The sequence below is a fragment of the Streptomyces sp. NPDC001220 genome (assembly GCF_053597895.1).
On record NZ_JBSFJE010000005.1, the window covers coordinates 185213 to 242507 of the forward strand.

General features: G+C 71.4%; 52 protein-coding genes (1 of these 52 only partly in view). 38 read left to right on the plus strand and 14 right to left on the minus strand.

Annotation, left to right across the window (positions count from 1 at the left end; translation table 11 throughout):
* The first annotated feature begins 354 nt into the window (after positions 1–354).
* Positions 355–936 (plus strand): hypothetical protein, encoded by a 582-nt coding sequence (locus ACWDGI_RS14290; protein WP_450758791.1) that lies wholly within the window; start codon positions 355–357, stop codon positions 934–936.
* 46 nt (positions 937–982) lie between these two features.
* Here ACWDGI_RS14290 and ACWDGI_RS14295 read toward each other — a convergent pair whose 3' ends face one another.
* Positions 983–1288, minus strand: a complete 306-nt coding sequence (locus tag ACWDGI_RS14295) for a ferredoxin (protein WP_450758793.1) — start codon at positions 1286–1288, stop codon at positions 983–985.
* A 535-nt stretch (positions 1289–1823) separates the two neighbouring features.
* Here ACWDGI_RS14295 and arc point away from each other — a divergent pair.
* The 6 genes from arc (at position 1824) to prcA (ending at position 7825) form a co-directional block, all read left to right on the plus strand.
* Complete coding sequence (gene arc, locus ACWDGI_RS14300; RefSeq protein WP_450758795.1) at positions 1824–3590, plus strand: proteasome ATPase; 1767 nt, start codon at positions 1824–1826, stop codon at positions 3588–3590.
* A 244-nt stretch (positions 3591–3834) separates the two neighbouring features.
* A complete protein-coding gene (gene dop / locus ACWDGI_RS14305; protein WP_450758797.1) occupies positions 3835–5346 on the plus strand; it encodes a depupylase/deamidase Dop in 1512 nt (503 codons plus the stop codon).
* A gap of 195 nt (positions 5347–5541) precedes the next feature.
* The gene (locus tag ACWDGI_RS14310; RefSeq protein WP_351739822.1) at positions 5542–5760 is read left to right on the plus strand and encodes a ubiquitin-like protein Pup; all 219 of its coding nucleotides are present in this window, start codon (positions 5542–5544) and stop codon (positions 5758–5760) included.
* A gap of 261 nt (positions 5761–6021) precedes the next feature.
* Complete coding sequence (locus ACWDGI_RS14315; protein WP_450758799.1) at positions 6022–6198, plus strand: endonuclease domain-containing protein; 177 nt, start codon at positions 6022–6024, stop codon at positions 6196–6198.
* Positions 6150–6995, plus strand: coding sequence for a proteasome subunit beta (gene prcB, locus ACWDGI_RS14320; RefSeq protein WP_365796801.1), 846 nt, complete (start codon positions 6150–6152; stop codon positions 6993–6995). The genes ACWDGI_RS14315 and prcB overlap by 49 nt, the downstream gene beginning before the upstream one ends.
* Positions 6996–7066: 71 nt before the next feature.
* Positions 7067–7825 carry a proteasome subunit alpha gene (gene prcA / locus ACWDGI_RS14325; protein ID WP_450758802.1) on the plus strand — a complete coding sequence of 253 codons (759 nt, stop codon included), beginning with the start codon at positions 7067–7069 and terminating at the stop codon, positions 7823–7825.
* A 68-nt stretch (positions 7826–7893) separates the two neighbouring features.
* On the opposite strand, the gene ACWDGI_RS14330 is transcribed toward prcA, so the two are convergent.
* The gene (locus ACWDGI_RS14330) at positions 7894–8910 is read right to left on the minus strand and encodes a LacI family DNA-binding transcriptional regulator (RefSeq protein WP_450758804.1); all 1017 of its coding nucleotides are present in this window, start codon (positions 8908–8910) and stop codon (positions 7894–7896) included.
* 88 nt (positions 8911–8998) lie between these two features.
* On the opposite strand from ACWDGI_RS14330, the gene ACWDGI_RS14335 reads away from it, so the two are divergent.
* The 11 genes from ACWDGI_RS14335 (at position 8999) to ACWDGI_RS14385 (ending at position 20416) form a co-directional block, all read left to right on the plus strand.
* Complete coding sequence (locus ACWDGI_RS14335; RefSeq protein ID WP_450758806.1) at positions 8999–10258, plus strand: MFS transporter; 1260 nt, start codon at positions 8999–9001, stop codon at positions 10256–10258.
* 9 nt (positions 10259–10267) lie between these two features.
* On the plus strand, positions 10268–11629 hold the full coding sequence (gene pafA, locus ACWDGI_RS14340; protein ID WP_059196529.1) for a Pup--protein ligase: 1362 nt from the start codon (positions 10268–10270) through the stop codon (positions 11627–11629).
* 104 nt (positions 11630–11733) lie between these two features.
* On the plus strand, positions 11734–12735 hold the full coding sequence (locus ACWDGI_RS14345; protein WP_450758808.1) for an FKBP-type peptidyl-prolyl cis-trans isomerase: 1002 nt from the start codon (positions 11734–11736) through the stop codon (positions 12733–12735).
* A 74-nt stretch (positions 12736–12809) separates the two neighbouring features.
* Positions 12810–13181 carry an FKBP-type peptidyl-prolyl cis-trans isomerase gene (locus ACWDGI_RS14350; protein WP_360489573.1) on the plus strand — a complete coding sequence of 124 codons (372 nt, stop codon included), beginning with the start codon at positions 12810–12812 and terminating at the stop codon, positions 13179–13181.
* 207 nt (positions 13182–13388) lie between these two features.
* Entirely contained in the window at positions 13389–14366 is a 978-nt protein-coding gene (locus tag ACWDGI_RS14355) for a helix-turn-helix transcriptional regulator (protein WP_450758810.1), read from the plus strand.
* A 19-nt stretch (positions 14367–14385) separates the two neighbouring features.
* Complete coding sequence (locus tag ACWDGI_RS14360) at positions 14386–15408, plus strand: helix-turn-helix transcriptional regulator (RefSeq protein WP_450758812.1); 1023 nt, start codon at positions 14386–14388, stop codon at positions 15406–15408.
* Positions 15409–15494: 86 nt separating this feature from the next.
* Positions 15495–15728: a hypothetical protein gene (locus ACWDGI_RS14365; protein ID WP_450759297.1), complete on the plus strand. Its 234-nt coding sequence runs from the start codon at positions 15495–15497 to the stop codon at positions 15726–15728.
* 10 nt (positions 15729–15738) lie between these two features.
* Positions 15739–15933 carry a hypothetical protein gene (locus ACWDGI_RS14370; RefSeq protein ID WP_360489569.1) on the plus strand — a complete coding sequence of 65 codons (195 nt, stop codon included), beginning with the start codon at positions 15739–15741 and terminating at the stop codon, positions 15931–15933.
* 260 nt (positions 15934–16193) lie between these two features.
* The gene (gene tatA / locus ACWDGI_RS14375) at positions 16194–16478 is read left to right on the plus strand and encodes a Sec-independent protein translocase subunit TatA (protein WP_360489568.1); all 285 of its coding nucleotides are present in this window, start codon (positions 16194–16196) and stop codon (positions 16476–16478) included.
* 47 nt (positions 16479–16525) lie between these two features.
* Positions 16526–17470, plus strand: coding sequence for a twin-arginine translocase subunit TatC (tatC, locus tag ACWDGI_RS14380; RefSeq protein WP_450758815.1), 945 nt, complete (start codon positions 16526–16528; stop codon positions 17468–17470).
* 93 nt (positions 17471–17563) lie between these two features.
* Entirely contained in the window at positions 17564–20416 is a 2853-nt protein-coding gene (locus ACWDGI_RS14385; RefSeq protein WP_450759299.1) for a DEAD/DEAH box helicase, read from the plus strand.
* Between the two features lie 69 nt (positions 20417–20485).
* Here ACWDGI_RS14385 and atzF read toward each other — a convergent pair whose 3' ends face one another.
* From atzF to ACWDGI_RS14405, 4 genes are read right to left on the minus strand one after another with little or no spacing between them, the layout of a single operon-like run.
* Positions 20486–22147 (minus strand): allophanate hydrolase, encoded by a 1662-nt coding sequence (atzF, locus tag ACWDGI_RS14390; protein ID WP_450758817.1) that lies wholly within the window; start codon positions 22145–22147, stop codon positions 20486–20488.
* 19 nt (positions 22148–22166) lie between these two features.
* A complete protein-coding gene (locus tag ACWDGI_RS14395) occupies positions 22167–25679 on the minus strand; it encodes a 5-oxoprolinase/urea amidolyase family protein (RefSeq protein WP_450758819.1) in 3513 nt (1170 codons plus the stop codon).
* A complete protein-coding gene (locus ACWDGI_RS14400; RefSeq protein WP_450758821.1) occupies positions 25676–26278 on the minus strand; it encodes an urea amidolyase associated protein UAAP2 in 603 nt (200 codons plus the stop codon). Before ACWDGI_RS14400 ends, ACWDGI_RS14395 begins: the two co-directional genes overlap by 4 nt.
* The gene (locus tag ACWDGI_RS14405; protein WP_450758823.1) at positions 26275–27099 is read right to left on the minus strand and encodes an urea amidolyase associated protein UAAP1; all 825 of its coding nucleotides are present in this window, start codon (positions 27097–27099) and stop codon (positions 26275–26277) included. The genes ACWDGI_RS14400 and ACWDGI_RS14405 overlap by 4 nt, the downstream gene beginning before the upstream one ends.
* Before the next feature lie 185 nt (positions 27100–27284).
* Here ACWDGI_RS14405 and ACWDGI_RS14410 point away from each other — a divergent pair, with 185 nt between their 5' ends.
* The 6 genes from ACWDGI_RS14410 (at position 27285) to ACWDGI_RS14435 (ending at position 32810) form a co-directional block, all read left to right on the plus strand.
* Positions 27285–27911 carry a TetR/AcrR family transcriptional regulator gene (locus ACWDGI_RS14410; RefSeq protein WP_450758825.1) on the plus strand — a complete coding sequence of 209 codons (627 nt, stop codon included), beginning with the start codon at positions 27285–27287 and terminating at the stop codon, positions 27909–27911.
* A gap of 322 nt (positions 27912–28233) precedes the next feature.
* Positions 28234–29856: a sensor histidine kinase gene (locus ACWDGI_RS14415; RefSeq protein ID WP_450758827.1), complete on the plus strand. Its 1623-nt coding sequence runs from the start codon at positions 28234–28236 to the stop codon at positions 29854–29856.
* The gene (locus tag ACWDGI_RS14420; RefSeq protein WP_046726726.1) at positions 29853–30260 is read left to right on the plus strand and encodes a roadblock/LC7 domain-containing protein; all 408 of its coding nucleotides are present in this window, start codon (positions 29853–29855) and stop codon (positions 30258–30260) included. Before ACWDGI_RS14415 ends, ACWDGI_RS14420 begins: the two co-directional genes overlap by 4 nt.
* Positions 30257–30697, plus strand: a complete 441-nt coding sequence (locus ACWDGI_RS14425) for a DUF742 domain-containing protein (protein WP_450758829.1) — start codon at positions 30257–30259, stop codon at positions 30695–30697. The genes ACWDGI_RS14420 and ACWDGI_RS14425 overlap by 4 nt, the downstream gene beginning before the upstream one ends.
* Positions 30678–31298: a GTP-binding protein gene (locus tag ACWDGI_RS14430; RefSeq protein WP_450758831.1), complete on the plus strand. Its 621-nt coding sequence runs from the start codon at positions 30678–30680 to the stop codon at positions 31296–31298. Before ACWDGI_RS14425 ends, ACWDGI_RS14430 begins: the two co-directional genes overlap by 20 nt.
* Before the next feature lie 21 nt (positions 31299–31319).
* Complete coding sequence (locus ACWDGI_RS14435) at positions 31320–32810, plus strand: cytochrome P450 (protein WP_450758833.1); 1491 nt, start codon at positions 31320–31322, stop codon at positions 32808–32810.
* Between the two features lie 5 nt (positions 32811–32815).
* On the opposite strand, the gene ACWDGI_RS14440 is transcribed toward ACWDGI_RS14435, so the two are convergent.
* A complete protein-coding gene (locus ACWDGI_RS14440; protein WP_450758835.1) occupies positions 32816–33763 on the minus strand; it encodes an RluA family pseudouridine synthase in 948 nt (315 codons plus the stop codon).
* Positions 33764–33896: 133 nt separating this feature from the next.
* Positions 33897–35426: an amino acid permease gene (locus ACWDGI_RS14445; protein ID WP_450758837.1), complete on the minus strand. Its 1530-nt coding sequence runs from the start codon at positions 35424–35426 to the stop codon at positions 33897–33899.
* A gap of 233 nt (positions 35427–35659) precedes the next feature.
* Here ACWDGI_RS14445 and ACWDGI_RS14450 point away from each other — a divergent pair, with 233 nt between their 5' ends.
* The 3 genes from ACWDGI_RS14450 to ACWDGI_RS14460 all read left to right on the plus strand — a co-directional run bounded on the left by ACWDGI_RS14450 (position 35660) and on the right by ACWDGI_RS14460 (position 38274).
* Positions 35660–36310, plus strand: coding sequence for a PadR family transcriptional regulator (locus ACWDGI_RS14450; RefSeq protein WP_450758839.1), 651 nt, complete (start codon positions 35660–35662; stop codon positions 36308–36310).
* A 183-nt stretch (positions 36311–36493) separates the two neighbouring features.
* Positions 36494–37501 (plus strand): ATP-binding cassette domain-containing protein, encoded by a 1008-nt coding sequence (locus ACWDGI_RS14455; protein WP_450758841.1) that lies wholly within the window; start codon positions 36494–36496, stop codon positions 37499–37501.
* Positions 37498–38274 carry an ABC transporter permease gene (locus ACWDGI_RS14460; protein ID WP_360490117.1) on the plus strand — a complete coding sequence of 259 codons (777 nt, stop codon included), beginning with the start codon at positions 37498–37500 and terminating at the stop codon, positions 38272–38274. Before ACWDGI_RS14455 ends, ACWDGI_RS14460 begins: the two co-directional genes overlap by 4 nt.
* Before the next feature lie 88 nt (positions 38275–38362).
* Here the strand turns inward: ACWDGI_RS14460 and ACWDGI_RS14465 are convergent, their stop codons facing one another.
* Positions 38363–39211 (minus strand): siderophore-interacting protein, encoded by an 849-nt coding sequence (locus ACWDGI_RS14465; RefSeq protein WP_450758843.1) that lies wholly within the window; start codon positions 39209–39211, stop codon positions 38363–38365.
* A 115-nt stretch (positions 39212–39326) separates the two neighbouring features.
* Positions 39327–40256: a 5'-3' exonuclease gene (locus tag ACWDGI_RS14470; RefSeq protein WP_450759301.1), complete on the minus strand. Its 930-nt coding sequence runs from the start codon at positions 40254–40256 to the stop codon at positions 39327–39329.
* Between the two features lie 216 nt (positions 40257–40472).
* Here ACWDGI_RS14470 and ACWDGI_RS14475 point away from each other — a divergent pair, with 216 nt between their 5' ends.
* The 5 genes from ACWDGI_RS14475 to ACWDGI_RS14495 all read left to right on the plus strand — a co-directional run bounded on the left by ACWDGI_RS14475 (position 40473) and on the right by ACWDGI_RS14495 (position 45868).
* Positions 40473–41546, plus strand: a complete 1074-nt coding sequence (locus ACWDGI_RS14475; RefSeq protein WP_450758845.1) for a quaternary amine ABC transporter ATP-binding protein — start codon at positions 40473–40475, stop codon at positions 41544–41546.
* Positions 41539–43326, plus strand: a complete 1788-nt coding sequence (locus ACWDGI_RS14480) for an ABC transporter permease/substrate binding protein (protein ID WP_450758847.1) — start codon at positions 41539–41541, stop codon at positions 43324–43326. The genes ACWDGI_RS14475 and ACWDGI_RS14480 overlap by 8 nt, the downstream gene beginning before the upstream one ends.
* A 128-nt stretch (positions 43327–43454) precedes the next feature.
* Positions 43455–44432 (plus strand): hypothetical protein, encoded by a 978-nt coding sequence (locus ACWDGI_RS14485; protein ID WP_450758849.1) that lies wholly within the window; start codon positions 43455–43457, stop codon positions 44430–44432.
* A 150-nt stretch (positions 44433–44582) separates the two neighbouring features.
* On the plus strand, positions 44583–45152 hold the full coding sequence (locus ACWDGI_RS14490) for a helix-turn-helix domain-containing protein (protein WP_450758851.1): 570 nt from the start codon (positions 44583–44585) through the stop codon (positions 45150–45152).
* Complete coding sequence (locus ACWDGI_RS14495; protein ID WP_450758853.1) at positions 45152–45868, plus strand: helical backbone metal receptor; 717 nt, start codon at positions 45152–45154, stop codon at positions 45866–45868. Before ACWDGI_RS14490 ends, ACWDGI_RS14495 begins: the two co-directional genes overlap by 1 nt.
* On the opposite strand, the gene ACWDGI_RS14500 is transcribed toward ACWDGI_RS14495, so the two are convergent.
* On the minus strand, positions 45780–46898 hold the full coding sequence (locus ACWDGI_RS14500; RefSeq protein ID WP_450758855.1) for a TDT family transporter: 1119 nt from the start codon (positions 46896–46898) through the stop codon (positions 45780–45782). The genes ACWDGI_RS14495 and ACWDGI_RS14500 overlap by 89 nt on opposite strands.
* Positions 46899–46968: 70 nt before the next feature.
* On the opposite strand from ACWDGI_RS14500, the gene ACWDGI_RS14505 reads away from it, so the two are divergent.
* Positions 46969–47898, plus strand: coding sequence for a LysR family transcriptional regulator (locus tag ACWDGI_RS14505; RefSeq protein ID WP_450758857.1), 930 nt, complete (start codon positions 46969–46971; stop codon positions 47896–47898).
* Between the two features lie 83 nt (positions 47899–47981).
* Here the strand turns inward: ACWDGI_RS14505 and ACWDGI_RS14510 are convergent, their stop codons facing one another.
* Positions 47982–48668, minus strand: coding sequence for a gamma-glutamyl-gamma-aminobutyrate hydrolase family protein (locus tag ACWDGI_RS14510; RefSeq protein WP_450758859.1), 687 nt, complete (start codon positions 48666–48668; stop codon positions 47982–47984).
* A gap of 53 nt (positions 48669–48721) precedes the next feature.
* Entirely contained in the window at positions 48722–49456 is a 735-nt protein-coding gene (locus tag ACWDGI_RS14515) for a FadR/GntR family transcriptional regulator (RefSeq protein WP_450758861.1), read from the minus strand.
* A 95-nt stretch (positions 49457–49551) separates the two neighbouring features.
* On the opposite strand from ACWDGI_RS14515, the gene ACWDGI_RS14520 reads away from it, so the two are divergent.
* From ACWDGI_RS14520 to ACWDGI_RS14535, 4 genes are read left to right on the plus strand one after another with little or no spacing between them, the layout of a single operon-like run.
* Positions 49552–50910, plus strand: a complete 1359-nt coding sequence (locus ACWDGI_RS14520) for a glutamine synthetase family protein (RefSeq protein ID WP_450758863.1) — start codon at positions 49552–49554, stop codon at positions 50908–50910.
* 8 nt (positions 50911–50918) lie between these two features.
* Positions 50919–52298 carry an aldehyde dehydrogenase family protein gene (locus tag ACWDGI_RS14525; RefSeq protein ID WP_450758865.1) on the plus strand — a complete coding sequence of 460 codons (1380 nt, stop codon included), beginning with the start codon at positions 50919–50921 and terminating at the stop codon, positions 52296–52298.
* Positions 52295–53086: a 3-oxoacyl-ACP reductase gene (locus ACWDGI_RS14530; protein WP_450758867.1), complete on the plus strand. Its 792-nt coding sequence runs from the start codon at positions 52295–52297 to the stop codon at positions 53084–53086. The genes ACWDGI_RS14525 and ACWDGI_RS14530 overlap by 4 nt, the downstream gene beginning before the upstream one ends.
* A 39-nt stretch (positions 53087–53125) precedes the next feature.
* Positions 53126–53941 (plus strand): DUF2510 domain-containing protein, encoded by an 816-nt coding sequence (locus tag ACWDGI_RS14535; protein ID WP_450759302.1) that lies wholly within the window; start codon positions 53126–53128, stop codon positions 53939–53941.
* A 12-nt stretch (positions 53942–53953) separates the two neighbouring features.
* On the opposite strand, the gene ACWDGI_RS14540 is transcribed toward ACWDGI_RS14535, so the two are convergent.
* Positions 53954–55156 carry an amino acid deaminase/aldolase gene (locus ACWDGI_RS14540; protein WP_450758869.1) on the minus strand — a complete coding sequence of 401 codons (1203 nt, stop codon included), beginning with the start codon at positions 55154–55156 and terminating at the stop codon, positions 53954–53956.
* Between the two features lie 1502 nt (positions 55157–56658).
* Here ACWDGI_RS14540 and ACWDGI_RS14545 point away from each other — a divergent pair.
* Positions 56659–57295 carry the 5' portion of a hypothetical protein gene (locus tag ACWDGI_RS14545; RefSeq protein WP_450758871.1) on the plus strand. It continues 524 nt past the right edge of the window, so 637 of the gene's 1161 nt are visible here — the first part of the coding sequence; the start codon lies at positions 56659–56661; its stop codon lies beyond the right edge, outside the window.

Sequence of the window (57295 nt, forward strand, 5' to 3'; positions counted from 1 at the left end):
CCCACCCCGGTCGTCGGGGCGGCTTCGCGTCGTCACGGAGGAAGCCCACCCCGGTCGTCGGGGCGGCTTCGCGTCGTCACGGAGGAAGCCCACCCCGGTCGTCGGGGCGGCTTCGCGTCGTCACGGAGGAAGCCCACCCCCGCCGTCGGGGCGGCTGCGCGCCGTCTGGGAGGCCGCGCGTCCGGGGCGGAAGCCGCCCGTCGGTGGCGTGGTTCCGGCGCCCGGGAAGGCTCCTCGGCCGCGGCGGCAGCCGCCCGGTGACGGAAGGCCACCCCGCCGTTCCCCACCCGCTGTGACGTGTGGCACTATGCAGGCCATCCCCCACCGGCACAGGCCTCGCAGGAGACACTCCTAGTGCAGCAATCCGTGGTCCCGGAGCTCGCTCACACCGACACCCGCCCCATGCACTGGCTGGCCACGGCCACGGCCCTGACCGGTGTCATCGCGCTGTCATCCCTCTTCCAGCCGGGCGCGGCCAAAGCCGCCCAGCCCGCGGCCGGCACCGAGCCGAAGCCCACCCCCGCGGCCACCGCGCCGCCCAGCACCACCGGCGTGGACTTCCCCCTCGACTGCGGCCCCGTGAAGGAGGCGGTCGTCAAGAAGGCCACCGGCGACCTCGACGGCGACGGCAGACCGGAAACCGTGGCGGTGGTCCACTGCGACTCGGCCATGGGCACCCCGCCCGACGGCGTCTACGTCCTCACCCAGGCCGCCGACGCCACCCGGCCCCGCGTCGTGGCCACGCTCGTCGACCCCAAGGACCGGCTCACGGTCACCGACTTCACCCTGGCCGCCAAAACGGTCACCGCGACCCTGCTCGGCTATTCCTCGGACAATGTGCCCAGTTGCTGCCCGGACGTGAAGACCGCCGCAACCTGGCAGTGGAACGGCCACACGTTCGTCCGCTCCACCCCCGCGGCCACCCACAGCGTCTGACCGCCGCACCCGCACGACCCGGGGGCCACGCGGGGTGGCCGGAAAGTCACTCCGCGTCCGGCCCGTACACCTCGACCTGGTCCGTGACCCGGCGCACATGAATGCACTCGCCCGGACATTCCCGCGCCGAATCCACCACGTCCGTCAGCAGCGGCAACGGCACCGGCACCGTCGCCCCCTTCGCCTGCAGCAGCTCGTCGTCCACGCCCCTCACATAGGCCAGGCCGTCGATGTCCAGCTCGAACACCTCCGGGGCGTACTGGGCACAGATCCCGTCACCGGTACAAAGATCCTGGTCGATCCAGACCTCAAGCGCCTCCGCGCCGGCCAGGGCCTCCTGCTGCACGGTCATCTCTCCTGCCGTCGAAAGCGCCGGCAGGGGGACCCGGCGGTCACCCGGTCCCGCCCCGGCGGGTGTTGGACTCCCTCGACCCTACCCCTGCCCGAACCGCCCCCGGCCGTGCCCGCCGCCCGCGCACCCGCCCGCCCCCGGCGCCCCCTCCGGCCGCGCACACGGCGCACCGGGCCGCGCGGGACGAGGGCGCTCGGCCACCGGATCGATCGACTTGAGCCAACCCCTGGCAGGCGTCCGCGATCACCCGTGCCACCCGGCCGGTTGCTCTGTGTAAGGAAGCCCTGACCGGGGCACAACCCCTGAACCGGCATCGGAGCGGACAACTCCGGTCAGTCACGAAGGGTTTTGACCGCTCCCGGCCCGGAACACGCAGCTTCTAAATCGCGTTGAGTGGGTATCCACCGGGCACGAGGGAGAAGCAATGGGTGACCGACGACACACCTTGACAGTCTTTGTGATCTAGGGGTTTCAATCGACACCCACCCAGGTAGGGTCTGGAAGCGTCCAGCTCCCCTTGGAGGAGGTGAGGACCGTGGCAGCCCACGACGACGACATGAACCGCGGCATCCGCCCGGGACGAGGGTCCGACGACCCGGCCGGGCAGATCGCTTACCTTGAGCAGGAGATCGCCGTCCTGCGACGCAAGCTCGCCGACTCTCCGCGACACACGAGGATTCTCGAAGAGCGGATCGTCGAGCTGCAGACGAACCTGGCCGGCGTGTCCGCCCAGAACGAACGACTCGCGAACACACTCCGCGAGGCCCGCGACCAGATCGTGGCCCTCAAGGAGGAAGTCGACCGACTCGCACAGCCGCCGGCCGGCTTCGGTGTCTTCCTGCAAGCCAACGAGGACGGCACCGCCGACATCTTCACCGGCGGTCGCAAACTGCGGGTGAACGTCAGCCCAAGCGTTGACCTGGACGACCTCAGGCGCGGCCAGGAAGTCATGCTCAACGAAGCGCTCAACGTGGTCGAGGCCATGGAGTACGAGCGCGTCGGCGACATCGTCACCCTCAAGGAGATCCTCGAGGACGGCGAACGCGCCCTGGTGCTGGGGCACACCGACGAGGAGCGGGTGGTACGGCTCGCCGAGCCGCTGCTGGACGTGAACATCCGCCCCGGCGACGCCCTGCTGCTCGAACCCCGTTCCGGCTACGTCTACGAGATCGTTCCCAAGAGCGAGGTCGAGGAACTCGTCCTCGAAGAGGTCCCCGACATCGGCTACGAGCAGATCGGTGGTCTCGGCGGCCAGATCGAGGCCATCCGCGACGCCGTCGAGCTCCCCTACCTCTACCCGGACCTGTTCAAGGAGCACGAACTGCGCCCGCCCAAGGGCGTGCTGCTCTACGGGCCCCCCGGATGCGGCAAGACGCTCATCGCCAAGGCCGTCGCCAACTCGCTGGCCAAGAAGGTCGCCGAGGTCACCGGCCAGGCCGCCGGCAAGAGCTTCTTCCTCAACATCAAGGGCCCCGAGCTCCTGAACAAGTACGTCGGCGAGACCGAGCGGCAGATCCGCCTCGTCTTCCAGCGTGCACGGGAGAAGGCCAGCGAGGGCACCCCCGTCATCGTCTTCTTCGACGAGATGGAGTCCCTCTTCCGCACCCGCGGCTCCGGTGTCAGCTCGGACGTGGAGAACACCATCGTCCCGCAGCTGCTCGCCGAGATCGACGGTGTCGAAGGCCTGCAGAACGTGGTCGTCATCGGCGCCTCCAACCGCGAGGACATGATCGACCCCGCCATCCTCCGCCCCGGCCGCCTCGATGTGAAGATCAAGATCGAGCGTCCGGACGCCGAGGCGGCCAAGGACATCTTCGGCAAGTACCTCACCGAGCGCCTCCCGCTGCACTCCGACGACGTCGGCGAGCACGCGGGCAGCAAGGCCACCACCGTCGCCAGCATGATCCAGACGGCAGTGGAACACATGTACGCCGAATCCGAGGAAAACCGCTTCCTGGAAGTCACCTACGCCAACGGCGACAAGGAAGTCCTCTACTTCAAGGACTTCAACTCCGGCGCGATGATCGAAAACATCGTCGGACGCGCCAAGAAGATGGCGATCAAGGACTTCCTCGAGCACAAGCAGAAGGGTCTCCGCGTCTCCCACCTCCTCCAGGCCTGCGTGGACGAGTTCAAGGAGAACGAGGACCTGCCCAACACCACCAACCCCGACGACTGGGCCCGAATCTCCGGAAAGAAGGGCGAACGGATCGTCTACATCCGTACCCTCATCACCGGAAAGCAGGGCGCCGACACCGGGCGCTCCATCGACACGGTGGCGAACACCGGGCAGTACCTGTAAAACACAGGGCGGCTGCGGGTGCCCCCACCGGGTACCCGCAGCCGACTGTTTTTCCGGCCAAAACCGGAACCGAGGCGAGCAAGGCAATGACGCAAATGATCTCCCCACCAGCGCAGAGGCGTTCTAGGCTCGTTCCTACCGCCGAGTCGCGCAGTGCGGGGACGGGCACCGCACACGCACCGGAGCACCAGCGGTACGCGAGCGGAGCCCACGACCGAGGGCTCCGCCGGGCAAGGAGGGCCGCATGACCGTACGGCGAGTAATGGGCATCGAGACGGAGTACGGCATCTCCGTCCCCGGCCACCCCAATGCCAATGCCATGCTCACCTCATCCCAGATCGTCAACGCCTACGCGGCGGCGATGCACCGGGCCCGCCGCGCCCGCTGGGACTTCGAGGAGGAGAACCCGCTGCGGGACGCCCGGGGATTCGACCTCGCCCGCGAGGCCGCCGACGCCAGCCAGCTCACCGACGAGGACATCGGCCTCGCCAACGTCATCCTCACCAACGGCGCCCGCCTCTACGTGGACCACGCCCACCCCGAGTACAGCGCTCCCGAGGTCACCAACCCCCGCGACGCCGTCCTCTGGGACAAGGCCGGCGAACGCATCATGGCCGAGGCCGCCGAACGAGCCGCCCAGCTCCCCGGCGCCCAGCCCATCCACCTCTACAAGAACAACACCGACAACAAGGGCGCCTCCTACGGCACGCACGAGAACTACCTGATGAAGCGGGAAACCCCCTTCTCGGACATCGTGCGCCACCTCACCCCCTTCTTCGTCTCGCGCCAGGTCGTCACCGGCGCCGGCCGCGTCGGCATCGGCCAGGACGGTCACGAACACGGCTTCCAGCTCAGCCAGCGCGCCGACTACTTCGAGGTCGAGGTCGGCCTGGAGACGACCCTCAAGCGCCCCATCATCAACACCCGCGACGAGCCGCACGCGGACGCCGAGAAGTACCGCCGGCTGCACGTGATCATCGGCGACGCGAACCTCTCGGAGATCTCGACCTACCTCAAGCTCGGGACCACGGCCCTGGTCCTCTCGATGATCGAGGACGGCTTCATCGCGGTCGACCTCGCCGTCGACCAGCCTGTACGGACCCTCCACCAGGTCTCCCACGACCCCAGCCTCAAGCGCCTCGTCACGCTCCGCAGCGGCCGCACACTCACCGCCGTCCAGCTCCAGATGGAGTACTACGAGCTCTCCCGCAAATACGTCGAGGAGCGCTACGGCGCCGACGCCGACGAACAGACCAGGGACGTGCTGCAGCGCTGGGAGGACACCCTCAACCGCCTGGAGAACGACCCCATGAGTCTCTCCGGCGAACTCGACTGGGTGGCCAAGAAGGAGCTCATGGAGGGCTACCGGCGCCGCGACGACCTCGACTGGGACGCCGCCAAGCTCCACCTCCTCGACCTGCAGTACGCCGACGTACGGGCCGAGAAGGGCCTCTACAACCGCCTCGCGGCCCGCGGACGCATCAAGCGGCTGCTGGCCGAGGCCGACGTCGACAAGGCCCGCACGAGCCCGCCGGAGGACACCCGCGCCTACTTCCGCGGCCGCTGCCTCGAGCAGTACGCCGACGACGTCGCCGCCGCCAGCTGGGACTCGGTCATCTTCGACCTCCCCGGCCGGGACAGCCTCCAGCGCGTCCCAACCCTGGAACCGCTACGCGGAACGCGAAATCACGTCAAGGAGCTCCTGGACCGCTGCCGCACCGCAGAAGACCTGGTCAGGGTCCTCTCCGGCGGCTGAACGGGCACCCGGGCCGTACCGGGCGACCGGGGTCAAAATCCCGCCGCCCGGGAATCATCGAGGTGGCCCCCGTACGTTGGAGAAACTGCGGGGCCGATGTCGGACCCGGCTTGTAGGGTCTGATCACCACCGATCGGCAGGAATGCCGACCTGTCGACCATGTCGGGCGAACGCGAACTGAGCGGGGTGAGGGTTATGGCAACCAAGGACACCGGCGGCGGACAGCAGAAGGCCACACGTTCCACCGAGGAGGCCGAGGAGCAGACGCAGGAAGCGCAGGCGTCGGAGGACCTCAAGGAGCGCCACGAGAAGCTGAGCGACGACGTGGACTCGGTGCTGGACGAGATCGACGACGTACTCGAGGAGAACGCAGAGGACTTCGTGCGCTCCTTTGTTCAAAAGGGTGGGCAGTAGAGCCCTTTTCCCTTCGAATCGAAGGTGGATTGAGATCGGGAGTGTCGGGGGACCTGAGCGTGAAGCGCTGCGCACGGCCTGGTGACGCCAAGCCGCGCGCAGCCTTCGCAGTCAAGCGGTCGAACCCTCGGCGCCTGTCGACCTCACCGAGTCAGAGTCAGAGTCAGAGTCCGGGCGCGAGTCGCTGACCGCCTTGCGTCGCTGATCGTCGCCTCGCGGCGGGGCGTCCGCCGTATCCGCCCATCCGCCCCCGCCGTTCATGTGGATCAACGCCACAAGACGGGTAGGGTCCGAGGCGTACTGTGCTTCAACTGCAATTCGGCCATCGGTCTGTTGAGGGACGACCCCGAGACGATCAACCGAGCAGCCGACTACCTGGAAGGAAACGCGTGGAAGCCAACACTCGTAGCACCGGGCGTCTACCAGCTGCCTTCCTGACGCCTGGGTCCTCTTCTTTCATGGACTTTCTCGGTGAGCACCAGCCGGAGTTGCTGCCCGGCAAGCGGCAGTTGCCGCCCACGCAGGGGGTGATCGAGGCGCCGCACGGGACGACGATCGTCGCGGTGACCTTCCCCGGGGGCGTGGTGCTCGCCGGTGACCGTCGGGCCACGATGGGGAACGTGATCGCCCAGCGCGACATCGAGAAGGTGTTCCCGGCCGACGAGTACTCGGCGGTCGGCATCGCCGGCACCGCCGGCCTCGCCGTGGAGATGGTCAAGCTCTTCCAGCTGGAGCTGGAGCACTTCGAGAAGGTCGAGGGTGCGCAGCTGTCGCTGGAGGGCAAGGCGAACCGGCTGTCGACGATGATCCGTTCCAACCTCGGCATGGCGATGCAGGGCCTGGCGGTCGTGCCGCTGTTCGCCGGGTTCGACGTGGACCGGGGCAAGGGGCGGATCTTCTCGTACGACGTCACCGGTGGCCGTTCCGAGGAGCACAACTTCTCCGCGACGGGCTCCGGCTCGGTCTTCGCGCGCGGGGCCATGAAGAAGCTGTTCCGTGAGGACCTGAGCGAGGAGCAGGCGACCACACTGGTGGTGCAGGCTCTGTACGACGCGGCCGACGACGACTCGGCGACCGGTGGTCCCGATGTCGCCCGCCGGATCTACCCGATCATCACCGTGATCACCGAGGACGGGTTCCGCCGGCTCACCGACGACGAGTCCTCCGAGCTCGCCCGTGCGGTGCTGGCGCGCCGTCTGGAGGAGCCGGACGGTCCGCGCGCGGCGCTGCTCTGAGGCGCTCGGCGCTTGTTGTGAAGGTGATCCCAGTGACTTCGACGGAACCCTAAGGAAGGGGACGGATACCGGTGTCGACGCCGTTCTATGTCTCACCTCAGCAGGCCATGGCGGACCGTGCGGAGTACGCCCGGAAGGGCATCGCGCGCGGTCGGAGTCTGGTGGTGCTCCAGTACGCCGACGGCATCGTGTTCGTCGGTGAGAACCCCTCCCGTGCGCTGCACAAGTTCAGCGAGATCTATGACCGGATCGGTTTCGCGGCCGCCGGTAAGTACAACGAGTACGAGAATCTGCGGATCGGCGGTGTCCGCTATGCCGACCTGCGTGGTTACACCTATGACCGTGACGATGTGACGGCGCGTGGTCTTGCCAACGTCTATGCGCAGACGCTGGGCACGATCTTCTCCAGTGCGGCCGAGAAGCCGTACGAGGTGGAGTTGGTGGTCGCGGAGGTCGGGGAGACCCCGGAGGGTGACCAGATCTACCGGCTGCCGCACGACGGTTCGATCGTCGACGAGCACGGTTCGGTCGCGGTCGGTGGCAATGCGGAGCAGATCAGCAGTTATCTGGACCGTGAGCACCGGGACGGTATGACGCTCGCGGAGGCTCTGAAGCTGGCGGTGACGGCTCTGTCGCGGGAGTCGAACGGCACGCAGCGGGAGATTCCGTCGGAGCGGCTGGAGGTTGCGGTGCTGGACCGTACGCGTCCGCAGAAGCGCAAGTTCAGGCGTATCGGCGGCCCGCAGCTGTCCCGGTTGCTGGAGTCGGAGGGTGCGGCCACGGCTGTGGCCACCGACGAGGCGGAGGAGTCCGGCGGAGACGTCGAGTAGTCCCCGCTGCCACCCGCTCTGTGCGCCCCGTCCGGCGAGTCGTCCGGGCGGGGCGCGGGTGTGTGCGGCTAGGACTTCCGCGGGGGCGCTGTGGAGCCTCGTACGACCAGTTCGACGGGGATGTCCCGGCCTTCTGGTGTGCGGCCTTCCATGACGGCGAGGAGGGCGTGCATGCCGCGTTCGCCGAAGAGTTCGGCGTCCAGTCGCACGGTCGTGAGTTCGGGGTCGATGGCGGTGGCGAGGGCGAGGTCGTCGAGGCCGGTGACGGAGATGTCGTCGGGGACGCGCAGGCCGTGGCGGCGCAGGGCCTTGTAGGCGCCGGCGGCGAGTTTGTCGTCGTCGCAGACGAGGGCGGTGGGGTGGGGGCCGGGTGCGGCGAGGGCGGCTTCGGTGGCCGTGCGGGCGCCTTCGATGGAGATCGGGGCGTGGACGGTGTGTACCGAGGTGCCGGGCACCTGTGCCGTGCGTGCGGCCAGTTCGCGGGCGCGGACCTCGAAGGTCCAGGAGGCGACGTCGGCGGCCAGGTGGAGGAAGCGGCGGTGGCCGAGGCCCAGGAGGTGTTCGGCCGCCTGGCGTACGCCGTCGGCGATGTCCAGGTTGACGGTGGCGGCTCCGAGGCTGCCGTCCGGGTCGCTGTCGAGCATCACCAGAGGGAGCTGGTCGCCGCGGATGGCGGTGAGGGCGTCGGCGGCCATGGAGGAGGCGATGACGCCGTCGAGGGCGGCCTGGGCGGAGGCGAAGGGGTCGCGGATGGGGCCGATGCCTTCGGGGGAGGGGTAGAGGACCACGCCGAAGCCGTGGTCGGCGGCCACGCGGGCGGCGCCGGTGTAGACGCCGGCGAAGAACTCGGTGGTGAGGGCGGGGACGACGAGGAGGACGGTGCGGGTGTGGCCGAGGCGGAGGTTGCGGGCGGCGAGGTTGGGGCGGTAGCCGAGGTCGCGGGCGGCTTCCCGGACCCGTTCGGCGGTGGCCTCGGAGACGCGGCCGCGCCATTTGTCGCCGAGGACGAGCGACACGGCCGCCTGGGAGACGCCGGCGGCCTGGGCGACGTCGCGGCTCGTCGGGCGCGTGCTGCTGCGTGCCACCGGGTGCGGGCTCCTTCGTCTGGACGTGTGAACTGCGCACATGGTACGTATGGGAGTCGAGGTTATACGTAAAACTTGGAGGCGGGTCATGGCCGCGGGATACCTGGAGATCCTCAGGGCGAGGCACGCGGTCCGCCTGCTGACGGGCACCTTGGTGGGCCGGCTGCCGAACGCCACGGCCGCGCTCGCGATCGTCCTGTTCGTGCGTGCGCAGGGCGGTACGTACAGCCTGGCGGGGGTGCTCGCGGCCGTGTACGGGGTCGCCAACGCGGTGGGCCAGCCGGTGCTGGGCCGGTTGGTGGATGTGTACGGGCAGCCGCGGGTCCAGTTGCCCGCGGCTGTCGCGTCGGCTCTCGCCATGGCCGGTTTCGCCTTCGCCGGCACCGATGCGCTGCCGCCGGCCTACGGGTGCGTGGCCGCGGCGGGGCTGTTCACGCCTCCCCTGGAGGGCGGTCTGCGCGCCCTGTGGCCGAGTGTGCTCGGCAAGGAGGACCAGGTGCACACGGCGTACGCCATGGACGCGGTGGCGCAGGAAGTCATGTTCACGGTGGGGCCGTTGCTGGTGACGTTGTGCGTGTCGCTGTGGTCGGCGCAGGCGGCGCTGCTGGTGGTGAACGCGCTGGGCGTGCTCGGGGCGCTGTCCGTGGTCGTCTCGCCCCCTTCGCGCGCGTGGCGTTCGGCGCCGCGCGAGGCGCACTGGCTGGGCGCGCTGCGGTCGTCCGGGCTGCTGGCGCTGCTGGGCGCGTTCCTGTTCGTCGGGATCGCGATGGGTTCCATCACGGTGGCGTCGGTGCCGTACGCGGACGGGCACGGCGGTGACGCGGTGTACGGCTGGATGATGGCGGGGCTGGGGCTGGGCGCGCTGCTCGGTGGCTCGGTGTACGGGGCGCGGCGGTGGCATGGGGAGCCGGCGGTGCGACTGCGGGTGCTGGTGGCGCTTCTGGCGGTGTGTTATCTGCCGCTGATGGTGATGCCGGATGCGGTGGCCATGGTGTTGCTCACCGTGCTGGCGGGGGTGTTCCTGGCGCCGGCGATCGCATGTGCGTTCGTGCTGGTGGACCGGCATGCGCCGATGGGGACGGTCACCGAGGCTTTCTCCTGGCTTGTGACGACGTTCACAGTGGGGGCCTCGGTCGGAACGGGCCTGGCGGGCCCGGTCGTCGAGGCGGGCGGGGCGCTGTGGGGCTTCGCGGTGCCGGGCGCGGCGGGGGGCGTGTCGTTGCTGGTCCTGATGGTCACCGGGCGGGTCCTCGCAGCTCCCGGTGGGGGCGCGGTGGTTGCGGCTTCATCGGAAAATGATCCAAATCGTGCTGCCGAACCCCGTTTCAGCTCAGGGGATCGGGCGTAATGTTCAGTCATGGACCGCCGCATTTTCGGGCTGGAGAACGAGTACGGCGTCACGTGCACGTTCAGGGGACAGCGCCGCCTGTCGCCTGACGAGGTGGCGCGGTACCTCTTCCGCCGTGTCGTGTCATGGGGCCGTAGCAGCAATGTCTTTCTTCGTAACGGCGCCCGGCTCTATCTCGACGTGGGATCACATCCGGAATACGCGACACCCGAATGTGACAACGTGACCGAACTGGTCACCCACGACAAGGCCGGCGAGCGCATTCTCGAAGGACTGTTGGTGGACGCCGAACGACGCCTGCACGAGGAAGGAATCGCGGGCGACGTCTACCTCTTCAAGAACAACACGGACTCGGCGGGCAACTCCTACGGTTGCCACGAGAACTATCTGGTGGCGCGGCACGGGGAGTTCTCCCGGCTCGCGGACATCCTCATTCCGTTCCTGGTGACCCGGCAGCTGCTGTGCGGCGCCGGCAAGGTGCTGCAGACGCCGCGCGGTGCGGTGTACTGCGTCAGCCAGCGCGCGGAGCACATCTGGGAGGGCGTCTCCTCGGCGACGACCCGTTCCCGGCCGATCATCAACACCCGGGACGAGCCGCACGCGGACGCCGAGCGCTACCGTCGGCTGCACGTCATCGTGGGCGACTCGAACATGTCCGAGACGACCATGCTGCTCAAGGTCGGCGCCACCGACCTGGTGCTGCGCATGATCGAGGCGGGCACGGTGATGCGGGACCTGACCCTGGAGAACCCGATCCGGGCGATCCGCGAGGTCAGCCACGACATCACGGGACGGCGCAAGGTGCGCCTGGCCAGCGGCCGGGAGGCCTCCGCCCTGGAGGTGCAGCGGGAGTACTACGAGAAGGCCGTGGACTTCTGCGAGCGGCGCGGTATCCGCACCGGCACGGTCGAGCAGGTGCTGGAGCTGTGGGGCCGGACCCTGGACGCGATCGAGGCCGAGGACCTGGACCGGATCGGCACCGAGATCGACTGGGTGATGAAGTACAAGCTCATCGAGCGGTACCGGGCCAAGCACAACATGACCATGTCTCATCCGCGGGTGGCGCAGATAGACCTCGCTTATCACGACATTCACCGTCGTCGGGGTCTGTATTACCTGCTGGAGAGGAAGGGTCAAGCCGCGCGGATCTGCAATGACTTGAAGATCTTCGAGGGCAAGTCGGTACCGCCGCAGACGACTCGGGCGCGGCTGCGCGGTGACTTCATCCGGCGGGCTCAGGAGCAGCGGCGCGACTTCACGGTCGACTGGGTGCATCTGAAGCTCAATGACCAGGCACAGCGGACGGTGTTGTGCAAGGACCCGTTCCGTTCGGTCGACGACCGGGTGGAGAAGCTCATCGCCGGTATGTGAGCGAACGCCACACGGGCGCCGTACGTTTACCGTACGGCGCCCGTGTCACGTCGTAGAGTTGCGCGCACGCATCTGCAAGATCGACCGATTATGAGGCTGTTTCCGTGCGCCGACGCTCTCTTCTCCTTGCCGCCGTACCCGCAGGACTGGTCACGATCGCCGCGTGCGGCGACGACAAGTCCGCTTCCAGCAAGGCCAGCGCGGCGCCGTCGGGTTCCGCGTCCTCGGTGCCGCCGCCGAAGATCGTGGACGGGCCGTTGCCGGCGATCACGGCGGGTACGAAGTTCGACGAGAAGCCGACGGTGGCCAAGGGGTCCGGGGACCCGTCGAAGGACCTGGCGGTCAAGACGGTGATCGCGGGCAGTGGCAAGACGGTCGCGGAGAACGACTTCATCCAGGCCAACTACCTCGGGCAGATCTGGTCCACGGCGAAGGTCTTCGACGAGTCGTACGACCGTACGCCGCTGCTCATGCAGCTCGCCCAGGGCAGCATCATCGACGGCTGGCGGTACGGGCTGGCCGGGAAGAAGGTCGGCAGCCGGGTCCTGATGGCGGTGCCGCCGACCTGGGGCTACGGCACCGCGGGCAACTCGCAGGCAGGTATCAAGGGCACCGACACGCTGGTGTTCGTGGTGGATGTGCTGAACTCCTTCAACTCCAAGAGCTCCAGCACCGGCAAGGAGGTCGCGCAGAGCGACTCCGCGCTGCCCAAGGTCGGCACCAACACCGACGGGAAGGCTCCGTCGATCGACATTCCCAAGGCCGACCCGCCGAAGACGCTGGTGTCGAACTACGTCCTGGAGGGCGACGGCCCGGAGGTGAAGTCCTCGCAGACGGTCCTGTGCCAGTTCAAGGGCGAGGTCTGGGACAGCGGCAAGGCCTTCGAGCAGACCTACGACAGCGGGCGGCTGGCCCAGTTCGCGGTCGCGCAGATGCAGGAGGTCGTCAAGGGGCTGGCGCAGGGCATCACCGGCAAGAAGGTGGGCAGCCGGCTGCTGATCGTCGTACCGCCGGATCTGGCCTATGGGAACAACCCGCCGAGCGGCGGTGTGGTGAAGAAGGGTTCGACGCTGGTGTTCTCGGTGGACATCCTGGCGGCGATGTAGTCGCGCGGGCGGGAGCCGGGCGGGGATGAAAGACTGTCCAGGTTCCGTGTCGTACACAAGCAGGAGCGAGAGACGTGAGCATCGACAAGCCCGAGATCGACTTCCCGGGCGGCGAGCCCCCGGCCGACCTGGAGATCAAGGACATCTGGGAGGGCGACGGCGAGGTGGCCAAGGCCGGCCAGACCGTCACCGTGCACTACGTGGGTGTCGCGTTCAGCACCGGCGAGGAGTTCGACGCCAGCTGGAACCGGGGCACGCCGTTCCGCTTCCCGCTGGGCGGGGGCCGTGTCATCAAGGGCTGGGACCAGGGTGTGGAGGGCATGAAGGTCGGCGGCCGTCGCCAGCTGACCATCCCGGCCCACCTCGCCTACGGCAACCAGAGCCCGACCCCGCTGATCCAGCCCGGCGAGACGCTGATCTTCGTCGTGGACCTGCTCGGGGTCTGAGCCCCGTGCCTGGTCGGCGCCGTTGCGGCGCTGATCGGTCCCGGTCGGAAACCGGCTGGACGAGGGCCCGCGCCGTGTGCGCGGGCCCTTGTTGTTTGTCGGGTCCTGTCCGTTTCGGTCCCCGTTGTTTGTACTGGCTTTTGCCGTGACAGTCCGGAGCGGTACGGTCATCGGTCAGAAGCACCATAGGGAAGGCGAAGGGCGTCGATGGCCATTGCCAAGGCCGAGCGGCTGATGAACCTGGCGCTGTGCCTGCTGGGGACGAGACGGCCGCTCAGCAAGCGTGAGCTGCGGGACTCCATCGAGGCATACGTCGAGGCATCCGGGCCGGGAAAGGGTGCGGCCGGGTCCGACGACTCCTTCAACCGGATGTTCGAGCGGGACAAGGACGATCTGCGCGAGCTCGGACTGGTGATCGAGACCGTCGAGAACCTGGACGGCGAGGTCGGCTACCTGGCCCGCCGCGACAGCAACCGGCTGCCCCCGATCACGCTGGACGCCGAGGAGGCCGCCGCCCTGGGGCTGGCCGCCAAGGTCTGGCAGCAGGCCCGCCTCGCCGGCGCGGCCAGCGGAGCCCTGCAGAAGCTGCGCGCCGCCGGGCTGCCCGAGGACGTCGACCCGTACGAGGCGCACAGCGCCCTGGAACCGCGCATCCCGGTGCACGAGGCCGCCTTCGAGCCGCTGATGCTGGCCTGCCGCGACCGCCGCCCGGTCCTCTTCGACTACCGCAAGGCCACCGCCGCCCGCCCCGAGCCCCGGCACGTGGAGCCGTGGGCCCTGGAGTGCTGGCGCGGCCACTGGTACCTGGCGGGCTGGGACCGGGACCGGGGTGCCGAGCGGGTCTTCCGGCTGTCCCGGATCACCGGCCGGGTCCGCTCCCGGGGCGCCCGCTTCACCGCGCCCGTCCCGGACGTGGTCACCGTCCGCGAGACCGTCGCGGGCTGGGCCGGTGAGATCGCCGACCGCTCGGCGCTGATCCGGCTGCGCTCCGGTGCCGGCTACCCCCTTCGGGCGAAGGCCTCGGCGGTGCGGGAACTCGGCGACGGCTGGGACGAGTTGGAGATTCCGTACGGGCACGGCCTGGACGCCTGGCTGGTGGAGTTCGGGCCGGACGTGGTGGTCCTGGAGCCGGCCGAGCTGCGTGCGGACGTGGTGGACCGGCTGCGTGCCGTGGCCAAGGGCTGAGGGGGAGCGGAGCAAGACAGTGGCAGGCAAACCGGTCAGGCCCGTGAACGCCATCGACCAGACCCGGCGGATGCTCTCCCTGGTGACCTACCTGCGCGAGCGCCCCGGCGCCCGGATCGCGGACGTCGCCCGTGCCTTCGGCATCACCGAGGACGAGCTGGTCTCCGACCTCGACGTGCTGCCCATGTGCGGCACCAGCTTCCGGGGCGGCGATCTGCTGGACATCGACACCGACGGCGAGCGCATCTGGTGGCACAACGCCGCCGCGCTCGGCGAGGAGGCCGCCGAGCCGCTCCGGCTCGCCGCCGACGAGGCGACCGCGCTGCTGGTGGCCGCCCGCGCGGTGTCCACCCTGCCCGGACTGCGCGAGGGCGACCGGCAGGCGCTGCTGCGGGCCACCGCCAAGGTGGAGACCGCGGCCGGCGAGACGGCCGGCGCCAGCGCCCGGCTGTCGGTGACCTTCGAGTCCGAGGGCGGGGTCTTCGCCGACGTCGACCGGGCGATCTCCGAGCGCCGCAGGCTGTGGATCCGCTACTACTCGCCGGCGCGCGACGAGGTCACCGAGCGCGAGATCGACCCCATCCGCCTGGTCAGCGTCGGCCACACCTACGTGGAGGCCTGGTGCCGCCGCTCCGAGGCCCGGCGCACCTTCCGCCTCGACCGCGTCGCCGAGATCAAGATCCTCGACGAGCCGTCCGCGCCCCCCGAGATCGAGCTGCGCGACCTGTCCGAGGCCCTGGTGCAGCCCGCCGCCGAGGACCCCCAGGTGGTCGTCGAGGTCGGCCCGGCCGGCCGCTGGGTCGCCGAGTACTACCCGCACGACAGCGCGGATGAGCTTCCCGACGGCGGGCTGCGTATCACCCTGCGCACCCCCGATCCGGCCTCCCTGCGCCGGCTGGCACTCAGGCTCGGCGGCGACGGCCGGATCGTGTCACCGCCCGAGCTGGCCGACAGCGCCCGCCGGGCGGCCCGCGAGGCCCTGGCGGCGTACGACGACCATGCGGTGCACGGCGACGAGGAAGGGCAGGCACGAGGGATTTGAACGAGTCTTCGGGGGTTCTGGACGAGTCTTCGGGTTCCGGTGCCGCAGGCGCGAGGGACGTGACGGTCGCGGCCGCGTTCGCCGGGATGAGAAGAGTGGTCCCCGTGGTGTTCAAGGCCGGCTGCCCGGACTGCCGGGGCAGTTTCGAGCTCACCGCGAGCGCCCTGCGGCTGGCCATCGGAGCCACCAGCAAGACCACGTTCTACTCCTTCACCTGCCCCGACTGCGAGGTCCTGGTCCGCAAGCCCGCGGGCGAGCGGATCATCGAGCTGCTCACCGGCGGCGGGGTCAGGACCCTGCGGCTGCACCCCACCGTCTAGGCTCACCCGCATGTTCTGGCCGATGTTCGCGGTAGCTGTGGGTTTCGTGGGTCTCGCCGTGCTCGGTGTGCTCGCCGTCCGGGTCTTCCTGGAGGCACGGCGCCTCGGCGCGCAGGTCACGGACTCCGCACGGCGGATCAACCGGGCCGCCGAGGACCTGGAGCGGGCGGCGGCCGGTGCCGCCCGCGCTGTGGACACCCTCTGAGACCTGCTGTGGAACCGGTGTGAGTAGTGCGCCGTAAGCGGTTTGTGTCACTTCGCCCTGTCACGGTGACCACCCCGGCAGGTACGCTGGCGCTCGCGGGGCGGAGAACGAGGCCCGTACCGCGGACCGGGCGTACGCACGGGGATTGCCTGACGTTTACCCCCGAGCGTTACGATCGCTGTCAGCACGATTACTCGGACACATGTCTGACTGATCGGACAGCACCCCACCCAGCCGCCTCGGTGAGAAGGTAAAGACTTATGTTCGGAAGGCTCGGAGCTCCCGAGATCATTCTCATCCTTGTCGTCGTCATCCTGCTGTTCGGCGCGAAGAAGCTTCCGGACATGGCTCGCTCGCTCGGCAAGTCCGCGCGCATCCTCAAGAGCGAGGCCAAGGCGATGAAGGAAGAGGGCAACACCACCTCCTCCGCCCAGGCGCCCGCCTCCGGCGAGCAGGCCCAGGCCCAGCGCACCATCCAGGCTGCCCCCGGCGACGTGACCAGCTCCCGCCCGGTCAACGAGCCGTCGGACACCACCCAGCGCTGACGCAAGGCCGGTGACCCCCGGCCTGCCGCACGAGATGAGGACGTGGGTTGCCCAAGTCTGCCCGCAAAGAGGAGAAGGATCCCGAGGGGCGGATGCCTCTCGGAGATCACCTTCGTGAGCTCCGCAACCGGCTCGCGAAGGCCATGCTGGCCATCGTCATCGTGACGGTCGTCGCCGCCTTCTTCTACAACGACATCATCAACTTCCTCACCAAGCCGGTCCTCGACTCGGTCGGCTGTGAGCAGGCGTTCGGGGAACTGGCCAGGTCCAAGTCGGACTCGCATCCCTGCGCGCAGATCACCATCAACGGTCTGCTCGCCCCCTTCACGCTGGCCCTCCAGGTCTCGCTGATGGCGGGTGTGGTGTTCGCCTCCCCGGTGTGGCTGTACCAGCTGTGGGCCTTCGTCGCGCCCGGTCTGCACCGGAACGAGAAGAAGTACGCCTACGCGTTCGTCGCCACCGGCGTCCCGCTCTTCTTCGGCGGCGCGTTCTTCGCGTACAAGGTCCTGCCGACCACCGCGAAGGTGCTCCTCCAGTTCACCCCGCACAGCGTGAGCAACCTGCTGCCGCTGGACGACCTGCTCCAGCTGGTCACCCGCATGGTGATCGTCTTCGGGCTCTCCTTCGAGCTGCCGCTGCTGCTGGTCATGCTCAACCTCACCGGCATCGTCACCGGCAAGCGGATGCTCGGCTGGTGGCGGGCGATGATCCTCGGGATCACGGTCTTCGCCGCCGTCGCCACCCCGAGCACCGACCCGCTCTCCATGCTGGCGCTCGCCGGGCCGATCTGGGTGCTGTACTTCGGCGCGGTCCTCTTCTCGCTGCTCAACGACCGGCGCAAGCGCCGCCGCGAGGCCGAGGGCCCCGGCGACGACGAGGCCTCCGACCTCGACCTGACGCCCGACGACATCGGTGAGATCGAGACCGTCTCCGCCAGCCGCGCGCTGCCCGAGACCCCGGAGCGGGTCAACGGCTACGACGACGTGACGTGACCTGACCTGACCGGTCCGTACCGGCCGTCGAGAGGTGCCCGCGCCCCACGGCGCGGGCACCTCTTCGTCGTCCGTCGTCCCATGTTCCGGATAATGATCGTCCTGTTGTCAGTGGGGACCGGTACGCTCGAAAGCACGATGACAGAGGACCTCTCACCGGCCGAGCGGTATGCGGCGGCCCGCAGGCGGGCCGCCGAGCAGGCCACCGCGCTCGCGTCTTTCCGCGAGATGTACGAATTCGGCCTCGACCCCTTCCAGATCGAGGCCTGCCAGGCGCTCGAAGCCGGGAAGGGCGTACTGGTGGCCGCCCCCACCGGCTCCGGCAAGACGATCGTCGGCGAGTTCGCCGTCCACCTCGCCCTGGAGCAGGGCAAGAAGTGCTTCTACACGACACCCATCAAGGCGCTGTCGAACCAGAAGTACGCCGACCTGTGCCGCCGCTACGGCGCGGACAAGGTCGGCCTGCTCACCGGCGACAACAGCGTCAACTCCGACGCCCCCGTGGTCGTGATGACCACCGAGGTGCTGCGGAACATGCTGTACGCGGGCTCCCAGACCCTCCTCGGCCTCGGCTACGTGGTCATGGACGAGGTGCACTACCTCTCGGACCGCTTCCGCGGCGCCGTCTGGGAAGAGGTGATCATCCACCTGCCGGAGTCCGTGACCCTGGTGTCCCTGTCGGCGACCGTGTCCAACGCCGAGGAGTTCGGCGACTGGCTCGACACCGTCCGCGGCGACACCGAGGTCATCGTCTCCGAACACCGGCCCGTCCCGCTGTTCCAGCACGTGCTGGCCGGGCGTCGGATGTACGACCTGTTCGAGGAGGGCGAGGGCCAGAAGAAGGCCGTCAACCCCGACCTCACCCGGCTGGCCCGGATGGAGGCGAGCAGACCCTCCTACCAGGACCGCAGGCGCGGGCGGGCCATGCGCGAGGCCGACCGGGAGCGGGAGCGCCGGCAGCGGTCCCGGGTGTGGACACCGGGGCGCCCCGAGGTCATCGAACGGCTCGACGCCGAAGGCCTGCTGCCCGCCATCACCTTCATCTTCAGCCGCGCCGCCTGCGAAGCCGCCGTCCAGCAGTGCCTGTACGCCGGCCTGCGGCTCAACGACGACGAAGCGCGCGAACAGGTGCGCACCCTCGTCGAGGAACGCACCTCGTCGATCCCGCGCGAGGACCTGCACGTCCTCGGCTACTACGAATGGCTGGAGGGCCTGGAGCGCGGTATCGCCGCCCACCACGCCGGCATGCTCCCGACCTTCAAGGAAGTCGTCGAGGAACTCTTCGTACGCGGCCTGGTGAAGGCCGTGTTCGCCACCGAGACCCTCGCGCTCGGCATCAACATGCCCGCGCGCTCGGTGGTACTGGAGAAGCTCGTCAAGTGGAACGGTGAGCAGCACGCCGACATCACCCCCGGCGAGTACACCCAGCTGACCGGCCGTGCGGGCCGGCGCGGCATCGACATCGAGGGTCATGCCGTGGTGCTGTGGCAGCGGGGGTTCAGCCCCGAGCACCTCGCGGGGCTCGCCGGTACCCGCACCTATCCGCTGCGCTCCAGCTTCAAGCCGTCGTACAACATGGCGGTCAACCTGGTCGAGCAGTTCGGGCGGCACCGGTCGCGAGAACTCCTGGAGACCTCGTTCGCGCAGTTCCAGGCCGACAAGTCGGTCGTCGGCATCTCCCGTCAGGTGCAGCGCAACGAGGAAGGACTCGAAGGCTACAAGGAGTCCATGACCTGCCACCTCGGCGACTTCGAGGAGTACGCCCGGCTGCGGCGCGAGCTGAAGGACCGGGAGACCGAACTCGTCCGGCAGGGCGCGGCCGATCGGCGGGCCGAGGCGGCGGTGGCGCTGGAGAAGCTCAAGCCCGGTGATGTCATCCACGTGCCGACCGGCAAGTACGCCGGTCTCGCGCTGGTCCTGGACCCCGGGCTGCCCGCCGGGCGGTCCAACGGCCATCGTGGCTTCGAGCACCACGACGGGCCGCGGCCGCTGGTGCTGACCGCCGAACGGCAGGTCAAGCGGCTGGCGTCGATGGACTTCCCGGTGCCGGTCGAGGCGTTGGAGCGGATGCGGATCCCCAAGTCCTTCAACCCCCGCTCCCCGCAGTCCCGTCGCGACCTCGCGTCCGCGCTGCGCACCAAGGCCGGGCACATCCCGCCGGAGCGGGCCCGCAAGAAGCGGTCACAGGCCGCCGACGACCGTGAGATCGCACGGCTGCGGACCGCGATCCGGGCGCACCCCTGCCACGGCTGCAACGACCGCGAGGACCACGCCCGTTGGGCCGAGCGGTACCACCGGCTGATGCGGGACACCTCGCAGCTGGAGCGGCGGATCGAGGGCCGGACCAACACCATCGCCCGCACCTTCGACCGGATCGTGGCGCTGCTGACCGAGCTGGACTACCTGCGCGGCGACGAGGTCACCGAACACGGGAAGCGGCTGGCCCGGCTGTACGGCGAACTCGACCTGCTCGCCAGCGAGTGCCTGCGGGCCGGGGTCTGGGAGGGGCTCGGTCCCGCCGAACTGGCCGCGTGCGTCTCGGCGCTGGTCTACGAGGCGCGGGTCGGAGACGACGCGATGGCTCCGAAGCTGCCCTCCGGGAACGCCAAGGCCGCGCTCGGCGAGATGGTGCGGATCTGGGGGCGGCTGGACGCGCTGGAGGAGGAGTTCCGGATCACCCAGACCGAAGGTGTCGGGCAGCGGGAACCGGACCTCGGCTTCGCCTGGGCCGCGTACATGTGGGCCTCGGGTACGGGGCTGGACGAGGTGCTGCGGGAGGCGGAGATGCCGGCCGGGGACTTCGTGCGGTGGTGCAAGCAGGTGATCGACGTGCTCGGGCAGATCGCTGCGGCGGCTCCGATGGAGGGGTCGACCGTGTCGAAGAACGCACGCAAGGCGGTTGATCTGGTGCTGCGGGGGGTTGTGGCCTACTCGTCGGTGGGGTGACGGGCGCGTCGTGGCGGGTGCGGGTGGGTGGGGGCTGGTCGCGCAGTTCCCCGCGCCCCTTGAGGTAAGTCACGCTTCCCGGCGCTCCAGGTACTTCCGCCAGCTGCCGTAGGCCGTGATGTCCTCGGCGCCTTTCAAAGCGCTCGGTTCGCAGAGGAAGCCCGGGACTTGGCTGCCGTCGGCCAGTTCCACGCTGCCCAGCGCCATGGGGCGGGGGAGCGCCGACAACAGGTGGCCCAGGCCCTCGGCCGGGAGGCTCCACACCTCCGTCTCGATCGCCGCCCCGCCCTCGTCCACCCGCACCAGGCCCGGCTTCGGTGGGGTCGTCCGGAGCGCGTGGAGGCGGTACGCCCGTGCCGTCGTCGTGGTGCGGTCCAGTACCGCCCCCAAGGCCAGGAGCTGGGGGTTCAGGGGCTGGCCGGTCAGGTGGGCGCCCACCACCGCCAGGCTCACCCGCGGCTCCAGGGCGCGGGCGATGGTGGCCAGGCGGTCGTCCGTGAAGGCGGGGCCGATCAGCATCACGCCGAACGGCAGACCGTCGGCCTCTCCCGCCGGTACCGCCACCGCCGCCAGGTCGAAGAGGTTCGTGGAGTTGGTGAAGCGGCCCAGGCGGGCGTTGGCGCCCAGCGGGTCGGCCGCGACCTCGGCCAGCGTGGGGTGGCCGGGGGCCGTGGGGAGCAGCAGCGCGTCCGCGTCGGACAGCTCGGCCAGGGCACGGGCACGCAGGGCGGACAGGCGGTCCTGGTCGGTGAAGAGCCGGTGCGCCGGGATGTCGCGAGCCCGGGTGATGATGCCGCTCACCGTGGGGTCGAGGCCTTCGCCGCCGGAGGAGAGCAGCTTGTCGATGAAGGGGCCCACCGCCGTGTAGCGCTCCGCCACGAACGCGCCCTCGTAGAGCATCGCCGCCGCCTCCGTGAAGGGGGTCAGGTCGAGCGGGCGGACCGAGGCGCCCGAGGCGGCGAGGCGCGCGACCGCCTCCTCGTACGCCTCCGCCCAGCCCTCGTCCACTTCGCCGAGCTGGGAGAGCGGCGGGGCCGCGATCCGCCAGGGACCCGGGGCCCGCTGGGGGAGCGGCGGGAGCGTGCGGTCCGGCGGGGACGCCAGGTACGACAGCGCCTGCCCGGCCTCCGGGAGCGTGCGGGCGAACACCGTCACGCAGTCCAGGGAGGCGCAGGCCGGGACCACCCCGGTGGTGGGTAGCAGGCCACGGGTGGGCTTCAGGCCGACGATGCCGTTGAAGGCGGCCGGGATCCGGCCCGAACCGGCCGTGTCCGTGCCGAGCGCGAGGTCGACGATGCCGAGGGCCACCGCCACCGCCGAGCCGGAGCTGGAGCCGCCGCTGATCCGGGTCGGGTCGACGGCGTTGCGGACCGCGCCGTAGGGGGAGCGGGTGCCGACCAGGCCCGTCGCGAACTGGTCGAGGTTGGTCGTGCCGAGCACGAGTGCGCCGGCCGCGCGCAGGCGGGCCACCACCGGGGCGTCGGCCTCCGGCTGGTAGGCGTACGCCGGGCAGCCCGCCGTCGTCGGCAGTCCCCGTACGTCGATGTTGCCCTTGACGGCGAACAGGCGCCCGGCGAGGGGGAGGGGCTCGCCGGCGGCCACCCGCTCGTCGATCGCCCGGGCCTCCGCCTCGGCCTCCTCCCGTGGGCGCAGGTCGATCCAGATCTCGGGGCGGTCGACCGCTTCGATGCGCGCGTAGGCGGCACGGACACGGGAGACGGTGCTGGACATGGTCGGTTGCTCCTGTCGGTCAGTTCGCGGTCGGCGCCAGGACGAGCAGCGCCGTCCCCGCCTCCACCTGGTCGCCGGGCCTCGCCAGGATCTCCGTCACCACGCCGGCCATCGGGGCGTGCACCCTGGACTCCATCTTCATCGCCTCCAGGGCCAGGAGGGTCTGGCCCGTGGTCACCTCGTCGCCCGGGGCCACGTTCAGCTGCCATACGGAGGCCGCGAATTCGGCCTCTATCAGGCGGCCGCCCGGCGGGACGGACACCTCGGCCGGTGCGGTGGACGCGGGTGCCGTCGCCGCCTGGGCCCTCGCGAACTCGCCGGCCGCCTCCCAGGCGTCCCGCTCCGCGCCGAAGGCCTGCTGCTGGCGTGCCCTGAAGTCCCCGATGGCATCGGCGTGTTCGGAGAGGAACTCCTGGTAGGACGCCAGCGAGAAGGTCCCCTCCTCGATGCGTGGCACGAACCTGCCGGAGGTGATGTCGGCCCGCAGGTCGAGGAGTTCGTCGGCGGACACCGGATACCACTTGATGCGGTCGAAGAAGCGCAGCAGCCAGGGCGAGCCCGGCTCGAAGGCGCCGCGTTGCTGCCAGCCCGACCACACCTGGGTCGTACGGCCCACGAACTGGTAGCCGCCCGGGCCCTCCATGCCGTAGATACACAGGTAGGCGCCGCCGATGCCGACGGAGTTCTCGGCGGTCCAGGTGCGGGCCGGGTTGTACTTGGTGGTGACCAGGCGGTGGCGCGGGTCCAGCGGGGTGGCGACCGGGGCGCCCAGGTACACGTCGCCCAGGCCCAGGACCAGGTACTCGGCGTCGAAGACCGTGCGATAGACGTCCTCGACCGAGTCCAGGCCGTTGATCCGGCGGATGAACTCGATGTTCCACGGGCACCAGGGGGCGTCGTCGCGGACCCCCGCCATGTAGCGGGCGATCGCCTCGCGGGTCGCCGGGTCGTCCCAGGAGAGGGGGAGGTGCACCGTGCGGGAGGGCACCACCAGTTCGTCGGTGGGCGGCAGGCCCAGGACGATCTCCCTGACGGTGGCGAGGAGTCCGGCCTGGGTGAGCAGCCTCGGGTCGGTCTGGATCTGGAGCGAGCGGATCCCCGGCGTGAGGTCCGTGACCCCGGGCAGGTCCGCCGCCGTCACGGCCTCCATCAGCGCGTGGACGCGCATCCGCAGGGCCAGGTCCAGCTGCATCGGGCCGAACTCGACCAGCAGGTTGTCGTCGCCGCTGCGCCGGTAGGTCACGTCCCCGTCGCGGGCCAGGACACCGCCGTCGAGGATCTCCGGGCGGGGCGCGCCGGTCACGTCGACCGGGGCGAACCGGACCGTGTCGCCGGGCCGGAGCTGGCCCAGTTTCCAGCGTTCGCCGCTCAGGACGGTCGCCGGGCACACGAACCCGCCGAGGGAGGGGCCGTCGGGGCCGAGCAGGACCGGCATGTCGCCGGTGTAGTCGACGGCGCCGACCGAGTAGGGGGTGTCGTGGATGTTGGAGGGGTGCAGGCCCGCCTCGCCGCCGTCGGCGCGGGCCCAGCGCGGCTTGGGGCCGACCAGCCGGACCCCGGTGCGCGCCGAGTTGAAGTGCACCTTCCACTCGGCCGCGTAGAAGTCACGGATGTCGTCCTCGGTGAAGAACTCCGGTGCCGCGTGCGGGCCTTCGACGGCCCCGATGTGCCAGACGGCGGCGAAGTGCGGCCGCTCGGCGACGGGCCTGCCGTCCGTCACGGCGCCGCCGTGCAGGACGTCACCGGTGCGCAGCGCCCGCCCGCCGTGGCCGCCGAACCGGCCCAGCGTGAAGGTGCTCGCACTGCCCAGGAAGGCCGGCACGTCCAGGCCGCCGCCCGCGAACAGGACGTAGGTGCGCAGGCCGTGTGCGGAAGGGGCGCCGATCTCCAGCAAGCCGCCCGCCGGTACCGTCACCGGCTCCCACTGCGCGACCGGGGCGCCGTCCAGCGTCACCGGGGCCGGGGCGCCGGTCACGCAGACGGTCGTGGCGTGGGTGAAGCGCAGGGACGGGCCCTGGAGGGTGCATTCGAGGCCGGGGGCGCCCTCCGGGTTGCCCAGCGCGCGGTTGCCGAGCCGGAAGGAGCGGTCGTCCATCGGGCCGCACGGGGGCACCCCGACCTGCCAGTAGCCGGTGCGGCCCGGCCAGTCCTGGACCGTGGTGAGGGTACCGGCGGCGACGACCTCGATCCGGGGGGTGGGATCGGTGACCGTGGCGAGGGTCGCCGTCGAGTGGGCGGCGGCCCGGAAGGCCGGTTCGGCGAGCGCGGCGCGCACCAGGCCCAGGTTGGTCTCGATGCCGTCGACACGGGTGCGGGCCAGCGCCTCGTCGAGGGCGCGCAGCGCCCGGTCGCGGTCGGGGCCGTGAGCGATCACCTTCGCGAGCATCGGGTCGTACGACGTCGTCACCTCGGTGCCGGTCTCCACCCAGCCGTCGACGCGCACCCCCTCCGGGAACTCCACCCGGGTCAGCAGGCCGGCGCCGGGCCGGTGGTCGCGGGAGGGGTCCTCGGCGTAGACGCGGGCCTCGACGGCGTGGCCGCGCGGTTCGCCCGGCTCGCGTACGACATCGGACTCGCCCCTGGCCAGGCGCAGCATCCAGGCGACCAGATCGACGCCGTAGATCTCCTCGGTGACCGGATGCTCCACCTGGAGCCGGGTGTTGACCTCCAGGAAGTAGGCCTCCTCGCGGGCCGCGTCGTACACGAACTCGACCGTGCCCGCGGAGCGGTAGCCGACGGCCGCGCACAGGTCACGCGCGGAGGCGGCGAGTTGTGCGCGGACCCGGGCCGGCAGGCCGGGGGCCGGCGCCTCCTCGACCACCTTCTGGTTGCGGCGCTGCAGCGAGCAGTCCCGGTCGCCGAAGGTGACGACCTGGCCGGCGCCGTCGCCGAAGACCTGGACCTCGACATGACGGGCGTCCGCCACCAGGCGTTCCAGGAAGACCCCGGCGGAGGAGAAGGAGGCGGCGGCCACGCGCTGGACGCGGTCCCAGGCGTCGGTCAGTTCGGCAGCCGATCGACATGCCGACATACCGATGCCGCCACCGCCGCCGGTGGCCTTGAGCATCACGGGATAGCCGACGGCGGCCGCCGCGCGGAGGGCCTCGGGCAGGTCGCTGAGGAGCCCGGTCCCCGGTGCGAGGGGCACTCCGGCCGCCTCGGCCGCCGCCCGTGCCGTGTGCTTGGCGCCGAACAGCTCCAGCTGCTCCGGGGTCGGGCCGACGAACACGATCCCGGCCTCCTCGCAGCGCCGGGCGAAATCGGCGTCCTCGGACAGGAAGCCGTACCCCGGGTGGATCGCGCCGGCGCCGGTGTCCTTGGCGGCCTTCAGGACCAGGTCGGCGTCGAGGTACGACTCCTTCGCCGGGGCCGGGCCGAGCCGTACCGCCTCGTCGGCGAGGCGGACATGGGGGGCCGAGCGGTCGGGGTCGGAGTAGACGGCGACCGTGCGCAGGCCCAGTTCCCGGGCGGTGCGGATGACCCGGACGGCTATCTCGCCCCGGTTGGCGACCAGCAGGGTGTCGAAGCTCATCCGGCGGCCCCGATCGTCATCTCCACCGCTGTCGGTTCGAAGCCGTTGCACGGGTTGTTGATCTGCGGGCAGTTGGAGACCAGGACCAGGACGTCCCGTTCGGCCCGCAGCGTCAGCTTCAGGCCGGGAGCCGAGAGGCCGTCGACGATGCCGAGGGTGCCGTCCTTCTCGACCGGTACGTTCATGTACCAGTTGATGTTGGAGACCAGGTCGCGCTTGCCGAGGCCGTGCTTGGCGCCCTCCGCCAGGAAGTTGTCCACGCAGGCGTGCTGCGACCAGGTGTGGTGGCCGTAGCGCAGGGTGTTGGACTCCTTGGAGCAGGCGCCGCCGACCGTGTCGTGCCGGCCGACCTCGTCGGCGACCACCGTCATCAGCGGGGTGTGCTCGTTGGAGAGCAGCACGCTGCCGGTGGTGAGGAAGAGAGAGCCCTGGGCGTGCACGGTGTCGGGGGCGCTGTAGCGGACCGCCGTGTCGTGGGCGTCGTAGACGAGGAAGTCGACGGCCTGGTTGCCGTGCAGGTCGGTGATGGTCAGGGTCTCGCCGTCGCGGACGACGGCGGACCAGGCGGCGCGGGCCGGGACGACGGTGCGCGTGGTCATGCGAGCCCCCTCGCGGCGAGGAATTCGGCGGTGTTCAGGAAGGCGCGGCGGCCCTCGGGGGTGGCGTCCCAGAGCGGGTCGCCGGGGGTGGTGGGCGCGGCCCGCCAGGCCAGGACCTCAAGGGCGGTGCTGACGTAGTCGGGGCGCGGATCGGCCGGGTGCGGGACGTTCGCGACCAGTACGGTCAGGTCCTGCTCGGCGCGGAGGGTGACGCTGCCGCCGGGGCCGGCCGAGCCGGTGAAGTCCAGCGTGCCGTCGTCGCGCACCGCCACGCCCTGGAAGAACGACAGGGACGGCGGCAGATCGCGCGGTTCCAGGCCGTGCTTGGCCGCGGCCAGCTTGAACAGCTCGCGGCCGGCGGGGGAGGGCGACTGCGGGGTGCCGTCGCCGTAGCGGCCGGTGTTGCGGACCAGGGTGGAGGTGCCGCACAGCGCGTCGTGCCGGCCGGAGGTGTCGGCGACGACGGAGGCGAGGACCCGGCCCTGGTCGGAGAGGAGCAGTACGCCCTCGCCGAGGTAGGCGTTCCACTGGACCTTGACCGTGTCGGCGACGTTCAGCCGCTCCCAGGGCCGGTCGGCGACATACAGCAGGAGGTGCGCGCAGGCGTCGCCGTGCGGGTCGGTCAGGCGCAGCTCGGTGCCGCGGGCCAGGACGCGGTGCGTGTAGTTGCCGCCCGCCACCGTCTCGGCCCACACCAGGTGGCCCGCTTCGCAGGGCGGGTCCGGCCAGTCGGCGGCCGGTACGACGGGCATGGCCTCGGCGCGGGTGCCCTCCTGGGCGCGGGCATGCGCCCGGGCTCCGTACGTGGTCGCTGTCGCCATCGCTGACCTCCGGTTCCATGGGCTCGGCGGTGTTTCTGTCGCCCGACAGAAATTAGGGGCGGGCCGGGTCCGGGGCGTTGCCGTGGCGTTCCGGCCCGGTTACCGAGGGCTCACCGGGGGAGCGCGGCCCGGCCGCCGGGCCTCGTGGTGATCGTCGTGCGGTGCCGTGTGCGAGGATCGAACGCATGGGGACGAGCAGTGGCCGCCGGGTCGGCCGGCCGCGGGCGGCGCAGCGGCCGGACAGCGGCCTGGACCCGCGGGCCGAACTGCTCGTGGCCGCGGCCGAGTTGTTCACCACTCGCGGCTACGCGGCCACCACCACCCGGGCGGTCGCCGAGCGGGCGGGCATGCGGCAGGCGTCGATGTACCACTACGTCTCCGGCAAGGAGGAACTCCTCGCCGAGCTGCTCGAGTCCACCGTGACGCCGTCGCTGGACTGTGCGCGGGAGCTGCTCGCCGACGACGTGGCCCCGGCCGAGGAGCGGCTACGGGCGCTGTGCCGGGCCGACGTGGAGCTGCTCTGCACCGGGCCGCACAACCTCGGCGCGCTCTACCTGCTGCCCGAGGTGCACACCGAGCGGTTCGCCGGGTTCCATGCCGTGCGGTCCGAACTCAAGGACGCCTACCGGCAGTTGATCGCCGCGACGGCCGTCGGCGGAGGGCTCGCCAAGGGGGAGCTGGAGCTGCGGACCGACCTCGTCTTCGGGCTGATCGAGGGCGTCATCCTGATCCACCGCTCCGAACCGGAGCGTCCCGTCGACGAGTTCGCCCGCGCCACGGCCGACGCCGCGCTGCGGATCGCGGGGGTCTGAACCCGCCGGAGGTTTCGGCCCGGAGGGCTGTTTCACCCGCCACGGTGAGTCACCGTCGTACGTGCGTACGTCGTGACGCAGCGTGTGCGAACACATGCCGTGCGTGCAAAACGACCGAGGGTACTCCAGTCGTTCGGGCGTTTTCAGGTGCTTGCCGAATATGACACGGCGTTGATCCGGTCGGACTAAGCTCGCCCGCGGCGCACCGAGTTGAGGTGAATTCGTGCGCCTGTTCCCAATCATACGGAAGATCCTGACTGTCCATGAACCTTCCCCCCACGAACTCCCCCGACACCCAGCCGATTCGTCTCAGAAGGCATACATGGTGAGTGTGCAATCGCCTCCCAACGGCCGTGAACTTTCCCTGGCGCGGGTGCTGTTGCTGCCCGCCATACTGATGGCCGTGGCGACCGCCGCAGCCGTCCTCCTGGTGGCGGAGCCCGCCCGGACCGCCGTCGGCGTGTGCGGGGCCGTCGGCATGCTGCTGGTGCTCGCGACGGCGGCGGAAGCGGTGCGCCGCGGCCGTAGGCTCCAGGACGCCAAGGCCGAGCACGCCCGTCACCGTGCGTATCTGGAACAGCGCCTCACCACGAGCGACGAGGAGATCGACCGCCTCGGCAAAGAGGTGTTCCCGACCGCGCTCTACCGGCTGAAGGCCGGCGAGTCCCCCAAAGAGGTGATCCGCCAGGTCTTCGATCTCGACCCCCGGCTGCGTCACGCCCCCGAGTCGCAGCGCCGGCTGATCCGCACCATGCTCGACATCGTCGACGAGGAAGACCTCCAGCGCGACTCCCTGGAGCGCTCGTTCGTCAGCGTCGCCCGGCGCGTCCAGGCCATCGTCCACCAGCAGGCCCACGAACTGCGGGAGATGGAGGAGGACCACGGCCGCAACCCCGAGGTCTTCGACGACCTGCTGCGCATCGACCACGGCACCGCGCTGATCGGACGCCTCGCCGACTCGGTCTCGGTACTCGGCGGCGGCCGCCCCGGTCGTCAGTGGCCCAACCCCGTCGCCCTCTACAGCGTGCTGCGCGGCGCCATGTCCCGGATCCTGGAGTACCGGCGCATCGAACTGCACTCGATCTGCCAGGTCAACATCAAGGGCACCTCGGTCGAACCGCTCATCCACGCGGCCGCCGAACTCCTCGACAACGCCACCCGGTACTCGCCGCCCTCCACCAAGGTGCACGTCACCGCCGTCGAGGTGCAGTCCGGCGTGTGCATCGAGATCGAGGACGCCGGCGTCAGCCTCAACGAGGAGGCCCGCGGCCGCATCGAGGGCATGCTGGAGAAGGCCAAGCAGGGCAAGGACATCCAGGTCCTCGGCGAGAACCCGCGCCTGGGCCTCTCGGTCGTGGGCCGCCTGTGCACGACGTACGACATGGACGTCTCGCTGCGCGCCTCGGCGTACGGCGGTGTCCGGGCCGTCCTCATCGTGCCCAGCGACATGATGACCACCGATCCGGCTCCCGGCATCGCCCACGGCATCGGCGCCACCGGCATCCCGAAGCCCGAACTCGGCGCCCTCGAAGGCCCCAAGCGGCCGCCCAAGAAGCGCCGGCCCACCAGCCCCCGCATCCCCGCCGGTATCTCCATGGAGGACGACGTCCCCGAGGTCACCGAGTGGACCGCGGGCGGCCTGCCGCAGCGGCGCAGCCGGATGAAGATGCCGCTCAGCCAGCGGCTCGCCGAACAGGCCGCCATCGAGCGCGCCGAGCGCGAGGGCAACCCGACCATCTGGTCGCAGCACAAGGAACCCGAGCCGGTGGAGCCGGAGCCCGAGCGCCGTGAACCGGGGCTCTGGGTGGAGGCCTTCTGGGAGGGGCTCAAGAAGAACAACCCGGGGGTCCACCCGACCGACTTCACCCGGAACCCGACCAAGTACCTGCATCTGATCAACGATCCGGCCGGCACCGACGCCGACGACGAGGGGGACCTCAAGTGATCCAGCAGCGAGGCAACTTCGACTGGATGCTCAAGCAACTCGCCGACGGGGTACCGGGCGTCGAGATGATCGTCGTGCTCTCCGCCGACGGACTGCGCATCGCCCGGCACGGCGGCGACCCCGACGCCGCCGACCGGCTCGCCGCGGCCTGCGCGGGCGTGCAGAGCCTGGCCGGTGCCGTCGCCCAGGAACTCCCGATCAGCAACGGCGACATGAACCTCGTCCTGATCGAGATCGACCGCGGCTACTTCTACCTCATGTCCGCCGGCGCCAACGCCTACCTCGCGGTGCTCGCCGACGTGACCTGCGAACCCGGGCGGATGAGCGAGATGATGCGCGACCTCGTCGTCCGCATCGGCGCCCATCTCACCAGTCCGCCCCGGCGGAACGGGCAGACCGTATGACTCCTCCGCAACGCAAACGGCGTCAACCCAGGCCGGAGCACCAGCCGCCACCGCCGCCGCTCCCGCCCACGCCGCCGGCCGCCGAAAGCGGGAGCGGCGGCGAGGAAGGCGACAACAAGAACCCCGAGCGGCTCTACGTCATCAGCGGAGCCGACGGCGCGCGGGCCGAACTCGACCTGGTCACCTTAATCGTGGCGCGCGCCGACCCACCGCCCTCGGTCACACCGGAGCAGGCGGCGCTGCTCCGGCTCTGTCTCGCCCCCCTGTCCGTGGCCGAGCTCTCGGCCTACCTCAAGCTGCCGTTCAGCGCGATGACGGCGCTGATCACCGAGCTGATCACGGCCGAACTGGTGCAGGCGCGCGCCCCGATCGTCCGCCAGGCGCTCCCCGACCGTTCACTTCTCGAAGCGGTGATGCATGGACTTCAAAAGCTCTGAGACGATCCCCGGCCCCCGCACCGAGGATCAGCTGCCGCACACCGCCCAGGCCGCGGTGAAGATCGTGATCGTGGGCGGTTTCGGAGTCGGCAAGACCACCATGGTCGGTTCCGTCAGCGAGATCAGACCGCTGACCACCGAGGAGACCATGACCCAGGCCGGCATCGGGGTCGACGACAACTACGGCTCCGAATCGAAGACCGCCACCACCGTGGCCATGGACTTCGGCCGCATCAGCATCACCGACCAACTGGTCCTCTACCTCTTCGGCACCCCCGGCCAGGAGCGGTTCTGGTTCCTGTGGAACGGCCTGTTCGAAGGCGCCCTCGGGGCGGTCGTGCTCATCGACACCCGGCGCCTGGAAGTCAGCTTCGACGTGATGGGACGCCTGGAGGAACGCGGGGTGCCGTTCGTCGTCGCCGTCAACTCCTTCCCGGACGCTCCCCGTTACCCCATCGAAGAGCTGCGCACCGCCCTGGACCTGTCCCCCGAGATCCCCATCGTGGAGTGCGACGCCCGCCGCCGGGCCTCCAGCCGGGACGTCCTGATGACCCTGGTGCGCTTCCTGCACTCGCTCGCCATGTCCGGCGCGCTCACCTGACCCCCCTTCGGAGCGATCACTGTGACGCCTGAATCCCCCTACCCGGCCGGCCCCAGCACGGACCCGGTCCCACCGCCCGGCTGCCCGGCGCACGACCGCGGACCCGGCGGACTGCAACGGCTCTACGGCGCGGACGCCGACCATCTGGGCGAGCTGTACGAGAAGCTGCGCGAGGAACACGGCGCCGTGGCGCCCGTCCTGCTCCACGACGACGTACCGATCTGGGCGGTCCTCGGACTCACCGAGAACCTCCAGATGGTCCGCACCCCCGCCGTCTACACCCGCGACAGCCGCATCTGGACCCCGCTGCGGGAGGGCATGGTCAAGCCCGACCACCCGCTCATGCCGCACATCGCCTGGCAGCCCATCTGCTCGCACGCCGAGGGCGACGAGCACATGCGGCTGCGCGCGGCCGTCATGGGCGCCATGACCACCATCGACCACCGCAGCATCCGCCGTCTCATCGGCCGCTACACCCAGCTGCTGGTCAACGAGTTCTGCGAGAGAGGCCGCGCCGAACTGGTCTCCCAGTACTCCGAGCACCTGCCGATGGCGGTCATGTGCGAACTGCTCGGCATGCCCGAGGAGTACAACGAGCGGATCGTGGAGGCCACCCGGGACGCTCTCAAGGGCACCGAGACCGCGATCGCCAGCAACGAGTACGTGATGGGCTGCCTGACCCGGCTCACCACCCGCCGCCGGGCCCGGCCCGAGGACGACTTCACCAGCCACCTCGTCACCCACCCCGCCGGACTCAACGACGACGAGGTCGCCCAGCACCTGCGGGTCGTTCTCTACGCCGCCTACGAGACCACCGCCAACCTCCTCGCCAACGCGCTGCGCATGGTCCTCACCGAGCCGGGCTTCCGCGCCCAGCTCAACGGCGGCCAGATGACGGTGCCGGAGGCGATCGAGCAGTCCCTGTGGGACGAACCGCCGTTCAGCACGGTCTTCGCCTACTTCGCCAAGCAGGACACCGAACTCGGCGGCCAGCGCATCCGCAAGGGCGACGGACTGCTGTACGCCCCCGCGCCGGGCAACGTCGACCCGCGGGTCCGCCCCGACCTGAACGCCAACATGCAGGGCAACCGCTCCCACCTGGCCTTCGGCGGCGGCCCGCACGAGTGCCCCGGACAGGACATCGGACGTGCCATCGCGGACGTCGGGGTCGACCAGCTGCTGACCCGGCTGTCCGACATCCAGCTCGACTGCGACGAGGAGGAGCTGCGCTGGCGCGCGTCGATCGCGTCCCGGCACCTGGTGGAACTGCCGGTGCGCTTCGACCCGAAGCCCAAGCAGGACGTGACCCTCATGCCCAGCCCCGCGCTGGTTCCGCCGCAGCGCACGGACTGGCAGGTCGGCACCACCCGCCCGGCAGCACCGGCACCGGCACCGGCCCCCGAGCCGCAGCCCCTGCCCGTGGCACCCCCGCCGGCCGCGGCCGTGGCGCCGGAACCTGCCAGGCCCCGGGGCATCTGGCCGAGGCTGCGCCGCTGGTGGCTCGGCCACTGACCGGCCTAGAGACCGGCCCACTCCTCGTACGACTCCCAGGCCCGCAGCGTCCGCCCGCTGCACAGCCGGTGCTCGACCCCCGTGACCGGATCGGTGAACTCCAGCCTCCGCGCCAGCAGTTGCAGCGGACGCCGGAAGTCACCGGCCGGCACGGGGCCGGTCACCTCGGGATACAGCGGATCGCCGAGGATCGGCACGCCCAACGCGCTCATGTGGACGCGCAGCTGATGGGTCTGCCCGGTGTGCGGGGTGAGCCGGTACCGGCCCAGGTCACCTCTGCGTTCGACCAGTTCGACGAGGGTCTCGGCGTTGGGGTTCCCCTCGATCTCGCGGGCCGCCAGTACCCCACGCTCCTTGAGGATCCGGCTGCGTACGGTCCGGGAAACGGTGAGCGAAGGGTCGTACGGCGCGATCGCCTCGTACTCCTTGCGTACCCGCCGCTCGCTGAACAGCCTCTGGTACGCGCCTCGCTCCGCGGGCCGCACGGTGAACAGCACGAGCCCGGCCGTGAGCCGGTCCAGCCGGTGCGCGGCCCCGAGCGCGGGAATCCCCAACTCCCGCCGCAGCCGGGCGAGGACGGTCTCGGTGACGTGACTGCCGCGGGGTGTGGTGGCGAGGAAGTGCGGCTTGTCGGCGACGACGAGGTGGTCGTCGCGGTGGACGACTTCGAGGGCGAAGGGGACGGGGACCTCGGGGGGCAGGTCGCGGTGGAACCAGAGGTAGTGGCCGGGGGCGTAGGGCGTGTCGGCGGGGACGGGCTGTCCGTCGGCGCCCACCACTAGCCCTGACGCGAGCATGTCCTCGACGACCCCGGGCGCGGCTCCGGAGAGCCGCGCCACGAGGTAGTCACCGACGGTGGCCCAGTCCTCGGAGAAGGGCAACCGCACCCGAACGGGGTCCACCCCTTGGTGCTGGGGGAGGGGAGAGGGCGGGATGCGGGGCTTACGTCTCATTGCAGTCAGCGTATGTGGAGGTGCGTCGAGAAGGGGCACTCCAGGGCCACGGTTGGCGAGGCGTCCCGGCGCTTCCCCCGGAAGGGGCGCGGGGAACTGCGCGACCAGCCACGAACGGCCCGCAGTCGAACGACTACGCCACAGCCTCCGGCACGGCGACCGCCGTTCGGGACTCCGCCCGGACGAGTCGCCAGACCGCACCCACCGCGACCGTCACCGTCAGGAACAACACGGTGAACCACCGGAAGTACCAGTGGCCCCCACTCGGGTCGTACACCGCTCCCCGGGGCCACGCCAGATTCACGCTCATCACCAGCCCGTACAGCAGTGCCACCGCGTTGACCGGCACCCCCCACCGCCCCAGCGAGAACAGCGGCGCCCCGGTCTCGTCCGTGCCCTCGACACGGAACTCCCCCCGCAGCCGCCGCACCAGCAGCGGCCCGGTGACCATCGCGTACGCCAGGTACAGCATCACGATGCACGTCGTCCCGATCGCCAGGAACGCGTCCGGCGACGCGAAGTTGAGCAGCAGCAACGCACCGGCCAGCACCCCCACCGCCACGGCCGGCGCGCCCGGCATGCCCGTACGGGGATTCACCCGCGCCAGGCGCTCGGCGAAGGGAAGCTGCCCGTCCCGTGCCATGGAGAACAGCATCCGAGAGGCCGCGGTCTGGATCGCCAGCGTCGCCACCGCGATGGCCACCACCACGTCGGCCAGCAGCACCCGGCCCACGCCGTCACCGAGGCTGCTGGTCAGGACGTAACTCAGACCGTCCACTCCCAGCCGCCCGTCGGTCAGGCTCGGCGCGGCCAGCAGGCCGCCGAGGACGACCAGGCCGCCCAGCAGCCCGGCCGCCCCCAGCGCCGTGAGGATGGTCCGCGGCGCCGTCCGCCGCGGCTGGTGCGTCTCCTCGCTCATCTCGCCCGCGCTGTCGAAGCCGATCATCACGTAAGCGGCCGTGAACGAACCGACCAGCAGCGCGCCCAGCAGGCCTCCCTCGGCTGCCGTGCCGGTGTGGAACGTGATGCCGGGGGAGCGCTTCGAGTGGGTGAGCAGCAGCACGATGATCAGGACCGCGCCGATGATCTCGGCGGTCACCCCGACCCGGTTGATCACGGACATCACGCGGTTGTCCATGACGTTCACGAGGGTGGTCAGGACCAGCAGGACGACGCCGAGGACGGCCGCGTTGGCGGCGCCGTCGGCGGAGGTCGGCGCCGGGTCCGTGCCGATGAGCTGGAAGCCGGACCAGAGCGCGGGCAGCACCATCTGCAGGGCCAGCGCGGCCGCCGCGACCACCACGATCTGCCCGATCACCATGATCCAGCCGGCGAACCAGCCGAAGGACGGGTTCGACAGGCGTGAGGACCACTGGTAGATCGCGCCCGAGATGGGATAGCGCCCCGCGAGTTCGGCGAAGCAGGCGGCCACCAGCAACTGGCCGACCAGCACGGCCGGCCAGGCCCAGAAGAAGACCGGGCCGCCGAACGCGTAGCCGAAGGCGAAGAACTGGAAGACGGTCGTCAGTACGGAGATGAAGGAGAACCCGGCGGCGAACGAGGCATACCGGCCGAGGCTGCGGTGCAGCTCCTGGCGGTAGCCGAACTCCTCCAGAGAGCGGTCCTCGGACTCCCTCAGGGAGCGGTCGTCGGTGGTCGTCACGGCGGTACCTGCCTGTCAGGGCGGATTTCCTGTCGGGCGACAGAAATTAGGGACGCGCTGTTTCGAAGGCGTCACGCCGGCGTGTCCGGGGCGGGCCCAAGTCCTCACGCCCTTGCGGAGCGGCTTCGGACGCGATACATCGTGTGTATTGACGCCGGTACGTGACTCGCGATATGTTCGGCCACGGATATTCGGTGACGAGGAGACTCTCCGAGAGGGCGGGGTGGGTGTCGATGGCGACCAGACGCCGCAAGCTGGGCAACCCCCTGGCGCTCGCCGTGATGGTGCTGCTCGCCGAGCGGCCGATGCACCCGTACGAGATCGCCCAGACCCTGCGCAGGCGCGGCAAGGACACCAGTCTGAAGATCAACTACGGCTCGCTCTACACCGTCGTGCAGAACCTGGAGAAGCACGGCTTCGTCGAGGTCACCGACGTGGAGCGGCAGGGCAACCGCCCGGAGCGCACGCTGTACGGCATCACCGACGCCGGGCGGGAGGAGGCGACCGAATGGCTCTCGGACCTGGTCGCCGTACCCGCGAAGGAGTACCCCATCTTCGAGGCGGCGCTGTCGCTGCTGGGGGCGCTCCATCCCGACGAGGTCGCCCGGCTGCTGGAGGAGCGGCTCAACTCGCTCGACGTGCAGGCGGCGAGCCTGCGCGGGGTGCTGGACAAGCTGCGCGAGACGCTGCCCCGGCTCTTCGTGATCGAGGCGGAGTACCAGTTGCACATGGTCGAGGCGCAGGCCGACTGGGTCCGCGGCTTCCTGGCGGAGCTGACGGACGGCGGCTTCCCGGGCGTCGTGGACTGGCGGCACTTCCATGAGACGGGGGAGATACCCGAGGAGTACCTGAAGCTGGAGGCCGAGTTCGAGCAGAAGCAATGACGAACAGACCCCGGCAGGGCTGTTGCAGCAGCCCGGCCGGGGTCTCGAACCCCGAACCGAACCCGCCGTGCGGCGGCTCCGGGCCATCGAGGTGCGGCACACCCAGGATAGCCCGGCGCTCATCGCGCGGATCATTCGCGACCACCCGCGACCCTTCGCGATTTCCCCAGGAGAGCAGCCGACATGAGCACCCGTGCGCCCGCAGTGCAGGCGCGCCAGCTGATCAAGACCTACCCCGGTGACGTCACCGCGCTGAACGGCATGGACGTCACCGTCGAACCCGGCACCGTCTTCGGGCTCCTCGGACCCAACGGCGCCGGCAAGTCCACCACCGTCAAGATCCTCACCACTCTGGCCCGCCCCGACTCGGGCACCGCCACCGTGGCCGGCCACGACGTGCTGCGCCACCCGGACCGGGTACGCCGGGCGATCGGCGTCGTCGCCCAGAACTCCGGCGCCGACCCGGTCGCCACCGGCCGCGAGAACCTCCAGCTTCAGGGCAGGCTCTACGGCCTGCGCGGCGCCGCCCTGAACGGCCGGGTCGAGGAACTGCTGGCCCGCTTCACCCTCACCGAAGCCGCCGGCCGCCCGGTCAAGGGCTACTCCGGCGGCATGCGGCGCCGCCTCGACGTGGCCCTCGGCCTGGTCCACCGGCCCGAGGTGCTCTTCCTCGACGAGCCCACCACCGGCCTGGACCCCGAGGCCCGCACCGCGATGTGGGACGAGATCGGCCGGCTGGCCGGCCAGGAGGGCCTGACCATCCTGCTCACCACGCACTACCTGGAGGAGGCCGACCGGCTCGCCGAGCGGATCGCGATCGTCGACCGCGGCCGGATCGTGGTCGAGGGCACCCCCGACTCCCTCAAGGGCGAACTGCGCGGCGACGCCGTCCATGTGGAGCTGCGCGAGGCGCCCGGCGAGGCCGGCCGCACCCTGCTCACGGGCGCCCTGACCGAGCTGGCCGGTGTGCGCGAGGCGCTCTTCGACGGCCGCCGGATCAGCGCCCGCGCCGACGACGGGGCCGTCGCCATGCCCGCCCTGCTCGCCGCGCTGGAGCGGGCCGGGGTGACCGTGCTGGCCGCGACCGTGGCCCGGCCCTCCCTCGACGACGTCTATCTGCGCTACGCGGGCCGCCGTTACGCGGAGGCCGACACCACCGACGCGCTCGCCCCGGCCGGAGGTGCCCGATGAGCAACGCCCTGTCCCAGACCTGGTACATGACCCAGCGTCAGCTGCTGGTGTTCGCCCGCCAGCCCGCGTTCGCCGTCATCACCCTGATCCAGCCGGTCATCTGGCTGTTCCTGTTCGGCAACCTCTTCAAGAAGGTCGTCGAACTGGGCGGCTTCGGCACCACCAGCTACCTCGACTACCTGGTGCCGGGCGTGGTCGTGATGAGCGCCCTCAGCTCCAACATGTGGGCGGGCATGGGCACGTTGGAGGAGATCCAGCGCGGCACCCTGAACCGCTTCCTGACCACGCCGGTCAGCCGGGCCGCGCTGATGAACGGCAACGTGGTGAACAACGGCCTGGTCACCGCCGGCCAGTCGCTCATCATCGTGCTGCTCGGCCTGCTGGGCGGCGCCGACTACCCGGGCGGGATCGGGGGCATCGCCATCCTGGTGGTGGCCGCCGTACTGCTCGGCACCGTCTTCGGGGCCCTGTCCAACGCGCTCGGCATGCTGGTGCGGGAGCGGGAGTCGATCATCGGGATCAACACCTTCCTGCTGCTGCCGCTGACCTTCCTGTCCAGCGCCTTCATGGCACCGTCCCAGATGCCCGGCTGGATGCGGCACATAGCCGACTTCAACCCGCTCGACTGGGCGATGGTGGCGGGGCGTTCGGCGATGTCGGCGGACCCCGACTGGGGTGCGGTACTGGGCCGCGGCGGCGCGCTGCTGGCGCTGGCGGTCGCGGCCGTGTGGCTGTCGATCAGGACGTTCAGGTCGTACCAGCGGTCGGTCTGAGCGGCACGGGAGCGGCGGCACCTCCGGGTGCCGCCGGTCTCAAGGCCGCACGCCCCGACGGTCCGTGCGGACTCGTGGCCTCGCGGTCTCAGGCGGCGGCCGCTCCGTCGCCCTCCTGCTCGGCCTCGATGCGGGCGTTCCAGTCACGCTTGGAGGCCTGCCAGCCGTCCTCGTTGTGGCCGAGACGCCAGTAGCCGGAGATCGACAGGTCCTCGCGCGGGATCTGAAGCTCGACGCGCAGCAGGGCCCGCAGGTCCTTCACGAAACCCGCCTCGCCGTGGACGAAGGCGTGCAACCGGCCCTCCGGGAACTCCAGCCCCCGCACGGCCGTGACCAGGGCCTCGCCGACGGGCCGGGTGCCCCGGTGCAGCCAGACCACCTCCACGTCGGAGTCGATCTTCTGCTCCTCCTCGGGGCCGGAGATCTCGACGAATGCGAAGGCCTTCGCCCCTGAGGGCAGGGACTCCAGGGAGCGGGCGATCGCCGGCAGCGCGCTCTCGTCCCCGGCGAGCAGATGCCAGTCGGCGTCCGCGGCGGGGGCGTACGCGCCGCCGGGGCCCATGAAGTGCACGGTCTCGCCGGGCTGGACACGGCAGGCCCAGGGTCCGGCCAGGCCCTCGTCGCCGTGCACGACGAAGTCCAGGGCCAGTTCACGGTGCTCGGCGTCCCAGGAACGCACCGTGTAGGTCCGGGTCACCGGCCAGTGCTCACGCGGGAACTCGGCGCGGATCCGCTCCACGTCGAAGGGCTCCGGATAGGTCACGCCTGCCGGCCCGAAGAGGAGTTTCACGTAATGATCGGTGCAGGTGTCCGCGGCGAAGCCGGCCAGTCCGTCACCGCCGAGAACGACGCGCTGCATGTGCGGCGTCAGCCGTTCGGTGCGCACCACCTGGGCGGAATGGGGCTTGCGCGGCTTGCGTTCCGGGCGCTCTGCCATGACCGACCTCCGTGCTCCATCGCTTAGGTTTACCTAAGTTAGCATCTCCTGCGCGGTCGACACCTCCTCCATGAACACTTGATGAGCGGGTTTTGCCAGAACAATTCTCCGCCACTCACCCGCCGAGTGTCAGCACCAGCCGGTGCAGCGAGCCCCCCAGCCCCCAGCGCGCCGACAACGCGTCCAGCCGGGCGGGATCGCGCGGGGCCTTCGGAAGGGTGGTGTCTACGTCCGGCAGCGGCACGTCCCCGGCGACCCGGACCACCGTCGGCGCGATGGCCACATAGGGCCGGGCCTCGTCCAGTCGTTTGCGCTGCGACGGTGTGAGCCTGGCCTTCGGGTCGTCGACGGCGGCCATGATCCCGGCCAGGTCACCGAACTCGGCGAGCAGCTTGGCGGCCGTCTTCTCGCCGATGCCCGGCACCCCCGGCAGGCCGTCGCTCGGGTCGCCGCGCAGCAGTGCCAGATCCGCGTACCCGCCTCCGTCCACCCCGTACTTCTCGCGCAGCCACGCCTCGTCCGTCATCTGCAGCGTGCCGACGCCCTTGAGCGGGTACAGCACCCGCACCCCGCGGCCGTCGTCCACCAGCTGGTAGAGGTCACGGTCACCGGTGACGATGTCGACCGGGCCGTCGGCGCGCGCGGTGAACGTGCCGATCACGTCGTCCGCCTCGTAGCCCGCGACACCGACCCGGGCGATGCCGAGCGCGTCCAGCACCTCCTCGATGACCGGCACCTGTGGGGAGAGGGTGTCCGGCACCTCCTCCTCGTCCGGTCCCGTCTCGCGCTCCTCGGCGACCCGGTGGGCCTTGTAGGAGGGGATGAGGTCGACCCGCCACTGCGGCCGCCAGTCGGCGTCCATGCAGGCCACCAGCCGGTCCGGACGGTGGTCCTTGACCAGCCGGTCGATGAAGTCCAGCAGCCCGCGTACGGCGTTCACCGGCGTGCCGTCCGGAGCCTTCACGGAGTCCGGGACGCCGAAGTAGGCGCGGAAGTACAGCGAGGCGGTGTCGAGAAGCATCAGTCGTGCGGTCACGCCTCGCATCATGCCGTACGGCACCGACAGCGACGGGGCGCTCCGCGGCCGTACGGCACGGACGGTCACGGAGCCCGTGCCGCAGTGCGGCTTGTGGAGACCTCGTGACCTGGCCCACTTGTGCGTTTGACCTGCGTGGACCAGGGCAGGCGCGGCTCCTGTCCCATGTCCCCGAGGCGCCGGGGCCCGCGTTTGCAGGGGCCGGCGCCCCCGAGAGAGGTTCGCGTGTCACCCAGGCTAGAGACCGAGCACCTGTACAAGATCTTCGGCAGACGACCGGACACCGCCGTGGAACGACTCCGCCAGGGAGCCGACCGGGAGGAGCTGCGCGCCGACGGCACCACCGCCGCCGTGATCGACGCCTCCTTCCAGGTCGACCCCGGCGAGATATTCGTCGTGATGGGCCTGTCCGGCTCCGGGAAGTCCACCCTGCTGCGCATGCTCAACGGCCTGCTGGAACCGACCGCGGGACAGGTCCGCTTCGACGGCCAGGACCTCACCGCGCTCACCGACCGCGAACTGCGCGAGCTGCGCTCCAGGAAGATCAGCATGGTCTTCCAGCACTTCGCGCTCTTCCCGCACCGCAGCGTCCGCGACAACGCCGCCTACGGCCTGGCCGTGCAGGGCGTGCCCCGCGCCGAGCGCGTCCGCCGCGCCGACGAGGCGCTCGCCCTGTGCGGACTGGCCGGCTGGGAGGGCTCCTGGCCCGACGAGCTGTCCGGCGGCATGCAGCAGCGCGTCGGCCTGGCCCGGGCCCTGGCCACCGACGCCGATCTGCTCCTCATGGACGAGTCGTTCAGCGCCCTGGACCCGCTGATCCGCCGTGACATGCAGGACCAGCTGCTGGAACTGCAGAAGTCCCTGAAGAAGACGATCGTCTTCATCACCCACGACCTCAACGAGGCCATGCGCCTGGGCGACCGCATCGCCGTGATGCGCGACGGCCGCATCGTCCAGACCGGCACCGCCGAGGACATCCTGCTGCGCCCCGCCGACGACTACGTCGCCTCCTTCACCCAGGACGTCGACCGCTCCCGGGTGCTGACCGCCGCCGCCGTCATGGACACCGACGTGGCCGGCGACGAGGCGGACTGCGCCTGCGCCACCGCGACCCCCGACACCCCGTTCACCGAACTGTGCGCGCTCAGCGCCCGGTTGCCCCACCCGGTCGCCGTCCTGGACCGGGACGACGCCGTCGTGGGCGTCGTTCCGCAGGAGCGGCTGGTCGGTTTCCTCGCGGAGGACACGGGCGAACCCGTCGTCTGCGACGGTGGGGAGAAGGTGACCGCCCGTGCCTAGGCTGCATCTCGGCGACTGGGTCGACTCCGGTGTGAACTGGCTGGTCGCGCACATGTCCTGGCTCTTCGACGCGATCCGCACGGTCGTCGAGGGCATGTACGACGGCATCGACGGTGTCCTCACCGCCCCCGCGCCCCTGCTGCTGGCAGGCATCTTCGCCGTGCTGGCCTGGTGGCTGCGCGGACTGACCGCGGGCGTCCTGGCCTTCGCCGGATTCGCGCTCGTGGACTCCCTCGACCTGTGGGACCGCGCGATGTCCACCCTGGCGCTGGTCCTGGTCGCCACGGTGATCGCGCTGGTCATCTCGGTCCCGCTGGGCATCTGGGCGGCCCGCTCCCGGGCGGTCAGCGCGGCCGTACGACCGGTCCTGGACCTGCTCCAGACCATGCCGTCGATGGTCCTGCTCATCCCGGCCATCCTCTTCTTCGGCCTGGGCACCGCCGCGGGCGTGATCGCCACCCTGATCTTCGCGCTGGCCCCCGGCGTCCGCATGACCGAGCTGGGCATCCGCCAGGTCGACGCCGAACTGGTTGAGGCCGCCGAGGCGTTCGGCACCACCCCCCGCGACACCCTGCTGCGCGTCCAGCTGCCGCTCGCGCTGCCGACCATCATGGCCGGCGTCAACCAGGTCATCATGCTGGGCCTGTCGATGGTCGTCATCGCCGGCATGGTCGGCACCGGCGGCCTCGGCGGCGCCGTCAACGAGGCGATCGGCCAGCTCGACATCGGCTTCGGCTTCGAGGCGGGCGTCGGCATCGTCGTCCTCGCCATCTACCTCGACCGCATGACCAGCGCGCTCGGCACCCAGCTGTCCCCGCTCGGCCGCCGTGCCGCCGCCAAGGTCCGCCCCACCCCCTGGACCTACCGCCCCCGCCCGGCCGTCGCCGTCGTCGGCGTGGTGGTCCTCGCCCTGGTCGCGGGCGGCATGGGCATCTTCGGCTCCTCCTCCGACACCGCCCAGGCCTCCGCCACGGACGTCGGCAAGGGCAAGGAGATCAAGATCGGCTACATCCCCTGGGACGAGGGCATCGCCTCCACCTTCCTCTGGAAGGAGCTCCTCGAGGAACGCGGATACAAGGTCACCACCAGCCAGTACGCGGCCGGTCCCCTCTACACCGGCCTCGCCACCGGCCAGCTGGACTTCGAGACCGACTCCTGGCTGCCCACCACGCACGCCGAGTACTGGAAGAAGTACGGCAAGCAGCTCGACGACCTCGGCAGCTGGTACGGTCCCACCTCCCTGGAGCTGACCGTCCCCTCGTACGTGAAGGACGTGAACTCCCTGGCCGACCTGAAGAACCACGCCTCGGAGTTCGGCGGGAAGATCGTCGGCATCGAGCCCAGCGCCGGCATGATGGGCCTGCTCAAGTCCAAGGTCCTCAAGGAGTACGGCCTCGACGGCAGTTACCAGGTCGTCGACGGCTCCACGCCCGCCATGCTCGCCGAGCTCAAGCGGGCCTACGCCAAGCGGCAGCCGATTCTCGTCACCCTGTGGTCGCCGCACTGGGCCTACAGCGACTACGGCCTGAAGAAGCTGAAGGACCCGCAGGGCGCCTGGGGCTCCGGCGACGGCGTGCACACCCTGTCCCGCAAGGGCTTCGCCGGGGACAACCCCGAGGTCGGCAAGTGGCTCAAGGACTTCTCCATGACGGAGAAGCAGCTCACCGGTCTGGAGGCCGAGATCCAGAAGGCCGGCCAGGGCAAGGAACAGGACGCGGTCCGGGCCTGGCTGAAGCGCAACCCGGGGCTGGCCGACAAGTGGGCGCCGATCCGGAAGTGAACGGGGCGGGCCGCCGCCCGAAGCCGCATCGCCGGTGTGGCGAAGCCCACCTCTTCCGGCCCGCTCCGGGCGGGGCCGGGGCCCGTACTCTCTGACGCCCCGGTCCCGCCCGTACCTGTGAGCAGCCCGTGATCCGCAGGCTTCTGCCTCTCCTGCTGTTGCTGACGGCCGCGGTGGCCGTGCCGCAGTTCTCCGCGGCGAGTCCGGACCCGGCCTCGGTCGCCACCGCCCGGTTCGAGGCACTCGCCGGGGACGTGACACGGGCGGACGGCGCGGTCCTCGACGCCCGGGACGCCACCGGCCGCAGCATGGACACCGCCGAGATCACGCCGGTACCGGGGGCGTACGGCGGCGGCTACCTCGCCGTCTACCACACCACCCTCGCCGACGGCCGCTTCCACGCGGCCGTCGCCACCTCCACCGACCTGCGTACCTGGACCCGCCGCCAGGACTTCGGCCCGGGCACCAGCCAGCCCTCCCTGCACACCGACGGCACCGGCGGATGGGACCTCGCCTACGAAAAGGATCCGGCCAACCACATAGCGCTACGGCATTACCCAAGCCTCGCCGCCCTGCTGACCGGAGCGGCCGACCGCGCGTTCGACGCACCCCGTACGCTGTCCCGCTGTGCCGAGGGCACCCCGGACATCACCGCGGTCCACGGCGACACCGTGGAACTGACCGGCCACTACCGCGCCGACTGCGCCACCGACCGTCAACTCCGCGCCACCCTGCGGGACTTCACCGTCTGGCGGGCCCGCGCAGATCAGCGCCTCGACCTGGCCCTGCTGGCCTGGGGCACCGCCGGGAACATCGGGGACCGCTCACGCATTGAACTGATGGGGCGTCCCCTGGTCCTGATCGAGGGCCAGCGCCTGCGCGACGACTTCGGCAGCTGGTCGATCTACGCCTACGATCCCGCCTCCGGCCGGGCCGACCGGATCCGACTGCGCACCCCCGGCGGCAGCCGCGCCTTCGCCAATCCGTCGGCCACGCTGCTCACCGACCCAGACGGCCGTCCGGCCCTCCTGGTCAGCGTCTTCATCCCGAAGGAGGAGTCCGCGCCCGGCGAGTCCGGCGAGCTCGTCGACTGGCGCGAACTGTGAGGGTCGCGCTCACCCGACGTGACGGGGATGTGACGGCCGCCTGAAACGGTTTGCCGAACATGCGTAGGGTGCAGAGAACCCAGCAGAGGGGCCCGGCCGAAGCGGGGCACCCGGTAGACGGAACGACGAGCGAAGGAGGGAGCCGGAGCGATGGGCGACCACAAGGACCAGCAGCCCGTGCGGGTGGGCGCGGCAGTCCGGCGGCGCCGCCGCGCGCTGGAGCTCACCCTCGCCGTCGTGGCCGAGCGCAGCGGCCTGTCGGTGCCCTTCCTGAGCCAGATCGAGAACGACAGGGCCCGGCCCAGCCGCACCTCCCTGGAGAAGCTCGCCGACGCCCTGCGCACCACGGCCGTCGAACTCCTCGCCGCCGCCGACCCGGCGTGCAGCGTGGACGTGGTACGCGCGGACGCCACCGAACCGGACTTCGCGCGCAGGGTGCGCTCCCTGGTGCGCGGCCACCACCAGCTGCACGCCTCGGAGTTCACCGGCGACCACGACGCCGGCCGCGAATTCCAGCACCGCAACGACGAGTTGATGTACGTCGCCGACGGCGCGGTGGAGATCGAGGCCGAGGGCCGCGCCTACCGCCTGGGCCGCGGCGACACCCTCTACCTCACCGGCGGAGTCCGGCACCGCTGGCGGGCGACGGTCCCGGACACCCGGGTCATCGTGGTCGCGGTGGCGGAACACATCGAGGCGGTCCAGGACCGCCCCCGCTGATGCGCGTGGTCTCCCTGGTCCCCTCGCTCACCGAGGCGGTCGCGGTGACGCTCCCCGACGTCCTCGTCGGCGCCACCGACTGGTGCACCCATCCGGCCGACCTCGACGTCACCCGTGTCGGCGGTACCAAGAACCCCGGGCTGGACCGGATCGTCGCCCTCGCCCCCGACCTGGTGATCGCCAACGAGGAGGAGAACCGCGCCCCCGACCTGGACGCCCTGCGGACGGCCGGCGTGGAGGTGCTGGTCACAGAGGTACGGGAGGTACCGCAGGCCTTCCGCGAGCTGGCCCGCCTCCTGACCGCGTGCGGCGCGCGTACCCGGCCGCGCTGGCTGGACGAGGCCGAGGAGGCCTGGTCGGCACCGGTGCCCGAGCCGCGTACCACCGCGGTCGTACCGATCTGGCGGCGGCCGTGGATGGTCCTGGGCCGGGACACCTTCGCGGGGGACGTCCTCGAGCGGCTCGGGACCGAGAATCTGTACGCCGCCCACCCCGAGCGCTATCCCCGCATCCCGGTCCAGGAACTCAACGACGCACGGCCCGGCCTGGTCGTCCTCCCGGACGAGCCCTACCGCTTCACCGCCGGCGACGGCCCGGAGGCCTTCCCGGGCCTGCCGTGCGCACTGGTCAGCGGACGGCACCTGACGTGGTACGGCCCGTCACTGGCCGAGGCGCCACGGCTGCTGGACGGGGCCCTGCGAGCAGCTCGCCGCTGAGCAGCCCGCTCACGGTGCCGGCGGCGGCCGCCAGCCAGCCGGCGACGAGGAGGGCGTACAGACCCACCGCCAGCCAGTCGTACACCGCCAGCCCGGTGTGCCGGCCCAGCGCGGCGGCGCCCGTGACGCATGTCCCCACCGGGAAGGTGAACGCCCACCAGGTCATGGCGAACCGCATGCCCTGCTGGCGCGCCCGCACCACGTGTGCGACCGCCAGCGCCAGCCACAGCAGCGCGAACCCCATGACCGGAACGCCGTAGAGCACGGCGAGGAGGCCGAAACCGGCGGCGTACGGGGCCGGAACCACTCCGGGGGCGAGGTCCGCGAAGGCACCCACCGCCGTGGTGGACTGCCCGAGCGGGCCCAGCACCAGGAAGATCGTGGGGGTGAGAGCGAGGGGGAGCGGGCCGCAGGTGACCAGCCGGGCGAAGACCAGGGTCAGCATCAGCAGGGTGGCCAGCAGACTCAGGCCGAAGAGCGCGAAGCAGCCGTAGAGCAGTGTCTCGCGCGGCTGTCCGGGCGGCAGGTGCGGGACCAGCCGCGGCCCGAGCGCGGCCGACACCATGGGCGCGACCAGCGGCAGCAGCCACACCGGGGTGGCCTGAGCGGGCTCGGCGCGATGCCGTACGGCCAGCAGGTACGGCACGGCGACGGCGGCCGCGAGCCCCACGGCCGTACCGGCGACGAAGAGCACGGCGTCGAGGGCCACGGCCGCGGGTTCGCCGATCCAGTCCGGCCCGAGGGTGAGGGCGCCGCCGCCGACCGCGAGCAGGGCCATGGCGAGGCAGCCGTAGAAGGGGGCCACGGCGGGGTCGCGGAGATGGGCGCGGGCCTGGTCGGGATGGTGGGCCCAGTGCAGGGCCCGGGCGGCCAGCAGGACCACGAGTTGCAGCAGGGACAGCGCCCAGACGGCGACGAACAGCTCGCGCAGACTGTCGACGCCGAGCGCGGCGCCGCCCAGGGCGAGGGCGGCGGTGCCCATGACGGAGGCGTACCAGTTGGGGCCGAGATACCGGACTGCGGTGACCATGAACCAACCGTGCCCCGGCCGCGGGGCCGCGACCAGGGAGTCCGCGTCTATGGGGGCATAAGCTGGCTTTATGAGCGACACGGGTGAGACGGGCGACCGGGCGGCAGGCGGCACGCTGGCGCACCGCGTGCCGGATCTCGGTGCGCTGGAGCTGCTTCTGGCGGTCGCCCGGCTGGGCAGCCTCGGGGCGGCGGCCCGGGAGGTCGGCATCACCCAGCCGGCCGCCAGCAGCCGGATCCGCTCGATGGAACGGCAGCTGGGCGTGGCCCTCGTCGACCGCTCACCGCGCGGCTCGCGGCTCACCGACGCGGGGGCACTGGTGACCGACTGGGCGCGGCGGGTGGTGGAGGCGGCGGAGGCCTTCGACGCGGGGGCGCAGGCACTGCGGGACCGTCGGGACTCGCGGCTGCGGGTCGCCGCCAGCATGACCATCGCCGAGTACCTTCTGCCCGGCTGGCTGCTCGCGCTGCGCGCCCAGCGCCCCGACACGGCGGTGTCCCTGCTGGCCGGAAACTCCGCGGCGGTGGCGGAACGGCTGCTCGCGGACGAGGCGGACCTGGGCTTCGTGGAGGGGCTGACGGTTCCGCAGGGCCTGGACTCGGCGGTGATCGCCCACGACCGCCTCATCGTGGTGACGGCCCCCGCGCACCCGTGGGCCCGCCGCCGGCGCCCGCTGGCGGCCGAGGAGCTGGCGGCGACCCCCTTGATCCTCCGCGAACGCGGCTCCGGGACCCGCCAGGTCCTCGACGCGGCCCTGGGCGGTCTGGCCCGCCCGCTGATCGAGCTGTCGTCGACGACGGCGGTGAAGGCCTCGGCGGTCAGCGGCGCGGGCCCGGCGGTCCTGAGCGAACTGGCGGTGGGCGAGGAACTGGCGATGCGGCGGCTGGTGAGCATCCCGGTGGAGGGCATCGCACTACGGCGCGACCTGCGAGCGGTCTGGCCGACGGGCCACCGCCCGACCGGCCCGGCCCGCGAACTGCTCTCCCTGACCCGGGGGTGAGGGGCCCCGGCCCACCCGCCACCCGGTTCGGTCACCTGGAGAGAACCGGTCTGAGAGCACCGGCGACGCGGCGCCGGCCCGGGTCAGGACGCGGCTGTGACCAGTGCCTGCATCACCCGGAGGTCCTCACCCATCTCGGGGTGCCACTGGACGCCGAGGACCCAGCCGTGTTGGGCGGGGAGTTCGATCGCCTCGACCGTGCCGTCGGCCGCGTGGGCCGAGACCAGCAGGCCGGTGCCCAGACGGTCCACCGCCTGGTGGTGAAAGGTCGGGACGGCGGTCTCCTCCGGGACGGTGTCGGCGTACCGCGTCCCGGGCACCGGCTTCACCTCGTGCCGGCCGAAGACTCCCGGTACCTCCGCGTGGCCGTCCATGTGCTGGACGAGCGTGCCGCCCAGGGCGACGTTCAGGAGCTGCATGCCCCGGCAGATGCCGAGCAGCGGTGTGCCCGCCGCCAGGGCCGCGTCGATCAGGGCCAGCTCCCAGGCGTCCCGGGCGCGGGCGGGGCGGCCGGTGCGGGGGTCGGGTTCGGCGCCGTAGCGGACCGGCTCCACGTCCGGGCCGCCGGCGATCACCAGGCCGTCCAGGCGGCCCACCGCCGCCGCCGCGTGCCGCGGGTCGTCCGGCGGCAGCAGCGCGGCCAGGCCGCCCGCCCGCTGGACCAGCCGTGGGTAGCCGACCGGCAGCAGGGCCGCCTCCAGCTCCCAGACGCCCCAGCGCGCCCCGGCCTCCAGATATGTGCTCACGCCGATCAGCGGCCGTCCGGCCATGGACCCTCCCTCAAAGGTGTGCTTCCACACCTTTATGGCACGGCGACCGGCCGTTACGCCAGGAAGCCCCGGAGCAGGGCGGCCGTCCCCGCGCAGTGCTCGCGCATCATCTCCCGGGCGCCGTCCGCGTCCCCGTCCAGGACCGCCTCGACCAGGGCGATGTGCTGGCGCTGCGAGTGCTCCAGGTTGCGGACCAGGAGCGGGATGCAGTCGAGGAGGTCGTTGACGGTCGCCCGGACCGCCGCGTACCGGGCGGTCAGGGAGGGCGAGCCGCACAGTTCGGCGATCGTGAGGTGGAGCAGGGTGTCCAGGCGGCGGTAGTCCGCGAGCGGTGCCTCGTGGGTGCGGGCCAGGGCGTCGCGGAGGCGGTCCGCCTGCTCGTCCGACAGCCCGTGCGCCGCGCACAGCCCGGCCGCGCCGACCTCGAGGACCTCGCGGAAGCGCAGCACGTCCTCGATGTCGACCTCGGCGATCCGGCGCCGCAGCTCGTCCTCGCCGCCCGCGTCGGCGCGCCGCAGCACGAACGTGCCGCCGTACCGCCCGCGCCGGGACTCCACCAGGCCCTGGTCCTGGAGCACCTTCAGCACCTCGCGCAGCGTGACCCGGCTGATCCCCAGCCGCTCCGCCAGCTCCCGTTCGGCGGGCAGCCGCTCGCCGCCCGGAACCAGGCCCAGCCGGACGACCTGGAGGATCTGCTCCAGCGCCTCCTCGAAGCCGTTGCCCGCCCGTACCGGTCGCAGCACCGGCGTCAACGGGTCGCCGAGGGTGCCGTCCGCATCCAGCGACATATGGCCGTACCCCCTTCCCAAGCAATGGTTCTCAGCAATACCTTAGAGCTCCCGGCCCGGCCGCAGCAGCGCGATGAAGCCCAAGGAGTCCTCCCGTGGCAGACCGCACACCCCCGCTCAGCGTCGAGGAACTGCACACCCTCGTCGCGAGCGGTGAGATCGACACTGTCGTCCTGGCCTTCCCCGACATGCAAGGGCGCCTGCAGGGAAAGCGGTTCGCCGCCCGTTTCTTCCTCGACGAGGTCCTGCGCCACGGCACCGAGGGCTGCAACTACCTGCTCGCCGTCGACACCGAGATGAACACGGTCGACGGCTACGCCATGTCCTCCTGGGACCGCGGCTACGGCGACTTCGCCATGCACCCCGACCTCGCCACCCTCCGCCGGGTGCCCTGGAACGCGGGCACCGCCATGCTCGTCGCCGACCTCGCCTGGAACGACGGCTCCCCGGTCGTCGCCGCGCCCCGGCAGATCCTCCGCCGCCAGCTCGAGCGCCTCGCCGAACTCGGCTACACCGCACAGGTCGGTACGGAGCTGGAGTTCATCGTGTTCAAGGACACGTACGAGGCCGCCTGGGACGCCAACTACCGCGGGCTGACCCCGGCCAACCAGTACAACATCGACTACTCGGTGCTGGGCACCGGGCGGATCGAGCCGTTGCTGCGCCGGATCCGGAACGACATGGCGGGGGCCGGGCTGACCGTCGAGTCCGCCAAGGGCGAGTGCAACCCGGGCCAGCACGAGATCGCCTTCCGGTACGACGAGGCCCTCGTCACCTGCGACCAGCACGCGATCTACAAGACCGGCGCCAAGGAGATCGCCGCCCAGGAGGGCGTCTCCCTCACCTTCATGGCCAAGTACAACGAGCGGGAGGGCAACTCCTGCCACATCCACCTGTCGTTGACGGACGCGGACGGCGCAGGCGTCTTCGCCGCCGAGGACGGCATGTCCGAGGTCATGCGGCACTTCCTCGCCGGACAGCTGGCCGCCCTGCGGGACTTCTCGCTCCTGTACGCACCCAACATCAACAGCTACAAGCGGTTCCAGCCCGGCTCCTTCGCCCCGACCGCGGTCGCCTGGGGCCACGACAACCGCACCTGCGCGCTCAGGGTCGTCGGCCACGGCCGCTCGCTGCGCTTCGAGAACCGGCTGCCCGGCGGCGACGTCAACCCGCACCTGGCCGTCGCCGGCCTGGTCGCGGCCGGGCTGTACGGCGTCGAGCACAAGCTCGAACTTCCCGAGCCCTGCCCCGGCAACGCCTACACCGCCGACTTCGCGCACGTCCCGACCACGCTCCGGGAGGCCGCCGAGCTCTGGGAGAACAGCCCCATCGCCCAGGCCGCCTTCGGCGACGAGGTCGTCGCGCACTACCGCAACATGGCCCGCGTCGAGCTGGCCGCCTTCGACGCCGCGGTGACCGACTGGGAGCTGCGCCGCTCCTTCGAACGCATGTGAGGCACCACTTGTCGCACCAGTACGAACTCGACGTCCTCAACCCGGCCACGGAGGAGGTGATCGCGACCGTCCCGGGGGCTGTGGAGCACGACGTGGACACCGCCGTACGACGGGCCGCCGAGGCCCAGCGGCGGTGGGCCGCGCTCGCGCCCGGCGAACGGGCCCGGCTGCTGCGCCGGTTCGCGGTCGTCGTCGACGAACACCGCGAGGAGCTCGCCACGTTGGAGGTCCGGGAAGCCGGGCACACCATCGGCAACGCCCGCTGGGAGGCGGGCAACGTCCGGGACCTGCTCGACTACGCGGCCGGCGGCGTGGAGCGGCTGACGGGACGCCAGATCCCGGTCTCCGGCGGCCTCGACATCACCCTCCTCGAACCCCTCGGGGTCGTCGGCGTGATCGCCCCCTGGAACTTCCCCATGCCCATCGCGGCCTGGGGCACCGCCCCCGCCCTCGCGGCCGGCAACGCGGTGCTCCTGAAACCCGCCGAGACCACCCCCCTGACCGCGCTCCGCCTCGCCGAACTCGCCCTGGCGGCAGGCCTGCCCGAGCACCTCTTCCAGGTGCTGCCCGGCCGCGGCGACCTCGCGGGCGAGGCCCTGGTCCGCCACCCGGGCGTCGCCAAGATCGTGTTCACCGGCTCCACCCGCGTCGGCAAGCGCGTCATGGCGCTCTGCGCCGACCAGGTGAAGCGCGTGACCCTCGAACTCGGCGGCAAGAGCCCCAACATCGTCTTCGCCGACGCCGACCTCGAGGCCGCCGCGGCCGCCGCCCCCATGTCCTTCCTGGACAACTCCGGGCAGGACTGCTGCGCCCGCACCCGCATCCTCGTCCAACGCTCCGTCCACGACCGCTTCCTGGAACTCCTCGCCCCCGCGATCGAGTCCGTCACCGTCGGCGACCCGGCCGACGAGAAGACCGACATGGGCCCGCTGATCTCCAGGTCCCAGCTGGACCGCGTCCGTTCGTACGTCGACCCCGAGGCACCCGGCATCCGGGGCAAGGCCCCCGAGGGCCCCGGCTTCTGGTTCCCGCCGACCGTCCTCACCGGCGTCGACCCGCACGCGCGGGTGGCCGTCGAGGAGGTCTTCGGCCCGGTCGCCGCCGTCATCCCCTTCGACGACGAGGCCGACGCGATCCGCATCGCCAACGACACCGACTACGGCCTCTCCGGCTCTCTGTGGACCCGGGACGTCGGCCGCGCACTGCGCGTCTCTCAGGCCGTCAAGGCCGGCAACCTGTCCGTCAACTCCCACTCCAGCGTCCGCTACTGGACCCCCTTCGGCGGCTACCGGCAGTCGGGGATCGGCCGCGAGCTCGGCCCGGACGCGCTCACCGCCTTCACCGAGACCAAGAACGTCTTCATCAGCACGGAGGGCCCCGCACAGTGACCGCCGATACCCCTGACATCGTCTGCCGCCGGCTCGTCGGCCGCACCGCCGTCATCACCGGAGCCGGCAGCGGCATCGGCCTCGCCACCGCACGGCGGCTCGCCTCCGAGGGCGCGCACGTCGTCTGCGGCGACGTCGACGACACCCGCGGCAAGGCCGCCGCCGAGGAGGTGGGCGGGCTCTTCGTGAAGGTCGACGTCACCGACGCCGAACAGGTCGAAGCGCTCTTCAGGACGGCCTTCGACACCTACGGCAGCGTCGACATCGCCTTCAACAACGCCGGCATCTCACCGCCCGACGACGACTCCATCCTGGAGACCGGCCTGGAGGCCTGGAAGCGCGTCCAGGAGGTCAACCTCACCTCCGTCTACCTGTGCTGCAAGGCCGTCATCCCCTACATGCGGCGCCAGGGCAAGGGCTCCATCATCAACACCGCGTCCTTCGTGGCCCGGATGGGCGCGGCGACCTCACAGATCTCGTACACCGCGTCCAAGGGCGGAGTTCTGGCCATGTCCCGCGAACTGGGCGTCCAGTTCGCCCGCGAGGGCATCCGCGTCAACGCGCTGTGCCCGGGACCGGTCAACACCCCCCTTCTCCAGGAACTGTTCGCCAAGGACCCCGAGCGGGCCGCCCGCCGCCTCGTCCACATCCCGCTCGGCCGGTTCGCCGAGGCCGAGGAGATCGCCGCCGCCGTCGCCTTCCTGGCCAGCGACGACTCCTCGTTCGTCAACGCCAGCGACTTCCTGGTGGACGGCGGGATCTCCGGGGCGTACGTCACACCCCTGTAGGAGCCGCCCCAACTCCCGTCCTACAGTGCGGGAGTGAGCATGACGCCGCCCGGCTGGTACCGCGACCCACAGGCTCCGCACCTGGAGCGCTGGTGGGACGGCAGCACCTGGACCGAGCACCGGCGCACCCCGTCCGGCCACCCCGCGCCGCCGGTCCCGGCGGCCGGGGTGTCCGCACGCGCCAAGGCGGTCGCCCTGATATCCGCCGGGGCCGTGCTGGCGACGGCGATCGTCGGCGGCGCCACCGTGCTCCGGACGGACGAGGTGCGCGCCGGCACGGACACCGCGATCAACACCGCCCCCACCGGCCCGCCGCCCCCGTCCCTGGTCGTCGACCAGCTCAACGGCATCTCCCTGCCGGTTCCGGCCGGCTGGACCGGCTCCTCGTACCTCGCCCAGGACGACGTCGTGATGACCACCGACGGCACCTACGCCTGCCCGGCCGACACCGGCCGGTGCCGCCACGGCGAGGTCCAGAGCCGTACCGCGGGCAGCGCCGACGGCAGCTCCGCGCGCACCGTCGCCGAACGGGACGTACCGGACGCGGCCGAGACGGCCTACGGCCACGAACCCGGCGGTGGGCGGCCCTTCGGCGGCATCCGGTCCCACCAGGTCGTCAAGGCCGGGCGGGTCGCGGTCGCCGGCGGCGACGGATACCTGGTGCGCTGGCGGGTCAGGACGGCCGAGGGACCCGGCGGCTACGTCCAGTCCCTCGCCTTCCCCTCCCACTCCGGCCTCCCGGCCCCGGTCGTCGTCCGGTTCGCCTTCGACGCCGGCCCGGACGGACCGCCGCTGTCCGACATGGACGCGATCACCAGCGGCATCCGCCCGGTGGACCGGAAACCGGAGGGTTAGCCGAACCGGAGGTCAGAGGAAGGTGTGACCTTCACCCCGGTACGTCGGCACGGTCGCCGTCACCCGGTCGCCCTCGACCAGATGCAGCTCGGCGAACCGCTCGCACAGCTCGCCCGCCTTGGCGTGCCGGAACCACACCTTGTCGCCGATCAGCAGGTCGTCCGCCGCGGAGCCGAGCAGCGGGGTCTGCACCTCGCCGGGGCCCTCCTGCGGGTCGTAGGACAGCCCCTGCGGGAGGTACGGCACCGGCAGCCGGTCGGGGCCCGCGGCGCCCGAGGCCGGGTAGCCGCCGCCGAGGACGGTGACGACGCCGACACCGGGCCGCCGGACCACCGGCATGGCGAACAGGGCGGCCGGGCGGCCGGTGAACGACGTGTAGTTGTCGAAGAGCCGGGGCACGTACAGGCCCGACCCGGCCGCTATCTCGGTGACCGCGTCCTCCGCCGCCGTGGTCTGCACACTGCCCGTGCCGCCGCCGTTGACGAACTCCAGGTCCGGCGCCACCGCCCGGACCGCCCGCACCACCGCGGCGCGCCGCTCGGCCAGCTCACGGCGGGCGGTGGCCTGCATCAGCCGGACCGCGCGGGAACGCAGCGGCCGGCCGGCGACACTGTCCCCGACCCCGGCGATGTGTCCCTCGTACGCCATGATCCCGACCAGCGCGAAGCCCGGCCGCCGGGCCACGGTCCGCGCCAGGTCGGCGAGCTGGGCGGGGGAGTACAGCGGCGAACGCCGGGCACCGACCCGCACCCGCCCGCCGAACAGCTTCAGCGAGGTGTCCAACTCCAGGCAGACCCGGATCACTTCGTCGCCGCCGGCGCGGGCCGCGTCGATCAGGTCGAGGTGGGCCGGGTCGTCGATCATCACCGTCACGGCCGCCGCGAGCTTCGGATCGGCGGCGAGCTCGGCGAACCGGGCGCGGTCGGCGGACGGATAGGCCAGCAGGATGTCCTCGAAACCCGAGCGCGCGAGCCACAGCGACTCCGCGAGCGTGAAGGACATGATCCCGGCGAAACCGTCCTTCGCGAGGACCCGTTCCAGCAGGTGCCGGCAGCGTACGGACTTGCTCGCGACCCGCACCGGCTTGCCGCCGGCCCGGCGCACGAGATCGTCCGCGTTGGCGTCGAATGCCTCCAGGTCGACGATCGCGAGAGGGGCGTCCAGATGGGCGGTGGCCCGGTCGTAACGGGCCCGGTCGGCGGCGCGCGCAGTCATGAACGAAGCCTGCCAGACAGGATTACCGCAGGGTAGGGGGACGATACGGGCAGATGCCCCGCGGTCGTGGACTGGTTCCCGTTCGCTGTCGGACAACCCGTAGAGTGACGCGCACGTACGGCGGAACGACCCCGGCCGCCCGACCCGCGCCGGGATGCGGATCCGCGTGTGCGGGTATGCGTGCCCGGGGGCGGACGTCTCCGCGCCGGGGAGCGCGCCGGCCCGTACGCGGAGTTGGCCCGGGCAGGAGGAAACGGGGGCGCATGAGCACGGAAGCGCGGCACGCCCCGATCCCGCGACGCCCTTCGTCCGACCCCGCGCCCGTCTCCGAGGGCGCTGCCGAGGCGGCGGCCGGCCAGGGTGAGGCGCCGGGTACCGCCGACGTGAGCGGCCGGACCGACGGGCCCGGGTTCTTCGACCGGCCGAACCGAGTGAACTGGTCGCACCGGTCCGACGTATCCACTGGTAGCGCCGACGCCACCGGGCAGGACCAGCTGCCGGGACGGCCCGATGCGCAGCAGAGTCGTGAGGACCGGACGAGTCGGGGCGGTGCGGTGGCGCAGGGCGAACAGGGTGCGGGGGACCGGGCGGCCGCCCGCGCGACCACCGCCGAGCGCATCACACGCCCCCGCTACCCCGACCTCCACCCCCCGCAGAGCTCGCCCGCCGCACCCCCGCCTCCCGCCTCGGCCCGCTTCCCGGACACCCCACCCACCACCTCCGCCCGTGAAACCGGTCGCACCACTCCGTCCACCGCCTCCGCCCGTGAAACCGACCGCACCACTCCGTCCACCACCTCCGCCCGTGAAACCGACCGCACCACACCGTCCACTACCTCCGCCGGACAGCCCGCCCGGCCCGTACGGCCCGCGTCCCCCCGTCGGGAGGACGGTGGCATCACGCCGTCCGCGGCGGCCGGATGGGAGGGCGGCCGGAGTGTGCCGCCCGCGTCCCCCGGTCGGGAGGGCGGTGGCATGACGTCGTCCGCGGCGGCCGGATGGGAGGGCGGCCGGAGTGTGCCGCCCGCGTCCCCCGGTCGGGAGGGCGGTGGCATGACGTCGTCCACGGCTTCCGGATGGGAGGGCGGCCGGAGTGTGCCGCCCGCGTCCCCGGGCCGGGAGGATCGTCGGGCCGAACCGTTCACGCCTCCTGGCAGGGAGGGGGGCCGCGTCGTTCCGTCCGGGGCCTCCGGGTGGGAGAGCGGTCGCAGTGTGCCGCCCGGGCCGGCCGGTCGTGAGAACCGTCGGACCGAGTCGTCGGCGTCGCGCGAAGACGGTCGCCGTGACGAGCGGCCGGCGTCTCCCGGAAGGGAGGACGGTCGCGGGGCACAGCCCCGGTCGCCGTACGGGCCCTGGCTGTCGGACCGGCGCCCGGAGTCCGCTTCGGAGTCGACCGCCTCGCTGCGTCCCGTCCGCGCCGCGGAGGAACCGGAGGCGTCGCCGGACGGGCGGCGCGCTGCCGCCGCACCGGCGTCCGACGGCGAGACGGCCGAAGGTTCCGGCGTGCCCGGTGCCAGGCGGCCCGAGCGGCCGCGCGGCGACTTCTCGGCCTCCTTCGGTGCGCCGGAGTCGGGCACCGCGTGGAGCCCGCACATGCGGACCTTCCCGGTGCCGACGGCCCCGCCGCGCCCCGGAACACCCCCGAAGGTCACCCCGCCGCCGCGCCCGGCGCAGCCCCCCACGCCCACCGCCCCGCCGCTCCCGCCCCGCCCCACGACACCCCCGGCCCCCGCCGCTGCCCCGCCTGCCGGGGACACCGCCTCCTCGCCGTACGGCCCCGTTCCGGCGCCGGACCCCGCGATGTCCTGGACCGCTGCCGCGGGAACTCCCGGCAGGGACCGGCCCGTTGTGACGTTCGGCGAACCCGAGGGGTACGACGAGCGAGGGTGGGGACGGTCGTTGGTCAGCCGGGTGGCGCCCCGCACCGCCGCTGCCGCCGCCTGCATGGTGCTCGGACTCGGACTCATCGGTGGCGCGGTGACCGGAAGCTGGATCGTCGACGACGACGGCGACCTGGCCGCCGCCAGCAGCTTCAGCTCGGCCGCCGGCCTGTGGCACAACGTGCCCGTCGACGAACTCTTCCCGCCCACCGTGCAGGGCACCGGCGCCGGCCCCGGCGGAGCCGACCGCACCTGGACCC

Bases quoted from the DNA above. Each gene is read 5' to 3' on its own strand.
- ACWDGI_RS14495 (WP_450758853.1), top strand. From the start codon at position 45,152: ATGCGCGTGGTCTCCCTGGTCCCCTCGCTCACCGAGGCGGTCGCGGTG.
- ACWDGI_RS14335 (WP_450758806.1), top strand. From the start codon at position 8,999: ATGGCCGCGGGATACCTGGAGATCCTCAGGGCGAGGCACGCGGTCCGC.
- ACWDGI_RS14355 (WP_450758810.1), top strand. From the start codon at position 13,389: ATGGCCATTGCCAAGGCCGAGCGGCTGATGAACCTGGCGCTGTGCCTG.
- ACWDGI_RS14370 (WP_360489569.1), top strand. From the start codon at position 15,739: ATGTTCTGGCCGATGTTCGCGGTAGCTGTGGGTTTCGTGGGTCTCGCC.
- ACWDGI_RS14515 (WP_450758861.1), bottom strand. From the start codon at position 49,456: ATGTCGCTGGATGCGGACGGCACCCTCGGCGACCCGTTGACGCCGGTG.
- ACWDGI_RS14500 (WP_450758855.1), bottom strand. From the start codon at position 46,898: ATGGTCACCGCAGTCCGGTATCTCGGCCCCAACTGGTACGCCTCCGTC.
- ACWDGI_RS14470 (WP_450759301.1), bottom strand. From the start codon at position 40,256: ATGCGAGGCGTGACCGCACGACTGATGCTTCTCGACACCGCCTCGCTG.
- ACWDGI_RS14540 (WP_450758869.1), bottom strand. From the start codon at position 55,156: ATGACTGCGCGCGCCGCCGACCGGGCCCGTTACGACCGGGCCACCGCC.
- pafA (WP_059196529.1), top strand. From the start codon at position 10,268: ATGGACCGCCGCATTTTCGGGCTGGAGAACGAGTACGGCGTCACGTGC.
- ACWDGI_RS14505 (WP_450758857.1), top strand. From the start codon at position 46,969: ATGAGCGACACGGGTGAGACGGGCGACCGGGCGGCAGGCGGCACGCTG.
- ACWDGI_RS14410 (WP_450758825.1), top strand. From the start codon at position 27,285: ATGGGGACGAGCAGTGGCCGCCGGGTCGGCCGGCCGCGGGCGGCGCAG.
- ACWDGI_RS14465 (WP_450758843.1), bottom strand. From the start codon at position 39,211: ATGGCAGAGCGCCCGGAACGCAAGCCGCGCAAGCCCCATTCCGCCCAG.
- ACWDGI_RS14450 (WP_450758839.1), top strand. From the start codon at position 35,660: ATGGCGACCAGACGCCGCAAGCTGGGCAACCCCCTGGCGCTCGCCGTG.
- ACWDGI_RS14440 (WP_450758835.1), bottom strand. From the start codon at position 33,763: ATGAGACGTAAGCCCCGCATCCCGCCCTCTCCCCTCCCCCAGCACCAA.
- ACWDGI_RS14365 (WP_450759297.1), top strand. From the start codon at position 15,495: ATGAGAAGAGTGGTCCCCGTGGTGTTCAAGGCCGGCTGCCCGGACTGC.
- ACWDGI_RS14385 (WP_450759299.1), top strand. From the start codon at position 17,564: ATGATCGTCCTGTTGTCAGTGGGGACCGGTACGCTCGAAAGCACGATG.
- ACWDGI_RS14395 (WP_450758819.1), bottom strand. From the start codon at position 25,679: ATGAGCTTCGACACCCTGCTGGTCGCCAACCGGGGCGAGATAGCCGTC.
- tatA (WP_360489568.1), top strand. From the start codon at position 16,194: ATGTTCGGAAGGCTCGGAGCTCCCGAGATCATTCTCATCCTTGTCGTC.
- ACWDGI_RS14425 (WP_450758829.1), top strand. From the start codon at position 30,257: ATGACTCCTCCGCAACGCAAACGGCGTCAACCCAGGCCGGAGCACCAG.
- ACWDGI_RS14460 (WP_360490117.1), top strand. From the start codon at position 37,498: ATGAGCAACGCCCTGTCCCAGACCTGGTACATGACCCAGCGTCAGCTG.
- ACWDGI_RS14430 (WP_450758831.1), top strand. From the start codon at position 30,678: ATGGACTTCAAAAGCTCTGAGACGATCCCCGGCCCCCGCACCGAGGAT.
- ACWDGI_RS14400 (WP_450758821.1), bottom strand. From the start codon at position 26,278: ATGACCACGCGCACCGTCGTCCCGGCCCGCGCCGCCTGGTCCGCCGTC.
- dop (WP_450758797.1), top strand. From the start codon at position 3,835: ATGACCGTACGGCGAGTAATGGGCATCGAGACGGAGTACGGCATCTCC.
- ACWDGI_RS14415 (WP_450758827.1), top strand. From the start codon at position 28,234: ATGGTGAGTGTGCAATCGCCTCCCAACGGCCGTGAACTTTCCCTGGCG.
- ACWDGI_RS14535 (WP_450759302.1), top strand. From the start codon at position 53,126: ATGACGCCGCCCGGCTGGTACCGCGACCCACAGGCTCCGCACCTGGAG.
- ACWDGI_RS14455 (WP_450758841.1), top strand. From the start codon at position 36,494: ATGAGCACCCGTGCGCCCGCAGTGCAGGCGCGCCAGCTGATCAAGACC.
- ACWDGI_RS14310 (WP_351739822.1), top strand. From the start codon at position 5,542: ATGGCAACCAAGGACACCGGCGGCGGACAGCAGAAGGCCACACGTTCC.
- ACWDGI_RS14295 (WP_450758793.1), bottom strand. From the start codon at position 1,288: ATGACCGTGCAGCAGGAGGCCCTGGCCGGCGCGGAGGCGCTTGAGGTC.
- ACWDGI_RS14510 (WP_450758859.1), bottom strand. From the start codon at position 48,668: ATGGCCGGACGGCCGCTGATCGGCGTGAGCACATATCTGGAGGCCGGG.
- atzF (WP_450758817.1), bottom strand. From the start codon at position 22,147: ATGTCCAGCACCGTCTCCCGTGTCCGTGCCGCCTACGCGCGCATCGAA.
- ACWDGI_RS14490 (WP_450758851.1), top strand. From the start codon at position 44,583: ATGGGCGACCACAAGGACCAGCAGCCCGTGCGGGTGGGCGCGGCAGTC.
- ACWDGI_RS14405 (WP_450758823.1), bottom strand. From the start codon at position 27,099: ATGGCGACAGCGACCACGTACGGAGCCCGGGCGCATGCCCGCGCCCAG.